This is a genomic window from Actinoplanes sp. NBRC 101535, from assembly GCF_030269225.1.
In the GTDB taxonomy this organism is placed as follows: domain Bacteria; phylum Actinomycetota; class Actinomycetes; order Mycobacteriales; family Micromonosporaceae; genus Actinoplanes; species Actinoplanes rectilineatus.
The window spans coordinates 411476-460587 of sequence record NZ_BSSY01000008.1 but is presented as its reverse complement, the minus strand read 5'-3'; the positions used below and the strand labels follow the sequence as shown (position 1 = coordinate 460587).

Sequence of the window (49112 nt, the reverse complement as noted above, 5' to 3'; positions counted from 1 at the left end):
GCGCATCGCCGCGACGAAGATGCCAGGCATTGACCTCCAGGATGCACGCCCACACGTCACCGGCCGACCGCAACAACCCGAAGCACCGCTGCCGCTGAGCCCGCGTCACCCGCAGACCGATCCGGGCGGTGCGATGCACCACCGGCCCGACATCCACCCGCATCCTAGGCATGAGACCAGTATCCACGAGACTCTAGGCGCGAAGCAATCGCAGGCCCATGGTGACATCAAACAACCCGGCACCCGATCGACCCGGTGAACGTTCGCGGACACCGCACTAGCCGTACGCCAGGATCAGCGTCTCCAGTACTTCCGGCGACCGGCGCCGCTGTTCCAGCAGCGACATCGCGGCAGCCAGCTCGACCAGGTCCCCGGCCAGGGCGGTGTCCTTGCCCCGCGCGGCATGCCGCGCCAGCACGAAAGCGGCGGCCCGGACGAGAGCCGCGGAACCGGGCGTGATCGGCTGCCGACGGGTGACGATCGGTTCGGCGACCGTCACCAGGTGGGCGAGCGCCGCACGGAATCCCGGGTCGGCCGCATCCCCGCGCGCCAGGTGACGGGCCTTGGCCGCGACGGACGCCAGGTCCACCCGGATGATCGCGCCCTTCGGACGGTATCGCTTGGGCAGCAGGGACTTCGCGACGGTCTCGGCGGGCAGCATCGTCCCGGTCGCGGGAAACCGCAACCGGGCCACGTCGAAGTCCACCGGCGCCAACATCCCGTCGAGCGGGTGCGGGTGATGCGGCCGGGTCACCGGGACGTCGCGTTCGTCGAACCGGGCGGCGAGCTTGCCGATGGTCTTCCTGACATTGCGGAAGTCCAGGTCCACTCCGGGAACCTGATGGTTCGACGCCTGCTCGAGCGCCCGCTCGGCATGGTCAAGGCAGGCTCGTCCGGTTACGGCCACCGTCTCTGCTCTCGGCAGTCGGAGCAACGTCCGTTCCAGGGAGACCAACGCGTCACGGAGGATCCGGCTCTGGTCCCGCACATTGTTCGCCCTGGTGAACATACGGGCGTGATGATCACGCATACCCTGTTCCGCGTCCTGGCCTGTGTCGTTCCGGGCGGCCAGATACCAGGTCTCCGCCTGACCCACTCCGGCGGCGGCGCTCATCATCCGGCTCGCCACCAGGTCGATCTCCCGAATGGCGCGCCGGGCCAGCTCCGCCAGCGCCGCGGCGAGAACAGCGGAACCGTTCAGGTCCGCCGCAAGCTCACGGGACAGGTCCGCCCCGGTCACCCCGCTGCGATCGGTGGCCGGCCAGCGGAGGGCGGCCCCGGCCCCGACCGCGGCCCAGGTGGGGGCGGTCGGTTCGATCAGGTCCAGTTCGTCCGGGGCCGGCAGGCGGAGCCGGGGGTGCCGGCCCTTCAACAGATCGTTGAGCCAGGTAAGGAACCGCTCGGCGTCGGCACGCCAGATCCCGCGGGCGACCCGGTCCCGCTCCGGCCCCTCGGCGGGCGCCGCACCGACGTCCAGGCAGTACAACCGGTACAGGTCGGCGGTCACCGGCCGCAGGCAGACCCGGGCGCCGCGGTCGGTGATCTTCACCCGGCTCAGCAGGCGTTTGACGAGCACCTCGACCGTGATCAGGCGGTCCGACTTCTCCGCGCCGGGTTCCAGGCCGCGGGCCAGCATGACGTCGAGCCGGTCCCGCAGGTCGTCCGGGAGCCGGTCGGTGGTCGCGGCGATGTCGAAGGCCAGCGCGAGGGCGTTCTCGGTGTCGGCGTCCAGGGCGCCACGCACGATCGATGACACGTCGTTCTCCGCGGCGTACAGCAGGGTGACCTCACGCCACCAGGTCTGGTCCACCGACTCGACGAGAACGTCGGGTCGCCCGGCGTCCTCGATGTGCCGGGCCGCCAGGTATTCCTGGAAGGTCTGGTGGGTGAAGCCGACGGTCCGTTTGTCCGGGCTGACCAGCAGGCCGTCCCGTTCGACACCGGCGAGGAACTGTTCGGCGCTGACCTCGGGGTCGATCTCGGCCAGCCAGGGCCGCAGGACGGTGTTCAACATCCGGCGATCGAGGTCCCGGACGCCGTCGCACATCCAGCTGAAGGCGAGCCGGCTCAGCAACGCGAGTCGGTGCCCCGCGGGTAGGTCGGCCGAACGTCCCGGTTCCCGGCCGCGGCGGTCCAGCATCACCTCGCACACCTCGCGGTAGAGGCGGGCCCGGTTCGTCGGCAAGCTCCCGCCGAACTTGTGAACGGTGGCGATCATGGTGAGCAGCAGAGGGTTCTCGGTGAGGTCGTAGAGACCGGGAATCGTCTCGAGCTGGTGCAGCAGATGGTCGGCGGCCGCGGCGGCGCCGGGTGACACCGGACCGCCCCGTTCCTCCCGGTCGACCGCCTGGTACCACTTGTGCAGGAACTCCACCACCTGCTCCCGGTTGAACGGGAGAACCTTGAGGGTGGACGTCGCCGTGACGAACGATCCGCCGTAACCGTGCGGGCGCGACGAGACGATGTAGTCGTTCTTCGGAAACAGGGCGATCTGCTCGTTGATCCAACGCACCACGGACCGGCGCTCGTCGGCGCCGGGCACCTCGTCCAGCCCGTCGAAGATCACCACGCACCTCCCGGCTCGCAGTTTCCGCTCCCACCAGCCGTCCGGCTCGGCGACCGGCAGGCCACGGGCGAAACCCCCGATCAGCGCGGGCAGGCCGCCGCCGGCATCGGCGAGGATCGCCGCGGCCCGGTCGTTCAGCGGGAGCAGCACCGGAAGGGAACGTGCCCGGGCGCGGTGGTTCGACACGATGTCCCGGACGACGTGGCTCAGCATGGTGGTCTTGCCGCTGCCCGGAGCGCCGAGCACGACCAGCACCCGGGGCGGCCCTTGCAGGAACTCCGACACCCGGCGCCGGGTCCCCGCGGACGGGCCACCGCCGACCAGCCCGGCCGACACCTGCCCGGGTGCCTGCGGGACCAACTCGACGTGGACGAAGACGTCTTCGAGCTCCGGGCTGAACGGGCTCACCGTGATCTGACCGGTGGAATCCACCACACCACGGGAGTCCGCGGCCCATCGGCGATAGGCACCGGCGTACCGGAAGCTCAGCCGGCCGCGCAGCGCGGTGGCGAACCGTCGCCACTCCGCCCGCCCGGCCAGCGCCGGGACCACCGACAGGGCGGCGCCGAGCGCCACCGCCGTGCCGGTGAGTTTCCAGTCCTTCGTCCACTCCCAGTTCTCCGGGAGCGCGCCGGTGAAGATGTTGGTGAAGGCGTTCAGGCCGACGCTGAGCGTCACGACGGCGACCGCCGACCGCAGTCCCGGAGTTGATCGACGATCGTCGCTCATCGAGCCATGATGGCAGCCGGTCGCGCCACGCAGGTAGCACGACCGGCTGGTTCGATCAGGACGGACGGACCGGTCAGGCCGCGTCCCCGCGCGCGTGCAGCAGCTGTGCCGTGTACGCGTTGAGCTCGATCGGCGTGTCCTCCCCGACGACCACGGTGCCGCCGAGGTGGGCCAGGTGCCGGCCGTACGCGTAATTCGGCTCGAACGCGAAGCTCATCCCCGGCACCAGTTCCATCTCCGGCAGGAAGGCCGGGTGGTCGTCGATCCGCGGGTAGCCCTCGGTGCCCGGGATGCGGCTGAACAACCCGCGGCCCTTGCCCACGGACAAGCCGGGGTTGAGCGAGTGGACGGCGATCAGGAACGGCCAGCCGTCGGCGGCATCGATCGGCTCGTGCATCGCGTCGACGAGGTCGCCGAAGGTCCGGCCGGGGCGCAGCGCTGCCAGGCCGGCGTCGTACGCGGCCCGGGCGACCAGCGCCGCCCGGTGGAAGTCCTCGTGGACGTCGCCGACGGCGATGGTGACCTGGTTCTGGGTGTGGCGTCCGCCGAAGTTGGCGAACACCTCGGCGTAGATGACGTCGCCGTCGGCGAGGGTGCGGGGTTCCTGGGGGCGCTGGCCCCAGGCCGGTGGCCCGGCGGCGATCACGTCGGGACCCGACCACAGGTGCATGGCCGCGGGCAGGGTGCCCTGGCGGTAGCCGGCGGCCATGCCCGCCGCGTACACGTGGCTCTCCGGTACGCCGGGTGCCGCGGTCGCCACCATGGCCTCGACCATGGCGTCGCCGATCGCCGCCGACCGGCGCAGCACGGCGATCTCCTCGGCCCCGAGCGGGAGGATGAGCTGGCCGAAGGCGAGGTCCACGGGACGGAAGTCGGCTCGGGGCAGGGCGGTCAGGACCGCGTTCCACAGCCCGTACGGGATGATGCCCTCCGGGTGCCAGGGCATGTGGGATCCCAGGCCGACGACGCCGATGGTCGCCGCGTCCAGGCCGGAGGCGTGCAGCGCCTCGACGATGGTGCGGGAGCTGCGGGCGGGGCGCAGGTTCTCCGGGGGGATCCACATGGTTTCGCCGCGGCGCGAGGACTCCAGGTGATCCATGATGTACATCGGGCCGGGCAGCAGGGAGACGGGTGCGCCCTCAGCGGTGACGACGACCGTGGCGCCGGGCCGGCCGTTGGTGAACCAGGTGTCGTAGGCGACGGGCGCGGGCCCGGCGTCTTCGTGTTCGCCGAAGACGAGCAGGGCGTCGAGGCCTTCGCGGGCCATGAAGGTCCGGGCCAGGTCCCATCGGCGGTCACGTTCGGCGAGGGAGAAGACCGGCGTCATGATCGGCTGCCCGCCAGGAGCCGGACCAGGATCTGCAGGCCGGTGCCGGTCGTCGCCCAGCCGGTGCGCTCGCGTAGCCGGCCGCTGGCATCGGCGTTGATCAGGCCGTGTGCGGTGGCGAAGATGAGGATGGCGAGGTTGTCGCTCGGCACGTCGGGCAGCGCCCCTGCCGCCTGGCTGTCCTCGACGATGGTGGCGAAGACGGCGAGGGCCTCGTCCGCGGCGACCGTCAGCGGGCCGCCCCGGGCGGCGATCCCGGGGCTGTTGAACAGCAGCTGGTATCGGGCGGGATGACTCCGGCTGAAGTCGATCACGGCGTCCAGCGCGGCGAGCAGCCGCTGGTTCGGTTCCTGGCCGGATGACCGGATCTGCTGCCACGTGGCGGCCAGGGCCCGGAAGTCGGCGGCGGCGACGGCCGCGAGCAGGTCGTCACGGTTGACGAAATGTTTGTACGGCGCGTTGTGCGACACCCCGATCGCGGCGCCGACGGCGCGCAGGGTGACCGCGGCCTCGCCGCCGTCGTCGAGCAGGGTGGCGGCGGCCGTGACGAGTCGTTCGGCGGTGCTCATCGCAGTAGCTCCGGTTCTTCCGCGGCGGTCAGGCCGGCGAGCCGCCTGCTGTCGTCCCACAATTTTCTCGCGCGCTGCTCGTCGTAGGAGAGCCGGGCCGACCGGACCGCCGCCAGGGTTCCGTCGTTGGCCTGGAAGTACTTACCGGCTCCGTCGGCATGCTCCGGGCTCACGATGAGCGCGGCCAGGGAGGCACCGGAGAACTCGACGGTGGAGGTGATCGCGCCGATGCGCTTGGTCACCCATTTCATGGCGGCGGTCGTGGAGACCCACTGGACCGGTTTCGGCATGCCGCGCAGGAAACCGGTGTCGGGGATGGAACCCGGGTCGAAGGCGATCGACGCGATCGAGCTGCCGGCCTTGCGGAGCCGGCGGTCCAGCTCGTAGGCGTACATCACGGTGCACAGTTTCGAGGTCGAGTACCGTTTCCCCGCGGACAGCGCCTTTGCGCCGTCCTTACCTGTGGTGGCGAGCGCGGTGGCGTCCGGCTCGACGACGGCCCCGACCATCCGCCCGTCCATCGAGTCCGGGTCGTGGGTGCTGCTGGAGGTGTACACCACCCGCCCGTCGTCCGGCAGGTGCGGCAGCAGGAGTTCCACGAGCAGGAAGTGCCCGAGGCAGTTGGTCGCGAACGTCGTCTCGTACCCCTCGGGGCTGTAGGTCACCGGGCCGTCGAACCGGCCGCCGGCGTTGCAGGCGATCGCGTCGAGCGCGGCGATCTCCCCGTCGGCGAGCATCCGGCGCACCCGTTCGGCGGCCGCCCGGACCGAGGTGAGCGACGACGTGTCCAGGGCCGATGTCGTCACCCGCACGCCGTGCGCGGCGCGCAGTTCGTCGGCGACCGCCCGCATCCGGTCCGGGCTGCGCCCCGCCAGCACGAGGTCGTGGTTTTCCGCGGCGAGCACGCGGGCCGCGGCGAGGCCGATGCCCGAGTGTCCGCCGGTGATCAGAACCGTAGCCATCCATGACTCCTCTGAGGTTGACGCTGTCAACCTACTCGCCCAGGTTGACAGCGTCAACCTTCGAGAAGGTGGCGACGGGGAGTGACGAAACGGTTGCGCATAGCGCGTACCGATAGTTAGATATTTCTCGATGAGACCGGCCATTTTCGCACTAACCGTCGCGGCGTATCTGACGCTGCTGACCGACGTGGCCACCGGCCGGCGCTCGGAGCTGACGCTGGCGCCCGCCTCCGCGTTCCTACTCACCGCCACCTGGGGTTTCAGTGCGGTACGGCGCCGTGCCAGCCGCGTACTCTCGGCCGGATACCTCACCCTGCTGGCCGGGCTCGGCGGCGCCGTGCTGCTCACCTCCGCGGGTGTCGCCGGCGCCACCCCGATGCTCATCGTCGTCGTGATCGCCGCCCAGGCCGTCCTGCTGCTGCCGTTGCGCGCGATCGTCCCCGCCGTGCTGCTGCTCCCGATCCTCGACCTCGGACTGTTCACCGCCGCGATCCTCGCCGTCGCACTGACCACCGCGGTGACCCGCGAACAGCAGGCCCGCGCCGAGCTGGCCGCCGCGCACGGCCGCCTCCGCGAGTACGCGATCCAGGTCGAACACCTCGCCACCGTCCAGGACCGCTACCGGGTCGCCCGCGACGTCCACGACGGACTCGGGCACGCACTGACCGTCGTCCAGGTGCAGATCCGGGCCGCCCGGGCATTGCTCGTCCCGCAGCCGGACCGGGCCGAACAGATGCTGGTCAAGGCCCAGGAACAGACCGAGGAGGCACTGCGGGAGGTGAGCCGCTCACTCGGCGAACCGCCGGAACCACCGCCGGACGACCTGGAGACCCACGCTCGCCGGCGGTTCGACCCCGCGGATCGAGGTGCCCGGTTGAGGACCGGCGACCGAAGCAGCGACGGAGGTACCCGATGACCACTCTCCCCTTCCCCGACGACCACCGGCAGCCGCTCTCCGCCCGGGAACTGGAGATCGTGCGGCTGGTCGCTCTCGGACACACCAACCGGGAGATCGCCCGCAAGCTCTTCCTCGCCGAGGGCACCGTCAAGAACCACGTCACCAGCGTGCTCGGCAAACTCGGCGTCCGGGACCGCACCCAGGCGGCGCTGCGCGCGCAGGCCCTCGGCATGCTCGGCTCCTGACCCCACACCCTCCTGCGGGGGTACGCGACAAGCACGGCGACCGGGTCGACGCGCGGACGACCGTGCGGGCGGGACCGTCACGGAGGCGTACCCCGGTGAGAGGGTGTGCGGAACGGCCTGACCGCGCTGACGGGAAAGCGCGTGGCGGCATCGACGCGCACGAGATCGGTTTGAGTAGACTTCCGGACTCGTGGCCCTGGACGGCGGCGCGTGGGGAGAGATGTCGACATGAGCGAGCCGCTGCGACCCGGCGACCAGGCGTGGCTCGGGCGGTACGAGCTGGTGGGCCGCCTGGGCGAGGGCGGCATGGGCACGGTCTACCTCGGACGGGGCCCGGACGGGCGGCCGGTGGCGATCAAGATGGTCCGCTCGGAGTTCTCGCACGACAGCGAGTTCCGGGGCCGGTTCCGCAGTGAGGTGACGCGGGCCAAGCAGGTCCCGCCGTTCTCCACCGCCGAGGTCCTGGACGCCGACCCGGATCACGAGCCGCCCTACCTGGTCGTCGAGTACATCGACGGGCCGAGCCTGGCCGCGGACATCAAGAAGCTCGGCCCGATGTCCGGCGCCGAACTGCACCAGGTCGCGGTCGGTGTGGCCACCGCGCTGACGGCGATCCACGGCGCGGGCGTGATCCACCGGGATCTGAAGCCGGGCAACGTGCTGATGGCCCGCGGCGGCATCAAGGTGATCGACTTCGGCATCGCGCGGGCGTTCGAGGCGACCAGCCACCACACGCGCACCGACCAGATGGTCGGCACGATCTCCTACATGGCGCCGGAACGCTTCGACCCGGTGGACGGCCGGCCGGTCACCGCGGCGGCGGACATCTTCGCGTGGGGTGCCGTGGTGACGTTCGCGGCGACCGGGCGCACCCCGTTCCAGGCCGAGTCCCCGCCGGCCACCGCGATGCGGATCCTCACCCAGGAGCCGGACCTGCGCGGCATCCCGGATCCGCTGCGCGGTGTGGTGGAGTCGGCGCTGGCGAAGGAGCCGCGGGACCGGCCGACCGCCCGGGAACTGCTCGACATGCTGCTGACCGGCGGTTCCCTCACGACCCGGGTCACGACGCCGCCGATCCCGGTGCCGCTGCCGGTCTCCGACGACACTCCCCCGCCGATGCCGGCATCCGCGCCGGTCCCGGCTCCGGTGTCGGCCTCGCCCGCGGTCCCGGTGGCCCCGGTTCCGCCGGTGCCCAAGAAGCGCCGCGGCCGGAAAGTCATGATCGCCGTCGCCGGGGCGGTGACGTTGTTCTGCGCCGCGCCCCTCGGCCTGCTCGTCCTGCACGACTCGGCGCCCAGCGCGTCCGACAGCTTCGACGCGGAGATCACCCAGACACCGGAGCCGCAGACACCGGAGGAGATCCAGGCCGCGATCCTGCGCGGCGAACGCAAGATCCTCATCCGGCTCGGCTCCGGTCCGGGCTCGGTCATGCGGGTGGACCTGGACGAGACCGACCTCGACCTCGGCCAGGACAACGGCGACGAGTCACTGTTCGTGCTCGAGCCGCAGGTCCTGGGCTACATGATCCGGGCCTGGACGGACCCGGTCCAGGACACCTGCGTCAGCGTGGGCGACGACGGCGACCCGCTCGAGGTGAGCGACTGCATCGCCGAACCGGAGAACGTCTTCCTCGTCACGCCGACCGGCAGCGCGGACGCCGGCGAACATCCCCTCTATCAGATCGTCCACCAGACGCTCGGCCCGATCAGGTGGGACCGGGAGGAGGACGTGCTGACGGCGAGCCGGGAGGGCGGCGGCATCGACGAGTTCGTCTTCGTCGACCAGGGGCCGGCCGACAGTTAGGGCCCGCATCGAGGTGCCGGGCCTCGCCTCGCTCCGCCCCCGCCTCGGTACAGGCCCTTACGAGGGCAGCTCGCCGCGGTCGACGAAGCTGATCGACGTCAGCGGCCAGCCGTCGCCGGTGTGCTCGACGTAGACCGTCTTCTTGGTCTCGTGGAACTGCACGAAGCCGTACGCGTCGTTGTAGATGTAGTACGTCGGCCGCCCGTTGTCGTCCGTCTCGCCGCTCGCGGAGAGGTGGAAGAGGGTCGCCTTGTTGACGTAGCAGTCGGTGCCGGTCAGCCCGGACTCGTTGTCCGTGGTGATCTTGACGCCGAGGCAGACCTCGCTGTCCGGGTCGGCCAGGGAGCGGATCATGTAGTCCACCCCGGTCGGCTGCAGGGCGAACTCGGACTTGGCGCCGGTGCCGTCACCCGCGCGGGCCAGCGGGAAGTCCTGCCGGAAGGCCAGGTCCCGGTCGATCTCGGCGAAGTGGATCAGGGTCTTCCGGGTGCCCCGCATGATCGCGGCCTGCCGTTCCTCGGGGGTCTCCGGTTCGCTCACGGGCGCGTCACTGCCCTCCGGGAGGTCGCCGGAGTTCTCCGGCACCGGCACCGACGCGCTGGACCGGACATCCGCACTCAGCTCGCCGGAATGGTCGGACCTGTCGCGGATGTAGAGGCCGGCCGCGCCCGCGATGAGCACGCCGACCGCCGCGACCAGTGCCGGCACGAGGACACCCCGGCGCTTGGCCGGTTCCCGCGGGCGGTCGTCGACGGGGACGGTCGGCTCGTCGGCGGGGCGTACCGCCGGCTGCCCGGGCGACCGGACCAGCCCGGCCGGCGCACCGTGCAGCAGCATGTCCAGAAGCTCCCGGGCGGTCGGCCGCTCCTCGGGCTCCTTGGCGAGCGCCCGCTCCACCGGTTGCCGCAACGACGCCGGCAGACCCGTCAGGTCCGGCGACTGGGTGAGGATCCGCACCGCGGTCGCCGCCGTCGAGTCGGCCGCGAACGGGGTCCGCCCGGTCGCCGCATAGGCCACCACCGCACCCCACGCGAAGATGTCCGCCGCCGCGGTGACCGGCCGTCCGCCGACCGGATCGAAGCGTTCCGGCGCCATGTAGGACACCGTGCCCACCATCTGGTCGGTGCGCGTGTGCTGGCTGGTCGCCTCGAACGCCCGCGCGATGCCGAAGTCGATCACCTTGATGCCGCCGCGGGCCATCAGCACGTTGCCCGGCTTCAGATCCCGGTGGATCACGCCCGCGCCGTGGATCGCCGTCAGCGCCGTGGCGATCCCCACCGCGACCTGGTGCAGCGCCGCGCCACCGAGCGGGCCGGTCTCGCGGATCTGCGCGGCCAGGCTGGGCCCGTCCACGAATTCGACGACCAGGTAGGGCGGCTCATGGTCCGGGTCGGCGTCCAGGACCTCGGCGGTGGAGAACGGCGGGACCTGCTTGGCCCGCGTCACCTCACTGCGGAACCGGCCCCGGAACTCGCTGTCGTGCGAGAACTCCGGCCGCACCATCTTGATCGCCACCGGCCGGCCGTCCGGGCCGCGCCCCAGGAAGACCGTGCCCATGCCACCCTCGCCGAGCCGTCCCACCAGCTCGTAACGCCCCAGGCTGGTCCGGTCCCCCGGACGGAGCGGCATGCTCATCGTCGTATCGTCCCCTTCACCGCAACCCGACGCCGCGAACCCGGGAGTCTACTCACCCCCGTCACTGGCGGGTGCGCCGCGGCGGTTCCGCGTCAGGGCGATGTAGACCCTGCGTGACCAGGCAAATCCTCAAGGTCAACAACTCTGAGGTGTACGCCTGGCGTGTAGCCCACCTCGCCCATCCCGACGACCCGGACCAGTGCCCAGTAGTCCGCTCCGGGACGGGCGTCGCCGGACAGCACCACGTCGAAGGTGAGGGTGCGGGTGCCGCCGGCCGGAAGCTCCCACCCCCGGATCCACGGCGTGATCGTCGCCTCGCCGGACCAGGTTCCGTACGGTGAGACGAGCTGGGCGTCGCCGCGGACCGGGCCGGCGGCCGGGTTCCGCAGCGTCAGGGTGAGCCGCCCGGTGCCGCCGGGCGCCAGGCTGAGAACGGCCGGTTCCAGGGTCGCCTCGACCGGCGCGACTGTCGGATCGCCGACGGCGAGGGCCGCGGTGTCCTCCAGCCGTTGCCCGAAGGGGTCGACGATCCGCGCCGCGAGGTGGCGCACGCCGTCGCCGTCGCCGGTGACGTGCAGGTCGATGGTGTGGTGTTCGCCGGCGGCCAGGTCGTAGTCGAGCGTCCCGTCCGCGGTCACCTCCAGTCCCGGCGGCACGATCAGCTCGACGGTGCCGGCGGTGGCGGCGGTCGCCGAGCCCACGGTCAGGCGCAGCGTGGCCGGCAGGGTGGCCGCGGTCGGCGACAGGTGGACGGCCACCGGCAGGTTGCCGAGCGGCGCCGGGCCCTTGTTGTGCATCCAGTACCGGGTCGGCACCGGCTGTACGGGTTCCACCGCGGGCTCGTCCACGACGGTCGCCGCCCGCACCGGGCGGGCGGAGACGGTCACGACGTCGGCCGCCGCCAGGTCGACGATCACCTCGCCGTCGGCGGCTTCGAGGCGGCCGTCGGCGGCCCCGGCTTCCAGCACGTCGGTACGGGTCGCGTCGCGGAGACCACCGTGGATGCGGATGCGCGCGGTCTGCGGGGTGCCGGTGGACTCGTAGATCCGTACCGTGAGGCCCTCGCCCACGTCCTGGGTGCCGGGGAGCCCGGCCGCCAGCGGGTTGCCCCGGGGTTTGAGGGCGGTGAGGACCGCCGACGCGGGTTCGACCGAGCCCAGCGACGCCCGCACGGGCAGTGTCCCGGCCGACGACGGCACGGGTTCGGCGACGAGCGGGTGGTTCACCTCCTGCCCGGCGTGCACGAATCCGGCCTGCCGCCAGTCGCCGGCTCCGGCCACCAGGCTGTACCGGAAGGTGTGCGACCAGTGCTGCAGCGCGAATCCGGTGCCGTCGGGGGTGGTGCGTTGCGGCCCGTCGATCCACACGCCGCTGGGCCAGCCGGTGCAGGCCCGCATCAGGGACATGTGGAAGGTGCCGTCCGGTTCCACCACGAACCCCGGGGTGCCGTGGTTGACCACCGCCATGGAGTAGCCCGAGAAACCGGAGACGCCCGGGATGACGTCCGGAATCTCGATGACGGCGTCGGCGAGATCGGCGATCAGGGCGTCGCGTCCGGTATCGGTGACGATGAGGACCGGCAGGTCGCGCGGTCCCCGCAGGTCGGCGTCGGGAACCCACGCCTCGGCGAGCGAAGCGATCGCGGGGATGTAGACACGGCCGGTCGTCGTCAGTGTCTCCCGGCAGCCCGGCTCCGCCGAGGCCAGGACCTGGTCGGTGAACGCGTTCTCCCCCACCACGATGCGCACGTCGGGGAGGTTGGAGTCGGCGTCCAGACTTCCGTACCGTTCGCCCGCCGGACGGGTGCCGGTGGCGGTCACGCCCTGGGCGACCAGGGCGGTCATCAGGTCCCGCTGGTCGTGCTCGCTGATGATCTCAGCGACGCCGATCGCCACGTCGGTGCCGGCGACGCGGATCCGGGCGGTGGCCGACAGCCCCGCCCAGGTGTGGGCCGGGTTGTCCAGTGTCCACAGGCTCTCCGCGGCGTCCACGTTCGGGAAGCCGAACGAGCGTCCGATGGCCGCGAACCCCACGTCGGAGACCGGCAGGGCGCCCGGACCGTCGAAGTCGAACCGCACCCGCAGCAGCCGGTCCGCCCCGATCGACCCGTCCACGTGGGTGCGGAAGTCGACGCGGTCCACGCCGTGCCAGAGCAGCACCTCGCGGGTGACCGTCAGGTCCTCGAACGTTCCGCGGATCACCAGGCGGCTGCCGGCCGGGCTGTGCTCGACCCGCGCCGACGTCCCGGTCACCGCGACGCCGGGCCCCCGGGGCAGCAGATGCCACGGGCCCTCACCCCAGAACGGGTGGTCGGGGTACTCCTGCTGCACGACGAGCTCACCGCCGGCCCCGTCGGCCCGCAGCAGCTCACGCCCGTGCCGCAGGTCGTGGATGCTGGTCAGTGCCCCGCCGGAGCAGGTGATCCGGAACGCCTCGTTCTCGATGGACGGATCCGGTGCCTCGGAGTCTCCGGCGGTCCAGACCGGGACCGACGCGGCGGGGACCACCCGCCACACCTGGTAGCCCAGGGCCGGCACCTCCTGGGCCGCAACGGACAGCGTGACCGAGGCGAGGGTGCCGTCCGGGTGCCGGGTCTCCCCCTCGGCGACCGCCGGCAGCGTGTTCCCACGGTCGTCGAGCACCGTGACCCCCCGGGGGCCCGGGGCGGGAAAGTCAGCACGAACGGTCGTCACACCGTCTCGCGACCAGGACAGCGGATTGGCCACCAGCACCGCCTGGCCCCGTCCCCGGGTGTCCGCGAAGGAACCCAGCGCCCGCAGCGCCGCGGACCGGGCCGTCGCACCCAGTTCCCAGGCCTCGCGCCAGCCCGCGACCAGGTCCAGGTAGACCTGATCCGACTCGGTCCCGGTCACCGCGTCGTGGTGGGCGCCGTAGGCCAGCAGCCGCCACGCCTTGTCCAGTTCCTCCGCCGGGTACCGGCCGCCGAGCAGCGCCGCCAGGGTGCCGAACCGTTCCGCGTCGAGGACCACCGTCTCGCCGGCCCGCTGCGCCTGCTTCGTGTCGATGTACGACACGTCCTTGCCGGTGTAGACCGGGTTCATGTCCCGGGTCTGCGGCGAGAACCGGGGCTGTTCGGCGCGGACCGCGTCGAAGAAGTCCCGCGGGATGCCCATCCGGAACTTCGGCCACACGTACGGCCACTCGCGGTGGATCTCGGTGCACCACCGGGACGGGATGTTGTGGTCGTGGCCGACCGGCAGCATCACGTTCCGGGTCGCCGAGACCTTCCGCAACTCGCGGTACTGGGCGTACGCCTCGGCCATCGCCTCCTCGAGGGTGTTCTTGCGCTCGACGTCCCAGCCGGCCACGTAGTGGTTGGCCATGTACGCGGTCAGCACACCCCGCCCGGTCGGCGAGACCCACTCGAACTCGCTGGGGAACTGCATGCGCTCGATGTCGCCGGTGTGCCGCCGCGCCCCGATGTGGTGGAACGGACCGCGCGCCCACGAACTCGACGTCAGGCCGGCGTCCGCCATCAGTCCCGGGAACGCCGGGTCGTGGCCGAAGACGTCCAGCATCCACGCGGTCTGCGGGTCGCCACCGAGCACCTCCCGCTGGTAGGCGACCCCGTGCACGGTGTTGCGGATCGTCGACTCGGGGTGGGTCAGGTTGGTGTTCGGCTCGTTGTACATGCCGCCGACCAGTTCCACCCGGCCCTCGTGCAGCATCCGTCGCAGGTCCTTGCGGTCCTCCGGATACACGTCCCAGTACGGCTTCAGATAGTCGATCTCGGCGAGCACGAACCGGTAGTCGTCGTCCGCCCGCGCCGCGTCCAGGTGCGCCCGGACCAGGTCGAACGCGGTCCGGACGAACGCCGGGCGCAGCTTGTCGGCCTTCGGCACGTCCGGGAGCTGCTGCCACACCTCGGTGAAGCCGCGCTGGGTGTTCCACCAGACCGGGTCGTAGTGGAAGTGCGAGATCATCCACATGGTCCAGCCGGTGGCCGCGACGCGCATGGCGGCCTTCGCGGTGACCCGGGCGTCCCCGCTCTCGGCGATCACCGTGATCCGGTGCACCGACCCCTCCGAGGCCGGCGCGGCCACGTGCACCCCGACCTCGACGACCCGTTGCTCGCCGGCGGCCAGCGGTGTGGTCACGGTCTCCTCGGGGGTACGCACGGTCGGGCCTTCCACGCGTACCCGCAGAGGTCCGGTGTCCGTGGTGGCGGTGAGGGTGACCCGGACGACCTGCCGGGGTGCCGCTTCCGGCCCGAGGAAGAGATCGGTGTCCTCGACCGTGGTGATCCTCATGCCGTGGTGCCTTCCGGTGTCCAGGTGAAGGGTGCCGCGGTCGCCCAGCGCGCTCCGGTCTCGCGGTAGAGGCGGCCGGTCGCCGCGGCCCGGCGGGTCAGGCCGGGCAGGTCGTCGAACGCCTCCTGGTCGACCACGGTCGGCGCCGGTGCGGCCAGCACCGCCTCCGCGACCTGCGTGAACGCCAGCGTATCGGCGAGCGGCACCAGCGGGCCGGCGCTTGCGCCGGCCAGGTGGTCGAGCAGGTCCTCGAGCAGGTCGGTACGCCCGTGCCGGGTCGCGCCGGTCGCGGTGACCAGCCGGTCCTCGGTGTAGTGCAGCTCGGCGGTGTCCCGGCTGCCGTAGACGGTGACCGTCGGTTCGGTCTCGGTCTCCGCGCACAGCGTCGCCGCCACGGTGACCGGGGTCCGCCGGGCGGTGACGATCCGGGCGCTGGCCGTGTCGTGCGCCTCGGACGCCCGGGTGCGGTAGGTGTCGAGTTCGACCCGGCGCACCGGCTCCGCGCCGCCGGACCCGTCCAGGGCCACCGCCAGCGCCACCGCGTGCGCGAACGGGTTGGTCAGGGCGCCGTCGTTGACCGGCACCCCGTCGATCGAGCGGCGGCCGGCCCAGCCGGAGCGGTTCCAGTACGCCTCGCCACGCCACCAGAGCCCGGTGCCGCCGATCGCGCGGATCTCGCCCAGTTCACCGTCCGTGATGCGCCGTCGCAGTTCGGTGACCGCACCCGATCCGAACGCCTGGAAGCCGACCTGCACGACCCGGCCGGTCTCGCGCTGCACGGTGAGCAGCCGGTCGAGTCCGGCCAGGGTCGGTGCGGGCGGCTTCTCCAGGAGCAGGTGCGCGCCGGCGCGCATCGCCGCCTCGGCCAGCGCGACGTGCGTGTGCACCGGGGTGACCAGCACGACCACGTCCGGCTTGACGGCGTCGATCAGTTCAGTGGCGTCGGAGCCGAGTGCGGCGTCCCCGGCCAGAGCACGCTGATCGGGGTCGAGCGGCCGCGGGTCGGCCACCCCTGCGAGCTGAAGACGCCCGGCCGCATGCAGCCGGGCGATCGCTTCCAGGTGACCGCGCCCGTGTCCGTGGGCGCCGACGAGGACGACCCGTGGGGCGCTCATCCGCGGGTGATCCGTACTTGCACGGTGTTGCGGGCGTAGATCGGTTCCGCTTTCAGTCCCGGCGTGGCAACGGTGACCTTCGCGAACCGTCCGGTGATCTTCTGAGCGGTCAACACCGTGCCCGATTTAGTAGCATTTACCACGAGATTTCCTGATTTAATGTTCAGGATTCCGGTGACCCGCGCGTTCGACACCTGCAACGTCCCGCCGTCCACGGTGACATCACCGAGAGACTCCGCCGCCAGGGTCCCGCCGAGGATCCGCACCCCGCCGCGGAAGGTGTTCGCACCGGTCAGGGCCAGCGTGCCGGAGCCCCGCAGGGTCAGGCCGCCCCTACCGGAGATGTCGTTGCGCCAGGTGTCCGAGACGCCGGCGCCCAGGGTCACGTCCACGTCGTTCTCGAACGCGCCGTAGCCGTCGGCGGCCTTGAACAGGTCGAGCCGCCCCCACTGCTCCGGACCGTCGAGCAACGCGTATCCCCCGGGGAGCGCGGTGGTCCGGAGCACCGCCCGCCGCTGGGCAGCCGTCAGGTACGGCTGACGGGTCTCCAGCAGCACCTCGGCGCCCTTCGGCACGGTCAGCGGGGTGTCCCGACCGGTCCGCGGCAGGATGTAGGTGAGCCGCGGCAGGATCGACCGGCGGTTCCGCACCCGGTCCGCGTAGGGGTCGTCGGCTCCCGGCGTGGCGGTCAGCACCGCCGCCGCCTGGGCCCGCGCCGCCGCCTTCAGGTCCGCGTTCGCCGGATCGTTGAGGATCGCGGCGGCAAGCGCGGTGGCCAGGATCCGCCCGCTCACCACGTCGAGCGGCGAGTGCATGCCGGCCGTGATCCGGGTGTCGGCCAGGTCGAACGCGCAGGTCAGCAACTCCTGGAAGCGTTCCGGTACGGCGTACGCGTAGGCCAGCGCGGCCAGGAACAGCGCGTTGGTGTGCCCGCTCGGGAACCCGCCGTCCTCGGCCGGCACGGTCCCCCGCTGGCGGAGCAGTTGCGGGACGACGACGACCTTGGACCGGTAGACCGGGTAACCGAACGCGTCCACCGCCCCGGTGTCCACGACCGCACTGTCGGTGGTGAGACGCCACGGCCGCGGGTACTGCACCGCGAACTTGCTCGGGTTGCTCGACGACCAGTTGCCGCGCACGGTGTTGACCAGGGTCACCACATCGCCCAGCGACGACGTCGGCGAGCCCGCGCCGAGCGCCGACCCGGCCGGGGCGTCGGTCGGCACGAAGTCGCTGACCGTGGTGGCCGGCGTCGTCTCCGGCGCGGACGTGATGCCGGTGACCGCGAGGGATCCGGCCCGGTAGGAGGGTGCGAGCGGGCCGAGTCCGGCGATCACCGCGTAACTCTGGTGCTGACGGTCGACCACGAACGCCCGGGCGCCCTCGGCCGCGGTCCGGGAGGCGGTCCGGGTCTCGCAGAACCGCACGTTGGCCCGCAGCGTCGCGCGGTCCAGCGGCACGCCGGTGTTCCAGGCCGTTCCGGTCTGCCACAGCGCGGAGACGCCGGACAGGATGCGGACGGCCGCGTTGGTCTCGGCGGTCAGGTTCGCGGTGGTGTTGGAGGTGTAGTCGTCGACGAAGGGGACGAATCCGGCGGCGGAGACGGCGGAACCGGGGAGCCAGGCCACCGCCGGCACCGCGAGGGAGGCGCGCAGCAGGGTCCTTCGAGACACGCTCACGGAGGGCTTTCTCCTTAATCCTTGAGGCCGGCGTTCATGTCCGCGCTCATCACGTACTTCTGGAAGATCAGGTAGATGGCGACGAGCGGGATCATCGACATCACCGAGGCGCCGAGCAGGACCGACCAGTTGATGTTCTGCGCGCCGATGATGCTGGCGACGCCGATCTGCAGGGTGAACTGGTTCGGGTCGTTGAGGATGATCAGCGGCCAGAGGTAGTCGTTCCACCGCCACTGAAACGAGAAGATGGCCAGCGTCATGATGATCGGCTTGGCCAGCGGCAGCATGATCCGCAGGAACGTGGAGATCTCGCCGGAGCCGTCGATGCGGGCGGCTTCGAGGAGGTCGTTCGGCACGGTCACGAAGAACTGGCGGAACATGAACGTGCCGGTCGCGGTGATCACCGCGGGGACGATGACGCCGCTGAGGCTGTTGTAGAGGCCGAGGTTGCGGACCACCACGAACAGCGGGGCGAGGATGGTCTCGCCGGGCAGCATGGTGGTGGCCAGGATGCAGACCGCGAAGATCTTCAGCCACCAGCTGCGGTACTTCGCCAAGGCGTACCCGGCGGCGGCGCTGGCCACCACGGTGAGCACGGTGGCGCCGACCGCGACGATCAGCGTGTTGAAGAAGTAGGTGGCGAAGTCGAACTTCGTCCAGGCCTCGGTGAACCCGTCCAGGGTGAACCGGCTCGGGAAGAAGGTCAGCGGATAGGAGAACAGTTCGCCGGCCGGCTTGAACGAGCTCATCACGAACCAGAGCGTCGGGAAGCCGTAGACCACGACCAGCAGCCACATCACGGCGCTGGAACTGATCTTGCGAGCCAGGTCGCCGGTCCGGCTGCTGGGCTTCTTGTTCTGCTGAGGGCTGCGCAGGGCGGGCGGCTTGGAGATGACGGACATGTCAGCTCTCCTTCCGGCGATTGGCCATCATCTGGATTCCGGCGATGACCATGAGGATCAGCAGGAGGACGAACGACGCCGCGCTGGCGTAGCCGATCTGCGCCTTCTTGAAGCCGGTGTTGTAGATGTACTGGACGATCAGGTTGTTCGCGGTGCCCGGGCCGCCCGCGTTGACCGCGACGATCAGGCTGTACTCCTTCATCGCGTGCAGCGTGCTGAGCAGCACCACGATGAACGAGGTCGGCGCGATGGCCGGCAGGGTGATCCGGCGGAACTTGTCCCACGCGCCGGCACCGTCGAGCTCGGCCGCCTCGTAGTAGGAGACCGGCACGTTCTTGAGCGCGGCGACGAACAACAGCATGTTGAAGGCCGTACCGCCCCAGGTCGCCGCGATGATCACCACCATCAGGGACAGGTCGGCGTTCGACTGCCAGGGCAGCGCCTCACCGCCCAGTTCGGTGATGATGAAGTTGACCAGACCGAAGTTCTCGCCGAACAGCCAGCGCCAGATCACGCCGGCGACGATCGGGGAGATCAGCCAGGGCAGGAAGAAGATGATCCGGGCGAACCCCTTGCCTTTCGTGTACGGGCTGACCAGCAGGTACGCCGTACCGAGGGAGGCGACGAAGCTCAGTGGCACGACACTGCCCGTGTAGATCAGGGTGCGCCACAGGGCGGCCCAGAACGCCGGGTCGTCGATCAGGCGGGTGTAGTTGTCGGCCCCGACGAACGGCGCGGTGCCGATGCCGGTGTAACTGGTGAACGAGTACCCCAGGCCGATCGCCGCGGGCCAGACGAAGAACAGGCAGAACAGGATCAGGTTGATCAGGATGAAGAGCAGGGGCGCCCCGGTGTAACTGTTCAGCTTCCGCCGTTTGCCGGGCGTGGCCGCCGCAACGGTGTCGACCATGGTGAACTCACTTTCCACGGTGTGGCCCACCCCGCGGGGTGGGCCACACGCCACGGTCGTCTCAGCCGAGCTGTTCGTTCCAGCCGTTGACGATGTTGGTCACGGTGGTGTTGACGTCCTGCTCACCGTTGATGAACTTGGCCATCTCGACCTTGGTGGGGTCCTCGGCGGCGGGCTTGCCGGCGAGCAGCAGCGTGGTCTGGGCGGCCTGACCGGAGGGCGAGATCGGGTCGGCCAGCTCGATCTCGGCGTTGTACAGCGCGAAGGCGTCGAGGGCGGTCTGCTTCTCGAACGGGTACTTCAGGTCCAGGCCCTGCTCGATCGGCAGGTAGCCGTTGGTCTGGGCCAGCTTGGTGTAGTTCTCCCGCTGGAAGATGAACTCGACCCACTTCTTGGCGGCCTCGGCCTTGTCCCCGTTGAACGCCGTCACCAGACCACCGAGGTTGATGTCGGTGGCGTGCACCGGCTGGGCCGGGGTCGGGGCGGCCGCCCACTCGAACTCGGTGATGCCGTCGGCGAAGTCGGCGACCTGCCAGACGCCGGAGTAGTACGCGACGACCTGACCGCTCTTGAACAGGGCGCTGGGGTCGGCGCCGGAGGTCCAGACCGACTTCGGCATCACCTTGTCGTCGTTGATCTTCTTGAAGTCGTCGAGTGCCTGCACGGTGGCGGCGTCCGGGGTGGCGTACTTGTTGTCCGCACCGAGCTGGAAGCCCTTGCCGCCGTGGGTGTAGATCCAGGAGCGGATCCGGGCCGGCGAGTTGTCGTAGACCAGCTCGTACTTGGCGCTGGTGGCGGCCTTCACCTTGGCGGTGGCGGCAAGGAACTCGTCCCAGGTCCAGGTGCTGGCCGGGTCGGTGGGGTAGGCGACCCCGGCCTTGTCGAACAGGCTCTTGTTGATGTAGAGGCCGGCGGCGGTGATGTCCGACGGGATCGCCAGGACCTTGTCGTCCTGCACCGTGATCAGACTCTTGTTGATCTGGTTGGCCTCGTTGTTCGCCACCGAGGAGATGTCCTGCACCTGGTTGACCCAGAGCGGGTCGAGGGCCGGGACGCTGGCGGTGTCCGGCAGCTCGTTCGCCTGCGCGGCCTGCTTCAGCTTGTCCTTGTAGCCGTCGTTCGGGATGTTGACGATCTCGACCTTGATGCCCTCCTTGGCCTCGAACTCCTTGGCCAGGTCGGTGTATCCCTGGTCCTGGGCGTTGGTCGAGTACCAGAAGGTGATGCTCTTGACGTCCTCGGAGTCGCCGCCGGACGAGCAGGCGCTGAGGGCGAGGGCCGTGACGACGCCGGCCGCGAGCAGGCGGCGGAGGCGTCCCTTCCCGAACGCTGCGGAAATGGCCATGACTATCTCCTCGATGAAATCGTCGACTCGTGGCGACGGACGTTAGAGGAAAGCGCTTACCTCGTCAACGAGTCGCCACAGAAAAGGGGGGAACAAAACCAACGGTCAGCTATTTGTTCGGCTTGTTGAAAGTAGATTCAGGCGCAGTCGCGCCGGAGCTTTCCCGGTCACGTACAGAATCTCGCCGGACGCCGCGTCGGTGCCGCCGAGAAACGCGTACTCCTCCCCCGGGTGGTACGCCGGGGGACCGTCGGCGGGGGCGTGGTCGGCCGCCGTGACGGAGATCTGGATCGAGTCGTCGCCGACCCGGTAGTGCGCGGTACCCTCGTCGAGCTGCCAGGCGGCGCCGACAGGCCGCGCGCCGTGCATCGTCCCGCCAGGACGGAAGGCCAGCTCCAGGGCCCAGTCGACGATCGCGCCGGACACCTCGACGGACAGTTCCGCGCCGTCCCCGGTGAGATCCACCCGGACCGTCGTCTCGAGCGTCACCTCGTCGCGGCCGCGTTTGGCGAAGTCCATCGCGGCGCTGAACCGGCCGTCGTCACCGAGGCCGTAGTCCGCGTCCGCGCGCAGCTCAGCGGGGTCGAGCGGCTGATAATAGGCGGCCGACACCCGCTCGGTCAGCACCGCCTGATCGCCGTCGAGGGTCAGGCCGTCGCCACGGAACGGTCCCAGTCCGAAGAAGGTCCGCGACAGCCGGACGCTGTCCAGGACGGCCGCGCCGGCGTACAGGCGCAGGAAGGTCGGTGAGTTGGCCAGGCCGGACCGGATCCGCCGCTGCCGGGGGTAGTCCGAACCGCCGAAGACCACGGTGGTCGCCACCGGGGTGCGGTCCACCAGCAGACCGGCGGCCGGGAAATGCCGTCGCCGGGTGCCCGGCGGCGCGACCGGTGCGGGCAGCGCGAGGGCCAGATCCGGGTCCAGGACCAGCGCGGCGGCCACGTGACCGGGCGCCTCCAGGCCCTGCTCCAGGGCCAGGCCGGCGGCCCAGGACAGGTCGCCCCGGCCGCGCAGGCGGGCGATCCGGCGCAGCGGGAGCAGGTACCCGGCCAGCGGCTTCGGCCGGCCCTGGTCCTGCCGCCGGGACAGCACCGTCTCCACCGCGCCGTCGGGGAGCAGCAGGTCGAGGGTGGCGTCCAGGTTCGACACCACCGCGTCGATGAGGTCCGGTCGGTCGAAGACCTCGCCGATGACCAGCAGCGACGGGTTCGAGACGTACGCGGCATAGTTGGCACTGCGCTCGGAGTAGAGGCCGTCCTCGATGTCGGCGCCCTCGGCCAGCCACTGCGCGACCCGGCCGGCCAGCTCCGGCCGCGGGCCGAGGCGGTGCAGCCGGGCCAGCGCCGCGGAGATCTCCCACCGGTGGTTCGGGGTGTGCACACCCCCCTTGACCAGGGCCGGGGTGATCGTGGTCAGCAGTTCGTCCAGGGCCGCCACCAGCGGATGGCCCGCGGCCTGCGGGACACGCAGCAGCAGCGCGACGTCGGCCAGGTCGTTGACACTGAACGCCGAGTCCGGCGGCGAGTCCACGTTGTCGCCGCCGCGGAACAGCCCGCTCGGATTCTGCAACCCGCGCAGCAGGCCGGTCAGATGCAGGGCGACGTCCAACAGCCCGGTGCGGCCGGTGTCCCCGCGCCAGGCCGCGACCAGGGTCTTCACCCGTTCGGCGAGCCGCCGGTGCTGCATGCCGGTCCAGTCGGCGGTGGTCTCCGCGACGATCCCGGCGATCTCACGGTCCAGTCCGGACCGGACCCGCGCGACGAACTCCTGGTCGACCCGGTCGCTCATATCGCCGCCTCCGCCACGTGTGCGGCGATCGCCTCGCGGCTCAGCACGCCGTCCGCCACCAGGACACGGATGTCCCTGGTCAGCGGTGTCCCGGGCACGATCCGCAGAGGCTGCTCCCAGGCCAGGGCCTGACAGACCCCGACGTACTCCTCCAGGCGGACGAACCAGCGGTCCCTGCCCGCCAGACCCCGGAAGACCAGGGTGTACGCGTCACCGACGGTCACCGCCAGCCAGTCCGCGTCCGAGCCGTGCGGTTCGTCGCCGGTGGACGTGAACGCGACGGCCTCGCCGCCGGTGGCCCGCCAGAAGAACCCGCCGTACCCCGCGCCCCCGGTACGCCCGTTCGTCGCCGGGGAGCCGAGATGCACCTCTTTCACGGTGGGGGCACTCAGCGCGTACCCCAGAGAAAGCTCCCAACCGGAGGCCGCGGCACGGGCCCGGACCGACCGTTCCTCGCGCAGCACCACCCGGCCGGCGCCGTCCTGCCAGCTCAGGCGCTGGGTGTAGCCGTCCGGCAGCTCCGTGCGCTCGTCGGCGACGATCCGGCCGTGGTCGTCGCGCCAGACGTAACCCTCGCCGCGGACGTAGGTGCGCCCGCCCCACAGGTTGACGCCGTCCACGTCCTGACACGTCACCGAGACCCCGAGGTGCCACGGGTGGTCCTCGGGGAGCTCGCCGGTGACGACCGTTCCGGAAAGGGTGCGGACCGGATGCAGATAGGGCCGCGGCGCCAATCGGGTGTCGAGGTCGGGATCGTCCACGACCGTGGCGACCGCGGTTCCGTTCACTCGCAGGCCGGTCATCCGGTCCCTCCCTCGACAATAATGGCGTTCAGAAACTGTTCCGCGCATTATCGGAGGCGCTCAGGCAAGCGCTTTCCTGAAGAAACAATAAACGCGCCGGAACAGGACTGCAAGGTCAACTACCAGCGATAGATCTTAGGAATCGCAGGCAGCTCGACGGCCTGTGCCACGCCCGACTCCAAAGCCGTCACACAGGATTGCGCCACGAACGTCGCGGCGAACCCGTCCCAGGCCGTCGCACCGCCCGCGCCGCCGTCGATCCAGTCCTGCAGCTCCAGCCGGTACGCCTCGGCGAACCGGGGACGCCAGTCCGGCGGCAGCGGCCGCGAGTGCAGCCCGGAGCGGCGCAGCGAGGTGGCCGGCGGCGCGTCCAGGGTGACCGTGCCCAGCTCACCGACCAGCTCACAGCGCACCTCGTAGCCGTAGCGGGCGTTCACGAAGATCTCCACGTCGGCGAGCGCGCCGGACGCCGTGCGCAACACCAGGAACTGCGGGTCGCGGGTGCCGCCGGACTGGCCGGTGGACCGCGGGGCGTGCACGGTGACCTCGACGATCTCCTCGTCCAGCAGCCACCGGGTGATGTCCAGCTCGTGCACCGCCGAGTTGGTGATCAGGTTCGAGTCCGGCTGGCCGGGCGTGCCGGCCGGGTTGCGGTGCACGTGGTGCACCATCAGCGCCGCGCCGATCTCCCCGGTGCCGAGCAGGCCCTTCATCTCGGTGTAGCCCGGGTCGTAGCGGCGCATGAAGCCGACCGTGATCAGGCGGCTGCCGTACGCCACCTCGGCCTCGAGGATCCGCGTGCAGCCCTCGACCGTGGGCGCCAGCGGCTTCTCGCAGAGCACCGGCTTGGCGGCCGCGATGCAGGCCAGCACGTACTCCTCGTGGGTGGCGTCGGACGAGGCGATCAGCACCGCGTCGATGCCGTCGTCCGCGATCAGCGCGTACGGGTCGGCGAAGACCCGGGCGCCACCACTGGCCGCGGCGACCGTGGCGGCGCGCTCGGCGTCCAGGTCGAAGACGCCGGCCACGGTCGCGCCGGAGACCGCGTGGGTGAGGAGACGGGCGTGGTCGGCGCCCATGATGCCGGTGCCGATGATGCCGATGCGTCGCACGGTGGTGCTCTTTTCTGATGGTTCTGATCTTGCTGTCATGGCTGATCCTGCAGGAAGGCGCGGCTGGTCCGGACGTCACCCACCGGACCGGCGCCGTCGGCGGGCGGGCCGTCCATCGCGCAGTCCTGCTCCAGGACGTACCAGCCGGCATAACCCGTCGCCTCCAGGCCGGCCACGATGCCCGCGATGTCGACGTCGCCCGCGCCGAGCGGGGTGTACAGGCCGGCCTTGACCGCGTTCATGTAGCTGCGGGCGCCGGACTGCACGGTCGCGGCGATCGCGGTGTCCACGTCCTTGAGGTGCACGTGGGTGATCCGGTCGGCGGCCAGCTCGATCAGCTCGGCCGGCTGCATGCCGCCGATCAGCAGGTGGCCGGTGTCCAGGCAGAGCGGCACGTCACTGCCGGCCAACAGGCGCAGCACCGCGTCCCGGTCCTCGATCGCGGTCCCGACGTGCGGGTGCAGGGCGGCGCGCAGGCCCCGCTCGGCGGCCATCGCCTGGAGCGTGGCCAGGGTGGCGAACAGCGTGGTCCACTCGTCCTCGGTCAGCCGGACCCTGTGGTCGTAGCTGCCGTCGGTGGACCGGGCGGCCAGCACGACCACCTCGGCGCCGGCCGCGGCCAGCACGCCGATCGCGGCCGCCGCCTCGGCCAGGTCGGCCGCGGTGGCGACGTGCATCGGCACCGGCAGGAAACCGCCGATCAGGGTCAGGCCGTGCCGGTCCAGGGTGGCCCGCACGTCGGCGGGCGTCGCACCCAGATAACCGGTCGGGCCCAGTTCGGTCGCGCGCAGGCCGAGCCCGCTCATCTCGGACAACACCCGGTCGGCGGGCAGTTCGTACCCCCAGCCGGGCGCCTCGCAGACACCCCAGGAGATCGGGGCCCCGCCGACGCGATCCGCCGGAACACTCATCGGATATGCCTCCTACAGGTAGTCGCGCTGTGCGCGCTTGCCGACGGTGTACTGCTCGTGTGCGGTGCGGACGCTCGCCAGCGTCGAGGTCTCCGCGACGGCCACGTCCCACCACGACTCACTCGACGGGGCGTCGACCAGCGGATCGGCGTCGACGTGCACCACGGTGACGCCGTCGATCCCGCGGGCCTCGGCCAGCGCGCCCCGCAACTCCTCGACGGTGCTCGCCGTCAGGACCGTCGCGCCGAGGCTGGCGGCGTTCGCGGCCAGGTCGACCGGGAGCGTGCCGCCACCCAGGCGGCCGTCCTCGTCCCGGAACCGGTAGGAGGTGCCGAACCGCTGGGCGCCCACCGACTCGGAGAGCCGGCCGATCGACGCGTACCCGTGGTTCTGCACCAGGACGACGATCAGCTTGACGCTCTCCTGGACCGCGGTGACCAGCTCCTGCGCCATCATCAGGTAGGAGCCGTCGCCGACCATCACGAAGACCTCGCGGTCCGGGGCGGCCAGCTTGACGCCGAGACCACCGGCGATCTCGTAACCCATGCAGGAGAAGCCGTACTCGACGTGGTAGCCCTTGGGATCCCTCGTCCGCCAGAGTTTGTGCAGGTCGCCCGGCATCGAGCCGGCCGCGCAGACGACGACGTCCCGGTCCTGCGCGGCGTCGTTGACCGCGCCGATGATCTCCGTCTGGGCGGGGAGTGGAGTGTTACCGAGGTGGTAGGCCCTCTCAACCGTTTGATCCCACTTTTTCGCGAGTAGCGATGCTTTTTCGCGATATTGGTTGCTGGTTTGGAAATCTTGCAGTGCTTCGGACAAAGCGGCCAATGTCGCCTTTGCGTCGGCGACCACCGCCACCCCGGAGTGCTTCGCGGCGTCGAACGCCGCGATGTTCACGTTGACGAAGCGCACCTCGGCGTCCTGGAACGCACTGCGCGACGCCGTGGTGAAGTCGCTCCACCGCGTGCCGATGCCGATCACGACATCCGCCTCGCGGGCGATCTCGTTCGCGGCGACGGTCCCGGTCGCGCCGACCGCACCCAGGCTCAGCGGGTGGTCGTAGCGCAGCGAACCCTTGCCGGCCTGCGTCTCCGCCACCGGGATGCCGGTCGCCTCGGCGAACAGCCGCAACGCCTCGGTGGCCTCCGAGTAGATCACTCCCCCGCCGGCCACGATCAGCGGGCGCTCGGCGGTCCGGATCAGCGCGACCGCCCGGGCCAGCGCGCCGGGCTCCGGCAGCGGACGCGGCACGTGCCACACCCGCGGGCGGAACAGCTCGTCCGGCCACTCGTACGCCTCGGCCTGCACGTCCTGCGGCAGAGCAAGGGTGACAGCGCCGGTCTCCACCGGGTCGGTCAGCACCCGGCAGGCGCCGAGCAACGCCGACGGCAGCTGCTCCGGACGCCACACCCGGTCGAAGAACCGGGACACCGGGCGGAACGTGTCGTTGACGCTGACGTCGAACCCGCGCGGATCCTCCAGCTCCTGCAGCACCGGGCTGGCCGGGCGGGTGGCGAACACGTCGCCGGGCAGCAGCAGCACCGGCAGCCGGTTGACCGTGGCCAGGGCCGCACCGGTGACCATGTTGGTCGCGCCCGGCCCGATCGAACTCGTGCAGGCCAGCGTGGACATCCGGTTGCGCATCCGGGCGAACCCGGCGGCCGCGTGCACCATGCCCTGCTCGTTGCGGGCCTGCCGGTACGGCGCCGCGCCCGGTTCGGTCAGCTCCGCCTCCAGCAGCGCCTGACCGATTCCGGCCACATTGCCGTGCCCGAAGATGCCGAACCAGCCCTCGATCAGCCGGTGCTCGACACCGTCGCGTTCGGTGCGCTGCGCCGCCAGGAACCTCACGGCGGCCTGCCCCACGGTCAGCTTCATCGCGCTTCCTTTCGGTACGGCAGGCGCGGGTCGATCTCCTGGTCCGCCCAGGTGTCGCGGATCCAGGCGTACTCGGGGTCGTCCTGGATCAGCCAGAGGCGTTCGCCCGGCCCCGCCATGACGTTGAGGTAGTAGAGGTCGAAGCCGGGCGCGGCCATCGACGGGCCGTGCCAGCCGTGCGGGATCAGCACCACGTCGCCGGTCCGCACCTCTTCGAGCACGTCGACCGGCCGGTCCTCGGTGCCGTAGACCCGCTGGTACCCGGGGCCGCCCTCGTAGTAGTAGATCTCCTCCAGCTCGGACTCGTGCGGTCCGGCGTCGTCGTGCTTGTGCGGCGGGTAGGACGACCAGTTGCCGCCGGGGGTCAGCACCTCGCAGGCGATGATCCGGTCGGCGTCGAGCACGTCGGGAGTGCCGAAGTTGTTGACCTGGCGGGAGCAGTTGCCGGCGCCGCGGAGTTCGACCCGTACCTGATCGACGGTCACGTGTTTGACGCTGTGCCGTTTCGTGGCGCGTGCCGTGGCCAGCGCGAACCGTCCGCCGCGGTGCGAGGTGAGCGACAAGTCCGCTTTTATCGGGATATAGGCCACGTCGGTCGGGCCGTCGAAGACACTCGCCCGCCCTTGGAGCTCGATCTCCTGACCGTCAGCGGTCACGGTCACGGCGCCGGACAACGGCACCACGATCACCTCGTCGTCCCCGGTGGACGTCGCGTAGGACTCCCCCACGGCCAACTCGACCACCCGCAGTCCGCTGTAGCCCCACTTCGCCGACTCCGGGGTCACGTCCAGCCTGATCACGCCGCCACCTTCCGTACCAGATCGACCGCGGTGTCCACGGCCGACGCCACGTCACCGTCCGGCGGGTAGAGCAGCGCCCGCCCCACCATCAGCCCCCGCACCCCCGGCACGGCCAGGGCCTTCTCCCAGGACGCGTACGTCTGGCCGGCGTTGCCCGACGGGTCGCCGCCGAGCAGCAGCGCCGGCATCGTGGTGGCCGCCATGACCGCGGCCATGTCCTCCACCACCGGCAACTTCAGCCAGGTGTACGCGCTGGTCCCGCCCAGCCCGGCCGCGATCGCCACCGACCGGGCGACGGCCGCCGTGCTCAGGTCGTTGACGACCCTGCCGTCCGCGCCGCGGGTGGACAGGAACGGCTCCACCATCGCGACCAGTTCGCGGGCGGCCAGGTCGTCCACCGCCCGGGCGCTCGCCTCCAGGGTCCGTACGCTGCCCGCGTCGTCCGGGTCGATGCGGGTCAGCATCTTGCCGCCGTCGAAGCCCATCCGTTCGATCGCCGCCGCGTCGTAGCCGGTGAACCGGTCGTCCAGCTCGAACACCGAGTTCTGCAGGCCACCCCGGTTCATCGACCCGAAGACGACCTTGCCGTCCAGCTCGCCGAGCAGCAGCAGGTCCTCGAGCACGTCGGCGGTGCCGAGCACGCCGTCCACGCCGGGACGGCGCAACGCGGTCCGCAGCCGGCGGAGCAGCTCGTAGCGGTCGGCCATGGCGGTGGCGTCACCGCGTACCCCCAGAGCACCTCGCGCCGGATGATCCGCGGCGACCACCATCAGACGCTCGCCGGCGCCGGCCAGCAGCGGCCGCCGGACCCGGCGGGCGGCCGCCTCGGCCACCGCCCGCGGCCGGGTCGCGCGCAGGCTGCGCAACTCCGCGAAGTCCTCGTGATCAGACACGACCGGCCTCCACCACTGCCTCGACCTCGGCCGTCGTCGGCATCGCGGTCGAACACTCCAGGCGCCCGGCGACGATCGCGCCGGCCGCGTTGGCGAACCGGATCATGCGTTCCAGCGGCCAGCCCTCGAGCAGGCCGTGGCAGAGCGCGCCGCCGAACCCGTCACCCGCGCCCAGGCCGTTGACCACGTCCACCGGCGCCGGGGCGACCCGGATCCGCTCGTCCTTGGTGGCGGCCATGACGCCCTCCGGCCCGAGTTTGACGATCGCCAGTTCGACACCGGCGGCGAGCAGCGCGTCGGCCGCCCGGTCCGGATCGGTCTCGCCGACCGCCACCTCACACTCGGTGAGGTTGCCGACCGCGACCGTGACGTTCGGGAGCGCTGCTCGGACCTGCGCCCGGGCCTGCTCGGCGGACTCCCAGAACATCGGCCGGTAGTCCAGATCAAGAACGGTCAGCGGCCGCCGTTCGCGGGCGGCCCAGGCGACGTGGTGCGCGGAGCGGCTCGGATCCTTCGACAGCCCGGTCACCGTGCACCAGAAGATGCCGGCGCCCCTGATCGCGTCGAGGTCGAGCTCGTCGCCCTCGATCATCAGGTCCGGGGCGATCGGCAGCCGGTAGAAGTAGAGCGGAAAGTCGTCCGGCGGGAAGATCTCGCAGAACGTGACCGGGGTCGGCAGTCCGGGGACGGTGCCGACGAACCGGTCGTCCACGCCGAGGTCGGTGAGCTCGCGGCGCACGTACTTGCCGAACGGGTCCGCGCCCACCCGGGTGATCACCGCGCTGTGCCGTCCGTGCCGGGCTGCGGCGACCGCGACGTTGGTCGCGCTGCCACCCAGGAACTTGCCGAACGACGTCACGTCCTCCAGACCGATTCCGGTCTGAAGTGGGTAGATGTCGACGCCGACACGACCCATCGTGACAACTTCGAAGTCCCGCATCCCACCTCCAGCAAACGTTACAGCCACGTTTACGCACGGTTTCCGCGTTGCGTGTGAGCAGCCTGCGACGCAGAGCCACGAAGGTCAAGAGTTTGTCTTGACATTGTTCTGAACGCACTGACAAACTTCCGCGATTGTCAATGCGGAGCGAGGTGCCGACGATGCCCATGCCGCCCGTCGAGATCGACCGGACCAGTCCGGTCCCCATCTACTTTCAGCTGCTCAGACACCTTGAAGAAGCGATCGACCGGGGCGAGCTGGTGCCCGGCGAACGCCTGCCCACCGAGATCGAACTGGCCGCGGCGCTGACCATCAGCCGCCCGACGATCCGGCGCGCCATCGAAGAACTCGTCGCCAAAGGCCTGCTCACCCGCAAGCGCGGCGTCGGCACCCGGGTCACCGACGTGCAGGTGCGCCGGCGTGTCGCCCTGACCAGCCTCTTCGACGACCTGACCGCTTCCGGTCGCAGCCCCGAGACCCGGATCCTACGGTTCGACCGGGACTGCGTGGACCGGCACGCAGCCCGGATGCTGGGTCTCGCACCGACCGAGAAACTGGTCCACTGCGAACGGGTCCGCCTGGCCGACGGCGTCCCCCTCGCCCTGCTGCGCAACTGGCTGCCACCACGTTTCGCCGACCTGAACCCGGACCTGCTGGTGACGCAGAGTCTCTACCGCCTGATGGGCGAGTGGAACGGCCGGCCCTCGGTCGCCAAACAGCGGATCACCGCGAAGGCGGCCAGCCCGACCCAGGCCCGGCTACTCGAAATCGGTCACCACACGCCGTTGATCAGCATGCAGCGCACCGCTTTCGACCCGACCGGCGCCACCGTCGAGTTCTCCGACAACCTGTACCGCGCCGACCACTACGCCATCGAGGTGACCGTCTTCAACCGGTGAGCGTCTACGGTCTCGCGACGCTCTCCCGCCCCCTCCGCTGCGAACCCCGCTCTCCGGCACCGCGGCGTCTGCGAGTGCGGTACAGGGAACTGCTGCAGACCAGCGGCACCAGCCGCACGGTGCCTCGGGCGTACACAATGGTGGGGTGAGGGTTCGTTATCTTCTGCACAACGCCTATGGCGTCGGCGGGACCGTCCGGACCGTTTTCCATCAGGCGAACGCGTTGTGCGGGGCGCACGACGTGGAGATCGCCAGTGTGCACCGGAGCGCTGACGCCCCGGTGTTTCCGCTTGATCCGCGGGTGCGGCTGGTGACGTTGTCCGAGCGTGCGCGACGGTCGGGGCTGCGGAATCCGTTGCCGCACGGGCGCGATTTCCGGTACCGCGGCTGGGATCCGGCCGTTGATCTGCGGGTGGTGCGGTACATCCGGGCGCAGCGGGACGCCATCGTGATCACCACCCGGCCCGCGTTGAACATCCTGTCCGCCTGGTTCGGTCCCCGTCGGCTGATCCGGATCGGCCAGGACCACATGAATCTCGGCACCTACCGGCGGCGGTTGCGCCGGGAGATCCTGCGGGCCTACCCGCGGCTGGACGCGGTGACCGTGCTGACCGAAGCTGATCTGGCCGCCTACCGCGAGGCGCTGGGCGGCAGAACCAGGCTGGTCCGGATTCCGAACGGCATCCCGGCGCGGACCAGCACACCTCAGCGACACGGCACCAAGGTCGTCGTCGCGGCCGGGCGGCTGGTCCGGCAGAAGGGCTTCGATCTGCTTATCAAGGCCTTCGCCCGGGTGCACGAGCGACACCCGGACTGGGAGCTGCACATCTTCGGCTACGGCCGCAAGCGGCAACGGCTCACTACGATGATCGCCGAGCGGGGCCTCGAGGACGTGATCCGGCTGCGCGGCGTCTCGCGGGACCTGGACGCCGAGTTCGCGACGGCGGCCCTGTTCGTGCTCAGCTCCCGCCACGAGGGCCTGCCGATGGTGCTGCTCGAGGCGATGAGCAGCGGCCTGCCGGTGGTCTCCTTCGACTGCCCGACCGGTCCGGCCGAGATCGTCGAGCACGGCACCAACGGTCTGCTGGTGCCGGCCGAGGACGTCGACGGGCTCGCCGCCGCCCTGAGCCAGATGATCGAGAACGGTCAGGACCGGGAGCGGATGGGGCGGGCCGCCCGGGTGACCGGCACCCGGTACGAGATGCCGGTCATCGCCGAGCAGTGGGAGCGGTTGTTCAGAGAAGTGCGGCGACGTCCGCCCGCACCGACGCCAGCGTCGGGTGGAAGGCGTCCCCGGGGCACTCGGTAGAGCCCGCGCCGATCGTCGCCCAGTCCCGGTGGCCCTGGATCGCGTCGACGGTACCGCCCTTGAGGTTGACCGGGTTGAGGTAGTTCACCTTGCCCGCCGGGTCGATCCCGGTCTTTCCGGCGAGGTATGCCAGTACCTTGACCAGGGATTCGCGCGCGGCGGCCGTCGGCTGGGTGTCGGTGAAGCGGCCGAGCAGCACGATGCCGATGTTGCCGGCGTTGAACTGGCCGACGTGGGCGCCGTTCGCCACGGCGACGCCGTCCGGGCCGAAGGCCGGCAGGCTGTCGTCGCCGGAGACGCGTCCCTCGTAGACCGCGCCCGCCTCGTCGATGAGCAGCTGGTACCCGACGTCGCCGTAGCCGTCGAGCACGCAGTCGTCGTAGTAGATCGCCCGGACGGTGGCGAGCGGGTCCGGGTCGTCGTTGTGCTCGTAGACGCCGGTGTGGTGCACGGTGAAAGCCTGCGGCGGGTAGTAGTCCACCGGCCACAGTTCGGTCGCACCGTCCGCGCTGAACCGCAGCGACTCGTCGGCGCCCCACGCGGCCCGGGAGAGGTACGCCGGAAGCTCACAGTCGCCGATCCGGTCGGCGCCGACGGCCTGTATCGCACCGGCCGGCCCGTCGACCGTGTTCAGCTCGGTGACGGTCGCCGCGCTGCCGTCGGCGGTCTGCACCTCGTACCCGGTGACGTCGCGGGCCAGGATCAGGGAGCGCCGGCCGGTGGGGGCGGGTTTGTCGTCGCGTCCGCCGGCGCAGGTGGTCAGGTCGACCCAGTCGCCCCAGCCGGCGCTGGTGCGCAGCCGGACCGCGGCCGCTGCCGGGGCGGCGACCGACAGGTGGGTGAGGGTGAAGTCCGCGACGTCGGTGCGGGTCCGGCTGGCGATCCGCGGGCGCCGGTGGGCGAGGGTGGCCGGGATCCGGGGTGCGGTCTCCCCGGCGAAGGCCGTGGCTCCGGCCGCCGCGGCCAGGCCGAGTGCGCCGAGTCCGGTGGCACCTGCGAGAAGTTTCCGACGTGACAGCATCCGTTTTTGCCTTCCGTGGCGGATATATCACCATGGAAGCTAGATCATCTCGTCGATGAATGACAAGATCGCGGTCCCGCCGCCACGGGACCGCGATCAAGCGATTACTCAGAGGTTGAGCGACCAGCTGTTGATGTAGCCGACGTCAGCCGAAGCGGCGTCCTGCACCCGCAGCTTCCAGGTGCCGTTCGCCGTCTCGGAGGACAGGTTCGCGGTGTAGGTGGTGTCGATGTTGTCCGCGCTGCCACCGGTCCGGCTCTGCAGCACGTACGCGCTGCCGTCCGGCGCCACCAGCGAGACGATCAGGTCACCGATGTAGGTGTGGACGATGTGCACCTCGACCTTGGCCGTCGCCGACGGGGTCGCGTCGCAACCGCTGATCACGATGCTCGACTCGACCGTGGCGTTGTCCGAGATCGTCACGTCGGTGCTGTTGCTGCCCGAGCAACCCGGCAGCCCGTTGATCGTGAGCGCCACGTTGACCTGGCGGATCGTGGCCGGCGACGTGCCGATCACGGTCACCGTGCTCTCCCCGCTGCCGGCCGACGCGGCGGCGGTCAGCGTCAGGGTGGTGGACTCACCGGCGGTCACCGACGCGTCGGCGAACGCGGCGGTCACCCCGGCCGGCAGGGTGCCGGTGGTCAGGTCGATGGTCTGCGCCTCACCGTCGACGCTGGTGGTGGTGACGTCGAGGGTCGCCGAGGTGCCGGGGTCCAGGGTCACCGTGGTCGGGGCGACGGCCACCCGGAAGTCGTTGGCCACCGGGCACTCGAGGTCGCTGCCGGCCACGTTGACCGCGGTCCACGCGGCCTGGACCGCCTTGTACTCGGTCGAGCACAGACCGAACAGGTCGTCGGCGGCCTGCAGGGTGTAGGCGCGGGAGGTGTTGGCCGGGGCGGCCGTGTTCACGTACTTGGTGGTCGACGTGAAGTAGGCGTCCAGCGCGTGGAACCAGATCTTCTCGGCCTTCTCCAGTCCGATGCCGACGACGCCCGGGGCGGTGCCGCAGACCGGCGAGGTGCCGTACGCGGTGGCGCCGGTGCCCTCGGCGAGGTTGAAGAAGAAGTGGTTGCCCGGACCGGACGAGTAGTGCACGTCCACGCTGTTCGTGCTGGTCGACCAGCAGCCGTGCGAGGCACCGTCGAGCGTCGGGTTGTACATGTAGCGCAGCGGCGCGCCCGTACCCCGGATGTCGATCTTCTCGCCGATGTCGTAGTCGCCCGGGTCGCTGGTGGTGTTCGCGTAGAACTCGACAGCGGTGCCGAAGATGTCACTCGTCGACTCGTTGAGCCCACCGGACTCGCCCGAGTAGACCAGGCCGGCCGTGTGCTCGGTGACGCCGTGCGACATCTCGTGACCGGCCACGTCCAGCGCTACCAGCGGCTTCGCGTTGCCCGCGCCGTCACCGTAGGTCATCTGGGCGCCGTCCCAGAACGCGTTCACGTACGCGTTGCCGTAGTGCACCCGCGACGGCACGCCCCGGCCGTCGTCGAAGATGCCGTTGCGGCCGTGCACGTTCTTGAAGTAGTCGAACGTGGTCGCCGCGCCGAAGTGGGCGTCGATGGCGGCCGACTGCCGGCTCGCGGTGGTGCCGGTGCCCCAGACGTTGTCCGCGTCGGTGAACGTGGTGCACGTGCTGGTGCCGTTGTTCATGTCGCAGGTGCTGCCGTTGCCGCGCTCCGGGTCGATCAGGCTGTAGGTCGAGCCGCTCAGCGTGGTGTCCACGCCGACCGTGCCGGAGTAGATGCTGGCGCCGGTGCCGGCCACGTTCTCGATCTCGTCGTACTGTCCGATCAGCTTGCCGGACGTCGCATCGGTGATGACGTGCAGGTGGGAGGGGGTCTGCCCGTCGGGTGCCCAGCCGTGCAGCACGGTCTCCCAGGCGAGCCGGCCGAGGCCGGTGCTGGCGTCGACGAACAGCTCAGGCTGGTCGGTTCCGGTCAGCTTGCCCTCGAAGCGCGCCTTGGCGGTCTTCAGCGCGGTCGCCTCGGCGACCTTCGCCTTGGTGCTCAGCGTCAGCGGCTTGGTCAGGCCCAGCGACGTCCCGGCGAGGCTGCCGTCGGCGTTGGTGTGCACGACGAAGTCGCCGCCGTAGACCCGCAGGCCCTCGTACTCGCGGGCGTAGCGGACGTGCGCGTCACCGTCGGAATCGATGGTGGCCCGATAGGCGGTGTAGGATTCGTCGCCCACGGCGCCGATAGCCGCCGGACGCGCTTCGATCAGGGCGTCGGCCCGGCTGATCGCCTGCGCCTCGGTGGGCGGGGTGGGCGCCGGCGGGGCTGCCGAGCTGCTCGCGGCGGTGGCCACGAGGGTGCTGCCGACCAGCGCGGTGACGCCGGCCAGCGCGAGGGATTTCTTCACGCGGTTCCTCCCGAACCATGAGATACACACATGGCAATGTGTCGATTCATTATGGTCGGGAAGTAGTGACAACCTTATATATCGTCAGGGTCATATCAAAGGTGGAAGGCTCAACTTTTCGCGATCAGATTCGGTCAGGCTCGGGCGTTTCTCGCACTCTCCTTCGGGGGTACGACCTGCCACTCCCCCACCACCACACCTCCCCGTAACCGACTGCGACCTGGGCACATCCCGGCCTTGCCGCCGCCGGCGCCGGGCTGACCCGCCGCCGGATCTCAGAGACACATCCGGAACCGCCGCAGCCCCACTCCCGCATCCCGGGGCACCCTCGAGTGGCCCGCATCACTCGAGCACTCCCGCTGTCCCACATAGCGGGAGTGGAGCAGGTCGGCCGGCGCCGACACGCTTCGTGATTCGCGACCCGGACCAGGGACATCACCCGCCCTTGACGCGCGGGAATGTTACCGGGAACATCGATAACCTTCAGTTGGTAACGTGTCGGCCGCATCCCCGAAACCGGCGGACGGCACGGTCCCCGCCCTCCTGGGAGTGACAGTGACGAAACGCCGTACCCTCATCAAAGCCGTCGGTGTGGGCACCGCCGGCGCCCTGGTCGCCGCCGATCCGGCCGCCGCCGCCTCGGTCACCTGGACCGACGACGGGTCCAACTATGTGGTGACGACCGGCGCCAACCTGGTCTTCAAGGTCAGCAAGACCAACGGTGACCTGGTCTCCTTCGTCTATCGCGGCGTCGAATACCAGGGCTACGGCAAGAACTCGCACGTCGAGAGCGGCCTCGGCGCGTCCACCGTGACGATCTCCGGCAGCACGGCGACGGTGATGATCAAAGTGGTGTACGGGACGCTCGTGCACTACTACGTGGCGCGGGCCGGCGAGAACAACATCTACATGTGGACGTACAAGGACGCCAACTCGACGACCATGCAGCGCTACATCGTGCGGCTGAAGCCCGGGGCGCTCAGTTTCAGCGGCGGCGACGCCTGGGACTCGGCGACGGCGACGACGATCGAGTCGGGGGACGTCTTCCGGGCCACCGACGGCACCACCCGGTCCAAGCACTACTCGGGCAAGCGGGTGATGGACTTCGACTACGTCGGGGCGACGACCGCGTCCGGCACGGTCGGCATCTGGATGGTGCGCAGCAACCACGAGAAGGCGTCCGGCGGGCCGTTCTACCGGTCGCTGCTGCGCTCCGGCAGCACCGCATCACCGGACCTCTACGAGATCGTCTGGTACAACATGGCGCAGACCGAGGAACAGCGGTACGGGCTGCACGGCCCGTACGTGCTCGCCTTCACCGACGGCGGCGCCCCGGCCTCGTCGCTCTACGCCCGCAACATCGACACGTCGTGGGCGGACGGGCTCGGCATTCAGAATCATGTGAGCGCCTCCGGTCGCGGCCGGGTCGCCGGTGTCGGCCTCAACGGGCGGGACACGGCTTACACGTACACCGTCGGTTTCGCCAACAGCGCGGCGCAGTACTGGGCGGTGGCGACCGCGAGCACCGGCTATTTCAGCTGCCCCGGCATGCTGCCCGGAAGCTACACGCTCACCGTTTACAAGGATGAGCTGCCGGTCTACACCGGGTCGGTCACGGTGACCGCGGGCGGCACGACCACGGTGAACACCATCACGATCAGCAGTGATCCGAGTGCGACCGCCGCGATCTGGCGGATCGGTGACTGGACCGGTTCGCCGAAGGGTTTCAAGAACGCGGACCTGATGACGTACGCCCACCCGTCCGACAACCGGGCCGCGTCCTGGACCGGCAACTTCATCGTCGGCACCACCGCCGTCAGCGGGTTCCCCTGCTACCAGTGGGTGGGCGTCAACAACGGCCTGATCGTCTACTTCAAGCTGACCGCGGCGCAGGCGGCCGCCGCGCACACCCTGCGGATCGGGCTGTCGGCGAGTTTCGCGGGCGGCCGCCATCAGATCACGGTGAACAGCTGGACGTCGTCGATCCCGGCCGCGCCGAGCAGTTCCGGCACCCGCAGCCTGACCGTCGGCGCATACCGTTCCTACACGGCGTTCCTCACCTACACGGTCCCGGCGAGCGCTTTCCTCACCGACACCAGCCAGTGGAACATCCTCAAACTGAACGTGGTCAGCGGCTCGTCCGGCGACGGTTATCTGAGCCCCGGCCTGGCCTTCGACTGCATCGACCTCATCTGAGAGCCCTTCCCCTGCCGCCGTAGCCCGGGACCCACCGCCCCCGGGCTACGGCGTGAGGACGATCTTGCCGCGGAGGTGACCGGTCTCGCTCAGCCGGTGCGCGTCCGCCGCCTCCGACAGCGGGAACACCGCCGCCACCGGCACCGTCACCCTGCCCTGCTCGAACAGTTCGACCGAAGCCTTGAACTCGGCCACCGCCTGCGGTCCCGCGCCCGGTCCGCCGGTCCGCGACCGCAGCACCTCGGGTTCCGCAGCGCTCAGGTCCGCGATCGTCACGACCCGCTCCGGGCCGCCCGCCAGTTTCACCAACTCCGGCAGCGAACCCGATCCGGCGCAGTCGAGGACCGCGTCCACCTTCGGGACCAGCGCGGACACCCGGTCGGCGAGGCCCGGCCCGTAGGTGACCGGGATCGCCCCGAGGCCGGCGAGGAACTCGTGGTTCGCCGGGCCCGCGGTACCGACGACCGTCGCACCGGCGGCCACCGCGAACTGGACGGCCATGCTGCCGACACCGCCCGCCGCGCCGTCGATCAGCAGGACGTCGCCCGCGCGTACCCCCAGAAGGGCGAGGGTCCGCACCGCGGTCTCGGTGTTGCCCGCCCCGCCGCCGGCCTGTTCCCAGGTGAGCGTGGACGGCTTGGGCGCCCAGAGCGCGAGGACCACGTGGTCGGCGTTGGCGCCGCCCATCGCGGCCAGGTCGGCCATCCCGAACACCTCGTCACCGACCGCCACCCCGGTGACGCCCTCACCGACCTCGTCGACGACACCGGCCGCGTCGATGCCCGGAGTGTGGGGCAGCGGCAGCGGGATCATCTGCTGGAACGCGCCGGAGCGGACCTTCCAGTCGGCGGGGGTGACGCCGGAGGCGCGGACGGCGATCCGGATCCGGCCCGGTCCGGCGTGCGGCTCCGGCACCTCGGCGACGTGCAGGACGTCGGCGGACCCGTACTCGGAAAACTGCAGTGCTCTCATGACCCGGAACGCTATCCGGAACACCCCGTCCGGTTAGCTAAAGTGAGAGCGTGCCTGATCGACTGTCTCAGAAAACGCTCCGCTCGGACGCCCGCGACAACCGCGACCGCATCCTCGGGGCGGCCCGCCACGCCCTCGCCCACGACGGGCTGGACGTGCCGATGCGCGAGATCGCCCGGCGGGCCGGAGTCGGGCCCGCCACGCTGTACCGGCGGTTCCCGACGAAGGAGTCACTGTTCATCGAGGCCTTCGCCGACCAGCTCAACCTGTGCACGGTCATCCTGGACGAGGCACTCGCCGAACCCGACCCGTGGACCGGATTCCGCACCCTGGTGGAGCGTATCTGCGAACTGCACGCCCGGGACCGGGGATTCACTGCCGCCTTCCTCTCCGCGTACCCCCAAGCCCTGGATCTGACCGTGACCCGCACGCAGGCCGTGCGCGCCATCGCCGACCTCACCACCCGGGCCAAACACGCCGGTGAACTACGCGACGACTTCCAACTCGACGACTTCCTGCTGATCCTGCGCGCCAACAGCGGCCTGCGCGCCGCCACCGAGGAGGCGTCGGTCGCCGCATCCCGCCGGTTCGCCTCCCTGATCCTCGAAGCGTTCCACAACCCGGCCCGGATAGGCTCCGGCACGTGAAGGTCCACCACCTGAACTGCGGCAGCATGCGGCCACCGGCGACACCCGGCGGCCTGATCTGCCACGTGCTGCTGATCGAACACCCCGACGGGCTGATGCTCGTCGACACCGGTTTCGGCCTCGCCGACATCGCCACGCCGTCCCGGATCGGCCGGGCCCGTCCCCTGATCCGGCCGGACCTGCGCGCCGAGGAAACCGCGATCCACCAGGTGCGGAAGCTCGGTCACGCTCCTTCGGAGGTACGCGACATCGTGCTCACCCACGGCGACAGCGACCACACCGGCGGCCTGGCCGACTTCCCCGCCGCGGACGTGCACCTGAGCGCCGCCGAGTCCGAAGCCATCCGCCATCCGCGGACCTTCGGCGAACGCGGCCGGTACGTCCCGGCGCAACGATCGCACGACCCCCGCCTCGTCGAACACCACCCGGAACGCGGCGACACCTGGCACGGTTTCGCGGCGGCCACCGAGATCCGACCCGGCGTCCTGCTGATCCACCTGCCCGGCCACACCCGCGGTCACGCGGCGGTCGCCGTCGACACCGGGAGCGGCTGGATCCTGCACGCCGGTGACGCGTTCTACCACCGCGGCCAGGTGGGTGGTGACGGCCGGGTGCCGCGCAGCCTCCTCACCATGGAGACCCTGGTGGCGTACGACCGGAGCGCCGTCACCGGAAACCACGCAAGGCTGGCCGCCCTGTGGTCGGCGAACAGGCCGGACCTGACACTCGTCAACGCGCACGACCCGGAGCTGCTGCGCCGGGCTCAGGAACGGATCCACTGATGAGGCTGGTCGTCCTCGGCGCCACCGGCCGCACCGGCCTGCTGCTGGTCAGGCGGGCGCTCGACGAGGGCCACACCGTGACGGCATACGGTCGCCGGCGCGGTGACCTGCCCGAACACCCGGCGCTGACGGTGGTCGTGGGTTCCCTCGCCGACCAGGCCGCCCTGGCATCGGCGTTCGCCGGAGCGGACGCGGTGGTCAGCTGCCTGGGACCGGCCCTGCCGTTCGCCCGGAGCACACTGATGAGCGACACGCTGCCGGTGGTCGCCGACGCGATGCGCACCGCCGGTGTACGCCGGATCGTCGTACTGTCGGCACTGGGCGTCGGCGACTCGATCCGCCGGCTGAGTCCGGTGATGCGGTTCGCGTACTCGACGGTGACCCGCCCGGTGTTCGCCGACAAACGGCACGCCGAGGACCGTCTCCGCCAGTCGGACGTGGACTGGACCCTGGTCTACCCGGGCGTCCTGACCGGTGGCTGGCCGCGCCGCCCGGCCACTCTCCGCGACCTGTCGACGGTCGACCGGATCCCCGGCGTGCCACTGGTGACGCGCGCCGAGGTGGCCCGGTCCCTGCTCCTGACCGTCACCGACCCCACTTGGTCACGCCGCACCGCCACGGTCCTCTGACCTGGATGCGTTCGATCTCGGCGCGTTGGACGAGTCAGGCTCGGGGATCCCCGTGGCCGTTGACCGTCCCACACCGCGCCCTCCTGCCCGGAGTGCGAACTTGGCGAATTCGCAGAAGGAGCAATGACGGTCTTCCGTGACTAGTCCGTGATCCGACATCGCGGGAGTAACGGTATCGATACTTTTCGTGATGTGACGAGTTCAGCGGCGGCCCCGGCAGCACGTCACGAGTCGGTCACCATGCGCCGGACAAGCATGCCGCATCAGTCACCTACCGCGGGCCTTTACCTGATCTCCCGCCCGGCCTACTTTGCGCCGATGACCACCAGCGCCGACTCTGTCATCGCAGCCATAGATTTTCGTCGTCCCGGCCTGACCGCCGCCAAGAAGCATCTGCTCCTGTTCTTCGCCCAGGGCCATCACCTTGCCTGGTCCGGGCAGCCCCTCTTCGGCGACCCGCTGTTCGCCACCGACCGCGGCGTCGCGCTCCGCCCCGGCGACGCCTGCTCCGACAGCACACCGATAAGCACCGAGGGCCAGGCCGGGACCGTCACCGACGTCGTCGTTCGCTACGGATCGCTGTCCCCCGCCGAGCTACGCACCCTGGTCAAGGCGTCCGAGCCGTGGCAGCGCGCCCGCAAGGCCGGCGCCGACAGCCCGCTCGACCTGGACGAGCTGACCGCCTGGTTCCGGCGCCCGGACGAGACCGACGACCCGGACAGCGAACGGCCGAACCCGGCCGAACGCGCCGCCGCCGAGGCATATGTGACGTCCCGTCGAACAGCGTCATGACCCGAAGGGGGATGCGTGCCGAGAGACCCCGACAAGTTCGCCATCTGGGGCGACTGGGACCTGGAGCGGTTCCGGGTCTGCATTGCGCACTGGCGTGACACCACTCATCCCCCGCCTGGGGTCTTCACCGTCGTCGACAGGTGGTGGAAACGCCTGGCACAACCGCAGGAATGGCAGCCCGGCGAGCGTGTGAGCCCCGGAGCGGATCCAGAGCAGACACTGCGATGGACGTGGGTGCCACACACGGGGTGGGTCGACGAACATGTGGGGGCGTTCCGCGTGCAGTGCTACTTCCGGGTCTTCGAACTCGACACACCGCCGCGGATCGTGTGCGAAGAGTTCGTCACCGTGCCGGTGATGACAGTCTCCGATGTCGACCGCGCGGACGGCCTGGGCTGACAACCGGCACGAAGGCAAAACGACACCACATCCCCGGAGACGCAGCGGACCGCTTCAGGTGGAGGCTCGGACTGTTAGGGAGAGCGGCAGGACCACGCCGGACGGGAGGTCGCCGTCGAGGGTGCGGAGGAGCTGGCGGACCAGCTCGCCGGGGTACCGTGACCAGGGAATACGCATCGTGGTCAACGGTGGGACTGTGGTCATGGCCACCGGGGCGTCGTCGAAACCGGCCACTGCCACGTCGCCGGGCACGGATCGGCCCGCCTCGCGTAGCGCCTCCAAAGCACCGGCGGCCATCATGTCGGAGGCGGCGAACAGCGCGTCGAATGTGGGGTCGCGGCGCAGCAGGAATTCGGTGGCGGCCTTTCCTCCGGCGAAGGTGAAGTCGCCGACGGCCACCAGGGCCGGATCGAAACCGTCGACGGCGTCGCGGTAACCGGCCAGGCGCTGCACGCCGCCGGGCAGGTCGAGCGGGCCGGTGACGGTGGCGATGCGACGGCGGCCGCGGGACCGCAGGTAGGTAACGATCTCCCGGGCGCCGGCACGGTCGTCCGTGGTCACGTAGGAGATGCTCTGCTCGTACCCGAGAGGGGTGCCGCACGCGACGACCGGCAAGTCCCGTCCGATCAGATCGTGCACGACGGCCGACGCTGCCGGGGCCGAGAAGACCAGGGCCGGATCGCTGAGGACGCCGAAAACGGGAGCCGGGACGCCGGGGACAAGAGCCGACGCGCCGACAACGGGAGCCGGGACGCTGCCGACCGGGGTGACCATCAGGATGTCGCGGTCGGCGAGGGCCGTCGCGCATCCGGCCATCAGGTCGTTGACGTTCGGGTCGGCGAGCAGCCGGTCACTCCCGACGCAATGCAGGAACGCCACGGTGTCCGGCCGGGCCCCGGCCAACCTGCGGGCATGGTGATGCGGGACGAAACCGGTCGCCGCGACCGCCGACTCGACGGCGCGGCGGGTCGCCGGGCTCAACGGCCCGGTGCGGTTCAGGAAGCGGGACACCGAAGCGTACGAGACACCGGCCGCCCTCGCCACATCACGGATCGTCACACGGCCGGCCACCGTCCGACCCTACCGAAGTCAGTCCACAAAGGCCGAACGATGTCTACACAGGCCGGACCGGCACCGGCGACGGCGGCTTCACCGGTTCCAGGCTCAGCAGTGTGGTGACCCGGCGGGCCCCGATGCGGAGCAGCGACCGCAGGATCTCCTGGAGTTCGCGGGTGTCGGCGGCCGCCACCTGCAGCAGGATGTCGTCGGGCCCGGTCACCGCGTCGGCACGCAGCACCGCCGGGATGTCGGCGACCGCGGCGGCGAAACGGGCGTCGCCGGCTTCGGTGTGTTCGGTCAGGGTCACCAGGACGAACGCCTCGAGTTTGACGCCGACGGCTGCGGGACTCACGGCAGCGCGTACCCCCAGAATGGCTTTTTCGGCGCGCAGGCGCTGCACCCGGCGCAACGTGGCCGCCGGGGAGAGACCCACCCGCCGGGCCAGATCGGTGTTCGGCAAATCTCCTTGACGCTGCAACAAGTCCAGGATCATGCAATCTTTGTCATCCAGGGACAGCATCCGCTGATGATAGTTGCGTGCCAGGCCGTCGGGACGCATGGAAGTTGCTTGCCCAGCGAAGGAAACCGCACGCTGACCGGCATGACCCGACAGGAGTACGCACTCGTCACCATCACCGCCGTCTGGGGGTCCACGTTCCTGCTGACCCAGCACGGGCTGGCCGTCACCGGGCCGTGGGCCTTCGTCGGGATCCGCTTCGGCATCGCCGCGCTCGTCCTGGCGCTGCTGTTCCTGCCGCACCTGCGCGGCCTGACCCGCCGGGAACTCACCGTCGGCACGCTCGTCGGGTTTCTGCTCGCCGCCGGTTACGGCCTGCAGACCGCCGGTCTGCAGTACATCCCCAGCTCCACTTCGGCGTTCCTGACCGCCCTCTATGTCCCGGCTGTCCCGATCCTGTACTGGCTGGTCACCCGCCGCGCCCCGAGCGCCGACGCCTGGCTGGGCATCGTGCTCGCGTTCGCCGGCCTGCTGCTGCTCACCGGCGCCTCGATCAGCGGCCTGCATCTCGGACCCGGCGAGACCATGACCCTGCTAAGCAGCCTGGCCGTCGCCGGGGAGATCGTGCTGATCGGCCACTTCGCCGGCAGCGTCGACGCCCGCCGGGTGACTGTGGTGCAGCTGGCGGTCTGCTCGGCCGTCGCGTTCACCGTCATGCCGGTCACCGGCGAACACCTGCCCACGCCGTCCTGGACGCTGCTCGCCATCGCCGGCACGCTCGGTCTGGCCACCGCCGTCATCCAGGTGACGATCAACTGGGCGCAGCGGTCGGTGCCGGCCACCCGGGCGACCGTGATCTATGCCGGTGAGCCGGTCTGGGCGGCACTGCTCGGCCGCCTGGCCGGGGAACGTCTGACGCCCCTCGCCCTGGCCGGCGGCCTGCTGATCGTCGCCGCGGCTCTGGTGTCCGAGCTGGGCGTGCGTCACTTCCGCCGTTTGAGGGTACGCGCATAGTCCTGGAACCGTGCCTTGGCGATGACCGACCGGTCCCCGGAGCGGAGCACGATGCCCTCCGGGCCGCCGAGCCCGCTGTCGTCCAGGGCGACGAGCGTGGCGGGCAGGTGCTCGCCGAGGAACGTGTTCATCTCCGCGATCCCGGACGGCAGCGCCGAGCCGTCGATCCGGAACAGTCGCGGCACCAGCTCCAGGCCGGTGGCGGTCAGCTCGTCCTCGCCGAGGAACCACTGGCCCTGGTCCTCGCGCCAGGCGGAGATCGTGGCGGGCGGCCAGTCCAGCTTGTCGGCGAAGTCGTCCTCGGTGAACTCCGCCACGTCGAAGAGTCGCCAGCCGGTGGCGCCGCGGGCCGAGTACTGCTTCGCCTGACCGCCGATCCGGCCGCCGTAGAGTTCCAGGTAGAGCACCCGGATCCGGCCGTCGGGCGCGGTCAGCGTGTCGGCGAACGGTCGCAGGTTCGCCACGATCCCGAGCGCCGGGTTGCCGATCAGGTCGCCGCGCGCGTACAGCAGCTCCTCCCGTGATCCGAGCAGGTAGGAGCCGTCCGGCAGCAGGATCACCCGTGAGTTGGTGCCGTCGACCTTCTCGGTCCCGTGCACGGTGCCGGTGAAGACCGTGACCTCGTCGGTCAGGCTGCCGTTGCGCGGGTCGAGCTGGTGGTACGTCGGGATCGACGGGTACTTGGTCAGCGAGTTCAGCGCGGCCAGGTTCACCGTGCGGATGTCGAAACCGGTCATCGGCGCCTCCTTGAATCACCAGGATGGTGGCAGGCCGGAACGGCGGGCGGCGAGCGGATTTCGGCTCGGGTGCACCCTGCGGGCGGTAGCGTGCGGCTGGTGATCACCGTGCCGGCGGGCAGCAACCTCATCCTTCGGTGCCAGAACGCGCAGGACCGGGTGCTCGTCACGCTCTCCGACGTGGCGGCCCCGTTCATCGCCGAGCTGCCGCCCATCCCGGTCCTCAGCCTGGACGGGCCCGGCGTCCGCCGGATCGGCATCGCCGAGCTGGTCACCACCGCAGGCGTCACCTGGGTGGAGGGTGAGCTGCACCGCGACCAGTTCCGGGTGATCGGTGACGCGCCGGCCGGTGTGGTGCAGCGTCGTGGGGCGCCGCGGCGGGCCGGGAAGCATCCGGCGGTCGGTACCGTGCAGATCCGCAGCACCGGCGGGCAGCGTCTGGTCGCGGTGTCGGGCCGGGTCGAGGACATCTCCACCGAGGGTCTGCTGCTGCGGGCGACCGCCGAGAAGTACAAGCCGTCGCTGCCGCCGGACATCGAGCGCACCATGCTGCACGTGACCATGCCGTGGGGCGAGTTGACCGCCGCGGTGACCGCTGTGGATCAGCGTGCTGATCTGCTGCGCGGCACGTTCGAGTGGGTCGACGACGTGGACCCGCTCGCCGAATTCTGCGCAAGCTGAAAGTTTTTGCCGGATTCGTTGATCCGCTGTGGGAACGCTCCCGTATTCGTGGTCGAACGAACCGGTGAGAGCTCGCGAAGGCGCAGGCACCTATGTACAAGAAGCGTTTCACGAACAGCCGCTCCGGCGGGCGTAAGTGGCTGGTCGGTGGCGGCGTCGCCGTCGTCGCGGTGACGTCGGTCGGTGTCGGCCTGGGCGTCGCGTCGGCGGCCGAGGGCGTGCCGACGGTCAACTGTCCGCAGGTCGTCATCAACGTCGACATTCCGGCGAAGGCCAAGGCCGAGGTCGACCAGAACCTGGCTCTGCTCGACACGCAGATCGCCGAGGCGAACAAGCGCCTGGTCGACACGCAGGGCCAGGGCGGCGCCAACTTCATCCAGAACGCGATCCTCGGACCGCTGGCGGGGAAGCGTGAGTCCGCCATCAACCGCATCGAGATCGCGATCGGCCGCCAGGGCGAAAAGCCTGATCTCAACGCCGCGGGTCTGTCCAAGTGCACGCTGAACGAGGCGGCCGAGGGCGACGACACCAACGCGGGTGAGGGCGACAACGGCAACGACAACGGGGGCAATAACAACAACGGGAACAACGGCGGCAACAACCTGGGGATTCTCACTAACACGTGTGACACCAGCCAGCTGCCGCCGCACGACGGTTTCCAGAACGGCAACCGCTGCGTGTCGACCGAGTTCGGCGAGGTCGGCGCGGCGGCGAACAACCCCACGCTGCTGATCACCAAGGCGCCCACCCAGGTGCGCCGGAACCAGGCGTTCACCATCCAGGTGAGCACCCGGAACCTGATCCGTGACCGCTTCCTGGCGGCCGGTCAGGGTGGTTACTACGTGGAGAGCTCGGTCCTGCAGGGCGGCCTGGTCCGCGGTCACTTCCACACCGCGTGCCGGATCCTGGACAGCACCCGGCAGGCTCCCGCCCCGGACCCGGTGCCGGCGTTCTTCGTCGCCACCGAGGACAGCAAGGGCGGCGCTCAGGCGGACACCGTCAACATCCAGGTGCCGGGTCTGGCCCAGGCGGGCACCTTCCAGTGCTCCTCGTGGGCCGGTGACGGCTCGCACCGCATCCCGATGATGGAGCGGGCGAACCAGACCCCGGCTCTGGACTCGGTGCGGGTCCGGGTGCGCTGACGTAAGACCTCCCGAACGGCGTGGACGCGGCGGCGTCCACGCCGTTCGTGTTTCCGCCGGCCGTCACCGAGAACCGCGGAAGATCACGATCGTCAAGGAACTGTCATGTTTTCGCGGACGGACCGTCGCACCCGGACGGCAGAGTTCACCTCGAGCTGATTCACCCCCCACAGCGCCCGGGCGCGGCAGCCCACTACCCTGCCGCGCCCGGGTGTTTCAAATGCTGCGAAGGCCGTCCATCAGGACGTCCAGCAGACGGGCCGCCCGCTGTTCGTGCTGGTGCGGGTGGGCCACCGTGAAGATCCCGATGAGCGCGGCCGCGATGTCCTCGGCGGTGACGTCGGTGCGGATCTCACCCGCCGTCCAGCCGGCCTCGAGGATGTCCCCGATCGCCGCGAACAGCTCGGCCTGGGTACGGGCGTGGGCGATCTCCCCCGACTCGATCATGGCGAGCAGCGTGTCGAGCATGCCGTTCTTGGTGGCGATCCACTCTCCGAACAGCTCCGCCCAGCGCCGCAGTGCCGCGGGTGGGGACAGCTGCGTGAGCAGTTCGCGGGCGCCGTCGGTGAGCCGCGTGACCTGGTCCTGGTAGACCGCGTCGACGAGCGACTCGCGGGTCGGGAAGTGCCGGTAGAGGGTGGCGATGCCGACCCCGGCCTCCTGGGCGATCGCGCGCATCGACGGCTCGGTGCCGCCCGCGGCGAACAGCCGGGTCGCGACCGCCAGCAGCTGGTCGCGGTTGCGGCTCGCGTCCGACCTGGCCCGACGGGCCTCTGCTCCACTCAAAACGGATCACGCTCCGGTTGTGCTAGGTTGGCGACGAGAAAAACGGATCATAGTCCGTTTCCTGTTGCTGGAGGAACTCATATGAGCGGGTACGAGAGCCGAGCAGTCCAGTTCGCCGACGCGTTCGGCGGCCCCGAGATGCTGACCCTGCAGGACGTGCCCGCACCGCAGGCCGGGGCGGGACAGATCCGGATCCGTGTCACCGCCGCCGGGCTCAACCCGATGGACTGGTACATGACGTCCGGCGACGAGGCCGCCACCCGCTTCGGGCTGAGCCTGCCGTGCGGATTCGGCACCGACTACGCCGGCGTCGTGGACCAGGTCGGCGAGGGCGTGACCGGGTTCGCAGCCGGCGACCGGGTGTTCGGCGGCGCCATGTCCCGCGCGGTCGCCGATCACGTGATCGTCGACGTGACCGGGACCATCGCGGTGGGCGGCACCGCGCACCACACCCCCGACGGCGTCGACGACCGTACCGCCGCGGCCCTGGAGATCGCGGGCTGCACGGCGGCCGCCGCCCTCGCCGTGGTCCGCCCCGGACCGGACGACACGCTGCTCGTCGGCGGCGCTGGCGGCGGGGTCGGCGTCTTCGCCGTCCAGCTCGCCCGCCTCACCGGGGCGCGGGTGATCGGGACCGGATCGGCGGCGTCGGCCGCGGCCCTGCGCGCCCTCGGGGCCGAGCCGGTCACCTACGGCGACGGTCTCGCCGACCGGGTCCGCGCCGTGGCGCCCGGCGGTGTCACCGCCGCCCTCGACCTGCACGGCACCGACACCGTCCAGGCGGCGCGGGACCTGGGCGTACCCGACGAGCGCATCACCACCATCGCCGCGCAGGTCGGCGGCATCACGCCGGCGAACGGCGCCACCACTCCCCCGGCCGGCATCGAGCAGATCGCCCGCCTGATCGCCGCGGGGACGATCCGGGTGCCGATCGCGGCGACCTTCCCGGTCGAGCGGATCCGCGAGGCGGTCGCCCTCCAGGCCGGCCGCCACGTACACGGCAAGGTCGTCATCGACCTATAGACACGTTTCACAGTCAAGGTCTGCGTGGTGACTTCAGGCGCGCTGACCACCCGAAATCACCACACCGTTGTGGGGTGTGGTGATTTCGGGTGCGCTGGACGCCCGTAATCACCACACCCCCACAG

The 49112-nt window shown here is 70.6% G+C and carries 41 protein-coding genes; 15 read left to right on the top strand and 26 right to left on the bottom strand.

The genetic code is table 11. The features are described from left to right. Window positions 1-277: 277 nt before the first annotated feature. The 4 genes from QSK32_RS24345 to QSK32_RS24330 form a co-directional block, all read right to left on the bottom strand. Window positions 278-3295, bottom strand: coding sequence for an NACHT domain-containing protein (locus QSK32_RS24345; RefSeq protein ID WP_285473281.1), 3018 nt, complete (start codon window positions 3293-3295; stop codon window positions 278-280). A gap of 73 nt (window positions 3296-3368) precedes the next feature. Further along, window positions 3369-4622 carry an aminopeptidase P family protein gene (locus tag QSK32_RS24340; protein ID WP_285473280.1) on the bottom strand — a complete coding sequence of 418 codons (1254 nt, stop codon included), beginning with the start codon at window positions 4620-4622 and terminating at the stop codon, window positions 3369-3371. Next, window positions 4619-5191: a TetR/AcrR family transcriptional regulator gene (locus QSK32_RS24335; protein ID WP_052721309.1), complete on the bottom strand. Its 573-nt coding sequence runs from the start codon at window positions 5189-5191 to the stop codon at window positions 4619-4621. The genes QSK32_RS24340 and QSK32_RS24335 overlap by 4 nt, the downstream gene beginning before the upstream one ends. Continuing rightward, entirely contained in the window at window positions 5188-6153 is a 966-nt protein-coding gene (locus QSK32_RS24330) for an SDR family NAD(P)-dependent oxidoreductase (RefSeq protein ID WP_045748421.1), read from the bottom strand. Before QSK32_RS24330 ends, QSK32_RS24335 begins: the two co-directional genes overlap by 4 nt. Window positions 6154-6283: 130 nt before the next feature. Here QSK32_RS24330 and QSK32_RS24325 point away from each other — a divergent pair, with 130 nt between their 5' ends. The 3 genes from QSK32_RS24325 to QSK32_RS24315 all read left to right on the top strand — a co-directional run bounded on the left by QSK32_RS24325 (window position 6284) and on the right by QSK32_RS24315 (window position 9099). Further along, window positions 6284-7069, top strand: a complete 786-nt coding sequence (locus QSK32_RS24325) for a histidine kinase (RefSeq protein WP_052721307.1) — start codon at window positions 6284-6286, stop codon at window positions 7067-7069. Then, window positions 7066-7296: a helix-turn-helix domain-containing protein gene (locus tag QSK32_RS24320; RefSeq protein WP_045748420.1), complete on the top strand. Its 231-nt coding sequence runs from the start codon at window positions 7066-7068 to the stop codon at window positions 7294-7296. Before QSK32_RS24325 ends, QSK32_RS24320 begins: the two co-directional genes overlap by 4 nt. A 228-nt stretch (window positions 7297-7524) precedes the next feature. After that, on the top strand, window positions 7525-9099 hold the full coding sequence (locus tag QSK32_RS24315; protein WP_285473279.1) for a serine/threonine protein kinase: 1575 nt from the start codon (window positions 7525-7527) through the stop codon (window positions 9097-9099). 57 nt (window positions 9100-9156) lie between these two features. Here the strand turns inward: QSK32_RS24315 and QSK32_RS24310 are convergent, their stop codons facing one another. From QSK32_RS24310 to iolC, 15 genes are all read right to left on the bottom strand, one after another. Next, window positions 9157-10734: a serine/threonine protein kinase gene (locus QSK32_RS24310; RefSeq protein ID WP_285473278.1), complete on the bottom strand. Its 1578-nt coding sequence runs from the start codon at window positions 10732-10734 to the stop codon at window positions 9157-9159. Between the two features lie 92 nt (window positions 10735-10826). Continuing rightward, complete coding sequence (locus QSK32_RS24305) at window positions 10827-15005, bottom strand: glycoside hydrolase family 38 N-terminal domain-containing protein (protein WP_045741662.1); 4179 nt, start codon at window positions 15003-15005, stop codon at window positions 10827-10829. Continuing rightward, window positions 15002-16120, bottom strand: a complete 1119-nt coding sequence (locus tag QSK32_RS24300; RefSeq protein WP_285473277.1) for a Gfo/Idh/MocA family protein — start codon at window positions 16118-16120, stop codon at window positions 15002-15004. Before QSK32_RS24300 ends, QSK32_RS24305 begins: the two co-directional genes overlap by 4 nt. Next, entirely contained in the window at window positions 16117-17799 is a 1683-nt protein-coding gene (locus QSK32_RS24295) for a phosphatase PAP2 family protein (protein WP_285473276.1), read from the bottom strand. Before QSK32_RS24295 ends, QSK32_RS24300 begins: the two co-directional genes overlap by 4 nt. A gap of 14 nt (window positions 17800-17813) precedes the next feature. Continuing rightward, window positions 17814-18701: a carbohydrate ABC transporter permease gene (locus tag QSK32_RS24290; RefSeq protein ID WP_285473275.1), complete on the bottom strand. Its 888-nt coding sequence runs from the start codon at window positions 18699-18701 to the stop codon at window positions 17814-17816. 1 nt (window position 18702) lies between these two features. Beyond that, the gene (locus QSK32_RS24285) at window positions 18703-19611 is read right to left on the bottom strand and encodes a carbohydrate ABC transporter permease (protein ID WP_045741704.1); all 909 of its coding nucleotides are present in this window, start codon (window positions 19609-19611) and stop codon (window positions 18703-18705) included. Window positions 19612-19672: 61 nt separating this feature from the next. Then, window positions 19673-20956, bottom strand: a complete 1284-nt coding sequence (locus QSK32_RS24280; RefSeq protein ID WP_045741658.1) for an ABC transporter substrate-binding protein — start codon at window positions 20954-20956, stop codon at window positions 19673-19675. 105 nt (window positions 20957-21061) lie between these two features. Further along, complete coding sequence (locus tag QSK32_RS24275) at window positions 21062-22744, bottom strand: hypothetical protein (RefSeq protein WP_285473274.1); 1683 nt, start codon at window positions 22742-22744, stop codon at window positions 21062-21064. Beyond that, window positions 22741-23547: a DUF6807 domain-containing protein gene (locus QSK32_RS24270; RefSeq protein ID WP_285473273.1), complete on the bottom strand. Its 807-nt coding sequence runs from the start codon at window positions 23545-23547 to the stop codon at window positions 22741-22743. The genes QSK32_RS24275 and QSK32_RS24270 overlap by 4 nt, the downstream gene beginning before the upstream one ends. Window positions 23548-23666: 119 nt before the next feature. Further along, window positions 23667-24659: a Gfo/Idh/MocA family protein gene (locus QSK32_RS24265; protein ID WP_245673895.1), complete on the bottom strand. Its 993-nt coding sequence runs from the start codon at window positions 24657-24659 to the stop codon at window positions 23667-23669. 35 nt (window positions 24660-24694) lie between these two features. After that, window positions 24695-25570, bottom strand: coding sequence for a TIM barrel protein (locus tag QSK32_RS24260; RefSeq protein ID WP_045741654.1), 876 nt, complete (start codon window positions 25568-25570; stop codon window positions 24695-24697). Window positions 25571-25582: 12 nt separating this feature from the next. Then, window positions 25583-27448 (bottom strand): 3D-(3,5/4)-trihydroxycyclohexane-1,2-dione acylhydrolase (decyclizing), encoded by a 1866-nt coding sequence (gene iolD / locus QSK32_RS24255; protein WP_045741653.1) that lies wholly within the window; start codon window positions 27446-27448, stop codon window positions 25583-25585. Then, complete coding sequence (gene iolB / locus QSK32_RS24250; protein WP_285473272.1) at window positions 27445-28248, bottom strand: 5-deoxy-glucuronate isomerase; 804 nt, start codon at window positions 28246-28248, stop codon at window positions 27445-27447. The genes iolD and iolB overlap by 4 nt, the downstream gene beginning before the upstream one ends. Further along, window positions 28245-29141, bottom strand: a complete 897-nt coding sequence (locus QSK32_RS24245) for a Cgl0159 family (beta/alpha)8-fold protein (protein ID WP_285473271.1) — start codon at window positions 29139-29141, stop codon at window positions 28245-28247. Before QSK32_RS24245 ends, iolB begins: the two co-directional genes overlap by 4 nt. After that, window positions 29134-30081: a 5-dehydro-2-deoxygluconokinase gene (gene iolC, locus QSK32_RS24240; protein WP_285473270.1), complete on the bottom strand. Its 948-nt coding sequence runs from the start codon at window positions 30079-30081 to the stop codon at window positions 29134-29136. Before iolC ends, QSK32_RS24245 begins: the two co-directional genes overlap by 8 nt. A gap of 161 nt (window positions 30082-30242) precedes the next feature. On the opposite strand from iolC, the gene QSK32_RS24235 reads away from it, so the two are divergent. Beyond that, the gene (locus QSK32_RS24235; RefSeq protein WP_045741703.1) at window positions 30243-30980 is read left to right on the top strand and encodes a GntR family transcriptional regulator; all 738 of its coding nucleotides are present in this window, start codon (window positions 30243-30245) and stop codon (window positions 30978-30980) included. Window positions 30981-31125: 145 nt separating this feature from the next. Continuing rightward, window positions 31126-32289, top strand: coding sequence for a glycosyltransferase family 4 protein (locus QSK32_RS24230; protein WP_285473269.1), 1164 nt, complete (start codon window positions 31126-31128; stop codon window positions 32287-32289). Here QSK32_RS24230 and QSK32_RS24225 read toward each other — a convergent pair. Together QSK32_RS24225 and QSK32_RS24220 are read right to left on the bottom strand one after the other, a co-directional pair. Beyond that, window positions 32216-33310, bottom strand: coding sequence for a peptidoglycan recognition protein family protein (locus QSK32_RS24225; protein WP_052720304.1), 1095 nt, complete (start codon window positions 33308-33310; stop codon window positions 32216-32218). The two genes, QSK32_RS24230 and QSK32_RS24225, sit on opposite strands and share 74 nt — an antisense overlap. A 108-nt stretch (window positions 33311-33418) precedes the next feature. Continuing rightward, the gene (locus QSK32_RS24220; RefSeq protein WP_285473268.1) at window positions 33419-35671 is read right to left on the bottom strand and encodes a M4 family metallopeptidase; all 2253 of its coding nucleotides are present in this window, start codon (window positions 35669-35671) and stop codon (window positions 33419-33421) included. 555 nt (window positions 35672-36226) lie between these two features. On the opposite strand from QSK32_RS24220, the gene QSK32_RS24215 reads away from it, so the two are divergent. Continuing rightward, window positions 36227-37867, top strand: a complete 1641-nt coding sequence (locus QSK32_RS24215) for a rhamnogalacturonan lyase B N-terminal domain-containing protein (RefSeq protein WP_285473267.1) — start codon at window positions 36227-36229, stop codon at window positions 37865-37867. Between the two features lie 45 nt (window positions 37868-37912). On the opposite strand, the gene QSK32_RS24210 is transcribed toward QSK32_RS24215, so the two are convergent. Continuing rightward, window positions 37913-38839 (bottom strand): NADP-dependent oxidoreductase, encoded by a 927-nt coding sequence (locus tag QSK32_RS24210; RefSeq protein ID WP_285473266.1) that lies wholly within the window; start codon window positions 38837-38839, stop codon window positions 37913-37915. 50 nt (window positions 38840-38889) lie between these two features. On the opposite strand from QSK32_RS24210, the gene QSK32_RS24205 reads away from it, so the two are divergent. From QSK32_RS24205 to QSK32_RS24185, 5 genes are all read left to right on the top strand, one after another. Next, a complete protein-coding gene (locus QSK32_RS24205) occupies window positions 38890-39486 on the top strand; it encodes a TetR/AcrR family transcriptional regulator (RefSeq protein ID WP_285473265.1) in 597 nt (198 codons plus the stop codon). Continuing rightward, the gene (locus QSK32_RS24200) at window positions 39483-40268 is read left to right on the top strand and encodes an MBL fold metallo-hydrolase (protein WP_285473264.1); all 786 of its coding nucleotides are present in this window, start codon (window positions 39483-39485) and stop codon (window positions 40266-40268) included. The genes QSK32_RS24205 and QSK32_RS24200 overlap by 4 nt, the downstream gene beginning before the upstream one ends. Further along, window positions 40268-40897 carry an NAD(P)-dependent oxidoreductase gene (locus QSK32_RS24195; RefSeq protein ID WP_285473263.1) on the top strand — a complete coding sequence of 210 codons (630 nt, stop codon included), beginning with the start codon at window positions 40268-40270 and terminating at the stop codon, window positions 40895-40897. The genes QSK32_RS24200 and QSK32_RS24195 overlap by 1 nt, the downstream gene beginning before the upstream one ends. A 318-nt stretch (window positions 40898-41215) precedes the next feature. Then, window positions 41216-41689 carry a Panacea domain-containing protein gene (locus tag QSK32_RS24190; protein ID WP_285473262.1) on the top strand — a complete coding sequence of 158 codons (474 nt, stop codon included), beginning with the start codon at window positions 41216-41218 and terminating at the stop codon, window positions 41687-41689. 15 nt (window positions 41690-41704) lie between these two features. Beyond that, window positions 41705-42088: a hypothetical protein gene (locus QSK32_RS24185; RefSeq protein ID WP_285473261.1), complete on the top strand. Its 384-nt coding sequence runs from the start codon at window positions 41705-41707 to the stop codon at window positions 42086-42088. Between the two features lie 54 nt (window positions 42089-42142). Here QSK32_RS24185 and QSK32_RS24180 read toward each other — a convergent pair whose 3' ends face one another. Together QSK32_RS24180 and QSK32_RS24175 are read right to left on the bottom strand one after the other, a co-directional pair. Further along, window positions 42143-43159 carry a LacI family DNA-binding transcriptional regulator gene (locus QSK32_RS24180; protein WP_285473260.1) on the bottom strand — a complete coding sequence of 339 codons (1017 nt, stop codon included), beginning with the start codon at window positions 43157-43159 and terminating at the stop codon, window positions 42143-42145. A 43-nt stretch (window positions 43160-43202) separates the two neighbouring features. Next, window positions 43203-43667, bottom strand: a complete 465-nt coding sequence (locus QSK32_RS24175; protein WP_285473259.1) for an Lrp/AsnC family transcriptional regulator — start codon at window positions 43665-43667, stop codon at window positions 43203-43205. Between the two features lie 81 nt (window positions 43668-43748). Here QSK32_RS24175 and QSK32_RS24170 point away from each other — a divergent pair, with 81 nt between their 5' ends. After that, the gene (locus tag QSK32_RS24170) at window positions 43749-44618 is read left to right on the top strand and encodes a DMT family transporter (RefSeq protein WP_285473258.1); all 870 of its coding nucleotides are present in this window, start codon (window positions 43749-43751) and stop codon (window positions 44616-44618) included. Here QSK32_RS24170 and QSK32_RS24165 read toward each other — a convergent pair. Further along, complete coding sequence (locus QSK32_RS24165) at window positions 44588-45355, bottom strand: RNA ligase family protein (protein WP_285473257.1); 768 nt, start codon at window positions 45353-45355, stop codon at window positions 44588-44590. The two genes, QSK32_RS24170 and QSK32_RS24165, sit on opposite strands and share 31 nt — an antisense overlap. Window positions 45356-45454: 99 nt before the next feature. On the opposite strand from QSK32_RS24165, the gene QSK32_RS24160 reads away from it, so the two are divergent. Both QSK32_RS24160 and QSK32_RS24155 read left to right on the top strand, forming a co-directional pair. Then, the gene (locus QSK32_RS24160) at window positions 45455-46036 is read left to right on the top strand and encodes a hypothetical protein (RefSeq protein ID WP_045741699.1); all 582 of its coding nucleotides are present in this window, start codon (window positions 45455-45457) and stop codon (window positions 46034-46036) included. Window positions 46037-46128: 92 nt separating this feature from the next. Then, on the top strand, window positions 46129-47178 hold the full coding sequence (locus QSK32_RS24155; protein ID WP_285473256.1) for a hypothetical protein: 1050 nt from the start codon (window positions 46129-46131) through the stop codon (window positions 47176-47178). A 216-nt stretch (window positions 47179-47394) separates the two neighbouring features. Here the strand turns inward: QSK32_RS24155 and QSK32_RS24150 are convergent, their stop codons facing one another. Further along, the gene (locus QSK32_RS24150; protein WP_285473255.1) at window positions 47395-47964 is read right to left on the bottom strand and encodes a TetR/AcrR family transcriptional regulator; all 570 of its coding nucleotides are present in this window, start codon (window positions 47962-47964) and stop codon (window positions 47395-47397) included. A gap of 81 nt (window positions 47965-48045) precedes the next feature. On the opposite strand from QSK32_RS24150, the gene QSK32_RS24145 reads away from it, so the two are divergent. Then, complete coding sequence (locus QSK32_RS24145) at window positions 48046-48987, top strand: alcohol dehydrogenase catalytic domain-containing protein (protein ID WP_285473254.1); 942 nt, start codon at window positions 48046-48048, stop codon at window positions 48985-48987. The last annotated feature ends 125 nt before the right edge of the window (window positions 48988-49112 follow it).

What these genes read in the sequence shown, in the direction of transcription:
- QSK32_RS24170 (WP_285473258.1), top strand. Translation starts at nt 43,749, where the DNA reads ATGACCCGACAGGAGTACGCACTCGTCACCATCACCGCCGTCTGGGGG.
- QSK32_RS24335 (WP_052721309.1), bottom strand. Translation starts at nt 5,191, where the DNA reads ATGAGCACCGCCGAACGACTCGTCACGGCCGCCGCCACCCTGCTCGAC.
- QSK32_RS24315 (WP_285473279.1), top strand. Translation starts at nt 7,525, where the DNA reads ATGAGCGAGCCGCTGCGACCCGGCGACCAGGCGTGGCTCGGGCGGTAC.
- QSK32_RS24310 (WP_285473278.1), bottom strand. Translation starts at nt 10,734, where the DNA reads ATGAGCATGCCGCTCCGTCCGGGGGACCGGACCAGCCTGGGGCGTTAC.
- QSK32_RS24300 (WP_285473277.1), bottom strand. Translation starts at nt 16,120, where the DNA reads ATGAGCGCCCCACGGGTCGTCCTCGTCGGCGCCCACGGACACGGGCGC.
- QSK32_RS24290 (WP_285473275.1), bottom strand. Translation starts at nt 18,701, where the DNA reads ATGTCCGTCATCTCCAAGCCGCCCGCCCTGCGCAGCCCTCAGCAGAAC.
- iolD (WP_045741653.1), bottom strand. Translation starts at nt 27,448, where the DNA reads ATGAAGCTGACCGTGGGGCAGGCCGCCGTGAGGTTCCTGGCGGCGCAG.
- QSK32_RS24235 (WP_045741703.1), top strand. Translation starts at nt 30,243, where the DNA reads ATGCCCATGCCGCCCGTCGAGATCGACCGGACCAGTCCGGTCCCCATC.
- QSK32_RS24320 (WP_045748420.1), top strand. Translation starts at nt 7,066, where the DNA reads ATGACCACTCTCCCCTTCCCCGACGACCACCGGCAGCCGCTCTCCGCC.
- iolC (WP_285473270.1), bottom strand. Translation starts at nt 30,081, where the DNA reads ATGCGGGACTTCGAAGTTGTCACGATGGGTCGTGTCGGCGTCGACATC.
- QSK32_RS24345 (WP_285473281.1), bottom strand. Translation starts at nt 3,295, where the DNA reads ATGAGCGACGATCGTCGATCAACTCCGGGACTGCGGTCGGCGGTCGCC.
- QSK32_RS24330 (WP_045748421.1), bottom strand. Translation starts at nt 6,153, where the DNA reads ATGGCTACGGTTCTGATCACCGGCGGACACTCGGGCATCGGCCTCGCC.
- QSK32_RS24275 (WP_285473274.1), bottom strand. Translation starts at nt 22,744, where the DNA reads ATGAGCGACCGGGTCGACCAGGAGTTCGTCGCGCGGGTCCGGTCCGGA.
- QSK32_RS24340 (WP_285473280.1), bottom strand. Translation starts at nt 4,622, where the DNA reads ATGACGCCGGTCTTCTCCCTCGCCGAACGTGACCGCCGATGGGACCTG.
- QSK32_RS24260 (WP_045741654.1), bottom strand. Translation starts at nt 25,570, where the DNA reads ATGAGTGTTCCGGCGGATCGCGTCGGCGGGGCCCCGATCTCCTGGGGT.
- QSK32_RS24285 (WP_045741704.1), bottom strand. Translation starts at nt 19,611, where the DNA reads ATGGTCGACACCGTTGCGGCGGCCACGCCCGGCAAACGGCGGAAGCTG.
- QSK32_RS24175 (WP_285473259.1), bottom strand. Translation starts at nt 43,667, where the DNA reads ATGCTGTCCCTGGATGACAAAGATTGCATGATCCTGGACTTGTTGCAG.
- QSK32_RS24225 (WP_052720304.1), bottom strand. Translation starts at nt 33,310, where the DNA reads ATGCTGTCACGTCGGAAACTTCTCGCAGGTGCCACCGGACTCGGCGCA.
- QSK32_RS24305 (WP_045741662.1), bottom strand. Translation starts at nt 15,005, where the DNA reads ATGAGGATCACCACGGTCGAGGACACCGATCTCTTCCTCGGGCCGGAA.
- QSK32_RS24270 (WP_285473273.1), bottom strand. Translation starts at nt 23,547, where the DNA reads ATGACCGGCCTGCGAGTGAACGGAACCGCGGTCGCCACGGTCGTGGAC.
- QSK32_RS24190 (WP_285473262.1), top strand. Translation starts at nt 41,216, where the DNA reads ATGACCACCAGCGCCGACTCTGTCATCGCAGCCATAGATTTTCGTCGT.
- QSK32_RS24165 (WP_285473257.1), bottom strand. Translation starts at nt 45,355, where the DNA reads ATGACCGGTTTCGACATCCGCACGGTGAACCTGGCCGCGCTGAACTCG.
- QSK32_RS24155 (WP_285473256.1), top strand. Translation starts at nt 46,129, where the DNA reads ATGTACAAGAAGCGTTTCACGAACAGCCGCTCCGGCGGGCGTAAGTGG.
- QSK32_RS24210 (WP_285473266.1), bottom strand. Translation starts at nt 38,839, where the DNA reads ATGAGAGCACTGCAGTTTTCCGAGTACGGGTCCGCCGACGTCCTGCAC.
- QSK32_RS24195 (WP_285473263.1), top strand. Translation starts at nt 40,268, where the DNA reads ATGAGGCTGGTCGTCCTCGGCGCCACCGGCCGCACCGGCCTGCTGCTG.
- QSK32_RS24325 (WP_052721307.1), top strand. Translation starts at nt 6,284, where the DNA reads ATGAGACCGGCCATTTTCGCACTAACCGTCGCGGCGTATCTGACGCTG.
- QSK32_RS24280 (WP_045741658.1), bottom strand. Translation starts at nt 20,956, where the DNA reads ATGGCCATTTCCGCAGCGTTCGGGAAGGGACGCCTCCGCCGCCTGCTC.
- QSK32_RS24145 (WP_285473254.1), top strand. Translation starts at nt 48,046, where the DNA reads ATGAGCGGGTACGAGAGCCGAGCAGTCCAGTTCGCCGACGCGTTCGGC.